Origin of the sequence: Leucobacter sp. USHLN154 (assembly GCF_037145595.1) — a bacterium.
Taxonomy (GTDB): domain Bacteria; phylum Actinomycetota; class Actinomycetes; order Actinomycetales; family Microbacteriaceae; genus Leucobacter; species Leucobacter alluvii.
This window is the reverse complement of record NZ_JBBCXF010000001.1, coordinates 742,172-799,842: the sequence shown is the minus strand read 5'-3', so window position 1 is coordinate 799,842 and position 57,671 is coordinate 742,172. Positions and strand designations below refer to the sequence as shown.

General features: G+C 67.3%; 52 protein-coding genes and 3 tRNA genes (2 of these 55 running past the window's edge). 20 read left to right on the top strand and 35 right to left on the bottom strand.

Annotated elements, in window-relative coordinates; genetic code table 11:
• Positions 1-338: the 3' portion of a DUF3515 family protein gene (locus WFH23_RS03740; RefSeq protein WP_336661608.1), read on the top strand. Its footprint begins 157 nt before the window's first position; only the last 338 of its 495 coding nucleotides appear in the window; its start codon lies beyond the left edge, outside the window; its stop codon occupies positions 336-338.
• Positions 339-364: 26 nt separating this feature from the next.
• On the opposite strand, the gene WFH23_RS03735 is transcribed toward WFH23_RS03740, so the two are convergent.
• From WFH23_RS03735 to WFH23_RS03705, 7 genes are all read right to left on the bottom strand, one after another.
• Positions 365-1,498, bottom strand: a complete 1,134-nt coding sequence (locus WFH23_RS03735) for a D-alanine--D-alanine ligase family protein (protein ID WP_336661607.1) — start codon at positions 1,496-1,498, stop codon at positions 365-367.
• The gene (locus tag WFH23_RS03730; protein WP_336661606.1) at positions 1,495-2,616 is read right to left on the bottom strand and encodes an NAD(P)H-dependent glycerol-3-phosphate dehydrogenase; all 1,122 of its coding nucleotides are present in this window, start codon (positions 2,614-2,616) and stop codon (positions 1,495-1,497) included. The genes WFH23_RS03735 and WFH23_RS03730 overlap by 4 nt, the downstream gene beginning before the upstream one ends.
• Positions 2,613-3,389, bottom strand: a complete 777-nt coding sequence (locus WFH23_RS03725) for a lysophospholipid acyltransferase family protein (protein WP_176698316.1) — start codon at positions 3,387-3,389, stop codon at positions 2,613-2,615. The genes WFH23_RS03730 and WFH23_RS03725 overlap by 4 nt, the downstream gene beginning before the upstream one ends.
• A gap of 81 nt (positions 3,390-3,470) precedes the next feature.
• Complete coding sequence (gene murA, locus WFH23_RS03720; protein ID WP_090149698.1) at positions 3,471-4,799, bottom strand: UDP-N-acetylglucosamine 1-carboxyvinyltransferase; 1,329 nt, start codon at positions 4,797-4,799, stop codon at positions 3,471-3,473.
• 128 nt (positions 4,800-4,927) lie between these two features.
• Positions 4,928-5,530: a 3-isopropylmalate dehydratase small subunit gene (leuD, locus tag WFH23_RS03715; protein ID WP_090148378.1), complete on the bottom strand. Its 603-nt coding sequence runs from the start codon at positions 5,528-5,530 to the stop codon at positions 4,928-4,930.
• A 3-nt stretch (positions 5,531-5,533) separates the two neighbouring features.
• Positions 5,534-7,072: a 3-isopropylmalate dehydratase large subunit gene (leuC, locus tag WFH23_RS03710; protein ID WP_336661605.1), complete on the bottom strand. Its 1,539-nt coding sequence runs from the start codon at positions 7,070-7,072 to the stop codon at positions 5,534-5,536.
• Positions 7,073-7,330: 258 nt separating this feature from the next.
• Positions 7,331-8,383, bottom strand: a complete 1,053-nt coding sequence (locus WFH23_RS03705; RefSeq protein WP_336661604.1) for a TerC family protein — start codon at positions 8,381-8,383, stop codon at positions 7,331-7,333.
• Between the two features lie 303 nt (positions 8,384-8,686).
• Between WFH23_RS03705 and WFH23_RS03700 the strand changes: the two genes are divergently transcribed.
• Entirely contained in the window at positions 8,687-9,481 is a 795-nt protein-coding gene (locus WFH23_RS03700; RefSeq protein ID WP_336661603.1) for a TIGR00645 family protein, read from the top strand.
• Between the two features lie 30 nt (positions 9,482-9,511).
• Positions 9,512-9,593: transfer RNA gene (locus tag WFH23_RS03695), tRNA-Leu, on the top strand.
• 117 nt (positions 9,594-9,710) lie between these two features.
• Here WFH23_RS03695 and WFH23_RS03690 read toward each other — a convergent pair.
• On the bottom strand, positions 9,711-11,420 hold the full coding sequence (locus WFH23_RS03690) for a ParB/Srx family N-terminal domain-containing protein (protein ID WP_336661602.1): 1,710 nt from the start codon (positions 11,418-11,420) through the stop codon (positions 9,711-9,713).
• A gap of 330 nt (positions 11,421-11,750) precedes the next feature.
• On the opposite strand from WFH23_RS03690, the gene mgtE reads away from it, so the two are divergent.
• Positions 11,751-13,109: a magnesium transporter gene (mgtE, locus tag WFH23_RS03685; protein ID WP_336661601.1), complete on the top strand. Its 1,359-nt coding sequence runs from the start codon at positions 11,751-11,753 to the stop codon at positions 13,107-13,109.
• A gap of 138 nt (positions 13,110-13,247) precedes the next feature.
• Here the strand turns inward: mgtE and WFH23_RS03680 are convergent, their stop codons facing one another.
• The 12 genes from WFH23_RS03680 to WFH23_RS03625 all read right to left on the bottom strand — a co-directional run bounded on the left by WFH23_RS03680 (position 13,248) and on the right by WFH23_RS03625 (position 24,716).
• On the bottom strand, positions 13,248-16,250 hold the full coding sequence (locus tag WFH23_RS03680) for an aminotransferase (RefSeq protein WP_336661600.1): 3,003 nt from the start codon (positions 16,248-16,250) through the stop codon (positions 13,248-13,250).
• A 146-nt stretch (positions 16,251-16,396) separates the two neighbouring features.
• Positions 16,397-16,996, bottom strand: a complete 600-nt coding sequence (locus tag WFH23_RS03675; RefSeq protein WP_090148362.1) for a non-canonical purine NTP pyrophosphatase — start codon at positions 16,994-16,996, stop codon at positions 16,397-16,399.
• Entirely contained in the window at positions 16,993-17,739 is a 747-nt protein-coding gene (gene rph / locus WFH23_RS03670) for a ribonuclease PH (RefSeq protein WP_090148360.1), read from the bottom strand. Before rph ends, WFH23_RS03675 begins: the two co-directional genes overlap by 4 nt.
• Positions 17,740-17,794: 55 nt before the next feature.
• Positions 17,795-18,634, bottom strand: a complete 840-nt coding sequence (murI, locus tag WFH23_RS03665; RefSeq protein ID WP_200329226.1) for a glutamate racemase — start codon at positions 18,632-18,634, stop codon at positions 17,795-17,797.
• Positions 18,631-19,314, bottom strand: a complete 684-nt coding sequence (locus WFH23_RS03660) for a ribonuclease HII (RefSeq protein ID WP_336661599.1) — start codon at positions 19,312-19,314, stop codon at positions 18,631-18,633. Before WFH23_RS03660 ends, murI begins: the two co-directional genes overlap by 4 nt.
• A 3-nt stretch (positions 19,315-19,317) precedes the next feature.
• Positions 19,318-20,037, bottom strand: a complete 720-nt coding sequence (gene lepB, locus WFH23_RS03655; protein WP_090148349.1) for a signal peptidase I — start codon at positions 20,035-20,037, stop codon at positions 19,318-19,320.
• Between the two features lie 149 nt (positions 20,038-20,186).
• On the bottom strand, positions 20,187-20,534 hold the full coding sequence (rplS, locus tag WFH23_RS03650; RefSeq protein WP_090148347.1) for a 50S ribosomal protein L19: 348 nt from the start codon (positions 20,532-20,534) through the stop codon (positions 20,187-20,189).
• A gap of 126 nt (positions 20,535-20,660) precedes the next feature.
• Positions 20,661-21,266, bottom strand: coding sequence for a dihydrofolate reductase family protein (locus tag WFH23_RS03645; protein WP_336661598.1), 606 nt, complete (start codon positions 21,264-21,266; stop codon positions 20,661-20,663).
• A gap of 333 nt (positions 21,267-21,599) precedes the next feature.
• A complete protein-coding gene (locus WFH23_RS03640) occupies positions 21,600-22,604 on the bottom strand; it encodes an Fpg/Nei family DNA glycosylase (RefSeq protein ID WP_336661597.1) in 1,005 nt (334 codons plus the stop codon).
• A complete protein-coding gene (locus tag WFH23_RS03635; protein WP_090148341.1) occupies positions 22,604-23,095 on the bottom strand; it encodes a ribose-5-phosphate isomerase in 492 nt (163 codons plus the stop codon). Before WFH23_RS03635 ends, WFH23_RS03640 begins: the two co-directional genes overlap by 1 nt.
• Before the next feature lie 26 nt (positions 23,096-23,121).
• Positions 23,122-23,742 carry a mycothiol-dependent nitroreductase Rv2466c family protein gene (locus WFH23_RS03630; protein ID WP_090148339.1) on the bottom strand — a complete coding sequence of 207 codons (621 nt, stop codon included), beginning with the start codon at positions 23,740-23,742 and terminating at the stop codon, positions 23,122-23,124.
• Between the two features lie 17 nt (positions 23,743-23,759).
• Entirely contained in the window at positions 23,760-24,716 is a 957-nt protein-coding gene (locus WFH23_RS03625) for an aldo/keto reductase (RefSeq protein ID WP_090148336.1), read from the bottom strand.
• A gap of 142 nt (positions 24,717-24,858) precedes the next feature.
• Between WFH23_RS03625 and pepN the strand changes: the two genes are divergently transcribed.
• From pepN to WFH23_RS03590, 7 genes are all read left to right on the top strand, one after another.
• Entirely contained in the window at positions 24,859-27,450 is a 2,592-nt protein-coding gene (pepN, locus tag WFH23_RS03620; protein WP_336661596.1) for an aminopeptidase N, read from the top strand.
• Positions 27,451-28,365: a mechanosensitive ion channel family protein gene (locus tag WFH23_RS03615; protein WP_200329242.1), complete on the top strand. Its 915-nt coding sequence runs from the start codon at positions 27,451-27,453 to the stop codon at positions 28,363-28,365. It begins immediately after the preceding gene.
• Positions 28,362-28,802, top strand: coding sequence for a globin (locus tag WFH23_RS03610; RefSeq protein WP_249290693.1), 441 nt, complete (start codon positions 28,362-28,364; stop codon positions 28,800-28,802). The genes WFH23_RS03615 and WFH23_RS03610 overlap by 4 nt, the downstream gene beginning before the upstream one ends.
• 25 nt (positions 28,803-28,827) lie before the next feature.
• Complete coding sequence (locus WFH23_RS03605) at positions 28,828-29,406, top strand: HhH-GPD-type base excision DNA repair protein (protein ID WP_090148329.1); 579 nt, start codon at positions 28,828-28,830, stop codon at positions 29,404-29,406.
• 52 nt (positions 29,407-29,458) lie between these two features.
• Complete coding sequence (locus tag WFH23_RS03600; RefSeq protein ID WP_336661595.1) at positions 29,459-30,391, top strand: GGDEF domain-containing protein; 933 nt, start codon at positions 29,459-29,461, stop codon at positions 30,389-30,391.
• A 43-nt stretch (positions 30,392-30,434) separates the two neighbouring features.
• Positions 30,435-30,507: transfer RNA gene (locus WFH23_RS03595), tRNA-Arg, on the top strand.
• A 47-nt stretch (positions 30,508-30,554) separates the two neighbouring features.
• Positions 30,555-31,769, top strand: a complete 1,215-nt coding sequence (locus WFH23_RS03590; protein WP_336661594.1) for an MFS transporter — start codon at positions 30,555-30,557, stop codon at positions 31,767-31,769.
• 49 nt (positions 31,770-31,818) lie between these two features.
• Here the strand turns inward: WFH23_RS03590 and def are convergent, their stop codons facing one another.
• Positions 31,819-32,382: a peptide deformylase gene (gene def / locus WFH23_RS03585; protein ID WP_336661593.1), complete on the bottom strand. Its 564-nt coding sequence runs from the start codon at positions 32,380-32,382 to the stop codon at positions 31,819-31,821.
• Between the two features lie 132 nt (positions 32,383-32,514).
• Between def and orn the strand changes: the two genes are divergently transcribed.
• Both orn and WFH23_RS03575 read left to right on the top strand, forming a co-directional pair.
• Positions 32,515-33,156, top strand: a complete 642-nt coding sequence (gene orn, locus WFH23_RS03580) for an oligoribonuclease (protein ID WP_090148317.1) — start codon at positions 32,515-32,517, stop codon at positions 33,154-33,156.
• Positions 33,157-33,278: 122 nt separating this feature from the next.
• A tRNA-His gene (locus WFH23_RS03575) sits at positions 33,279-33,354 on the top strand.
• A gap of 148 nt (positions 33,355-33,502) precedes the next feature.
• Here WFH23_RS03575 and WFH23_RS03570 read toward each other — a convergent pair.
• Positions 33,503-34,441 carry a ThiF family adenylyltransferase gene (locus WFH23_RS03570; RefSeq protein WP_336661592.1) on the bottom strand — a complete coding sequence of 313 codons (939 nt, stop codon included), beginning with the start codon at positions 34,439-34,441 and terminating at the stop codon, positions 33,503-33,505.
• Positions 34,441-35,211, bottom strand: a complete 771-nt coding sequence (locus tag WFH23_RS03565; RefSeq protein ID WP_090148311.1) for a hypothetical protein — start codon at positions 35,209-35,211, stop codon at positions 34,441-34,443. The genes WFH23_RS03570 and WFH23_RS03565 overlap by 1 nt, the downstream gene beginning before the upstream one ends.
• Before the next feature lie 334 nt (positions 35,212-35,545).
• Here WFH23_RS03565 and WFH23_RS03560 point away from each other — a divergent pair, with 334 nt between their 5' ends.
• On the top strand, positions 35,546-36,343 hold the full coding sequence (locus tag WFH23_RS03560; RefSeq protein ID WP_336661591.1) for a hypothetical protein: 798 nt from the start codon (positions 35,546-35,548) through the stop codon (positions 36,341-36,343).
• A gap of 42 nt (positions 36,344-36,385) precedes the next feature.
• Here the strand turns inward: WFH23_RS03560 and WFH23_RS03555 are convergent, their stop codons facing one another.
• On the bottom strand, positions 36,386-38,710 hold the full coding sequence (locus WFH23_RS03555; protein ID WP_336661590.1) for a putative bifunctional diguanylate cyclase/phosphodiesterase: 2,325 nt from the start codon (positions 38,708-38,710) through the stop codon (positions 36,386-36,388).
• A gap of 142 nt (positions 38,711-38,852) precedes the next feature.
• On the opposite strand from WFH23_RS03555, the gene WFH23_RS03550 reads away from it, so the two are divergent.
• Genes WFH23_RS03550 through WFH23_RS03540 form a run of 3 tightly spaced genes read left to right on the top strand, consistent with a single transcriptional unit; the run spans position 38,853 to position 40,110 of the window.
• Entirely contained in the window at positions 38,853-39,200 is a 348-nt protein-coding gene (locus WFH23_RS03550) for a metallopeptidase family protein (RefSeq protein WP_090148305.1), read from the top strand.
• Entirely contained in the window at positions 39,191-39,499 is a 309-nt protein-coding gene (clpS, locus tag WFH23_RS03545) for an ATP-dependent Clp protease adapter ClpS (protein ID WP_442918676.1), read from the top strand. The genes WFH23_RS03550 and clpS overlap by 10 nt, the downstream gene beginning before the upstream one ends.
• Positions 39,496-40,110 carry a DUF2017 family protein gene (locus WFH23_RS03540; RefSeq protein ID WP_200329261.1) on the top strand — a complete coding sequence of 205 codons (615 nt, stop codon included), beginning with the start codon at positions 39,496-39,498 and terminating at the stop codon, positions 40,108-40,110. The genes clpS and WFH23_RS03540 overlap by 4 nt, the downstream gene beginning before the upstream one ends.
• 7 nt (positions 40,111-40,117) lie before the next feature.
• Here the strand turns inward: WFH23_RS03540 and dinB are convergent, their stop codons facing one another.
• Both dinB and WFH23_RS03530 read right to left on the bottom strand, forming a co-directional pair.
• Positions 40,118-41,335 carry a DNA polymerase IV gene (gene dinB, locus WFH23_RS03535; protein WP_336661588.1) on the bottom strand — a complete coding sequence of 406 codons (1,218 nt, stop codon included), beginning with the start codon at positions 41,333-41,335 and terminating at the stop codon, positions 40,118-40,120.
• 26 nt (positions 41,336-41,361) lie between these two features.
• Positions 41,362-42,324, bottom strand: a complete 963-nt coding sequence (locus WFH23_RS03530; RefSeq protein WP_211648113.1) for a sugar-binding transcriptional regulator — start codon at positions 42,322-42,324, stop codon at positions 41,362-41,364.
• A 112-nt stretch (positions 42,325-42,436) separates the two neighbouring features.
• On the opposite strand from WFH23_RS03530, the gene WFH23_RS03525 reads away from it, so the two are divergent.
• From WFH23_RS03525 to glpK, 3 genes are all read left to right on the top strand, one after another.
• Positions 42,437-44,158, top strand: coding sequence for a glycerol-3-phosphate dehydrogenase/oxidase (locus WFH23_RS03525; protein WP_336661587.1), 1,722 nt, complete (start codon positions 42,437-42,439; stop codon positions 44,156-44,158).
• Between the two features lie 98 nt (positions 44,159-44,256).
• Positions 44,257-45,021 (top strand): MIP/aquaporin family protein, encoded by a 765-nt coding sequence (locus tag WFH23_RS03520; protein ID WP_090148294.1) that lies wholly within the window; start codon positions 44,257-44,259, stop codon positions 45,019-45,021.
• A gap of 45 nt (positions 45,022-45,066) precedes the next feature.
• Complete coding sequence (gene glpK, locus WFH23_RS03515; protein ID WP_336661586.1) at positions 45,067-46,581, top strand: glycerol kinase GlpK; 1,515 nt, start codon at positions 45,067-45,069, stop codon at positions 46,579-46,581.
• A gap of 68 nt (positions 46,582-46,649) precedes the next feature.
• Here the strand turns inward: glpK and gatB are convergent, their stop codons facing one another.
• From gatB to WFH23_RS03470, 9 genes are all read right to left on the bottom strand, one after another.
• Positions 46,650-48,170, bottom strand: a complete 1,521-nt coding sequence (gene gatB, locus WFH23_RS03510; RefSeq protein ID WP_200329269.1) for an Asp-tRNA(Asn)/Glu-tRNA(Gln) amidotransferase subunit GatB — start codon at positions 48,168-48,170, stop codon at positions 46,650-46,652.
• Positions 48,170-49,720, bottom strand: a complete 1,551-nt coding sequence (gatA, locus tag WFH23_RS03505) for an Asp-tRNA(Asn)/Glu-tRNA(Gln) amidotransferase subunit GatA (protein ID WP_200329271.1) — start codon at positions 49,718-49,720, stop codon at positions 48,170-48,172. Before gatA ends, gatB begins: the two co-directional genes overlap by 1 nt.
• Positions 49,721-49,728: 8 nt before the next feature.
• On the bottom strand, positions 49,729-50,049 hold the full coding sequence (gene gatC / locus WFH23_RS03500) for an Asp-tRNA(Asn)/Glu-tRNA(Gln) amidotransferase subunit GatC (protein ID WP_090148286.1): 321 nt from the start codon (positions 50,047-50,049) through the stop codon (positions 49,729-49,731).
• Between the two features lie 76 nt (positions 50,050-50,125).
• Positions 50,126-50,782 carry a DNA-3-methyladenine glycosylase I gene (locus WFH23_RS03495; RefSeq protein WP_336661585.1) on the bottom strand — a complete coding sequence of 219 codons (657 nt, stop codon included), beginning with the start codon at positions 50,780-50,782 and terminating at the stop codon, positions 50,126-50,128.
• A gap of 121 nt (positions 50,783-50,903) precedes the next feature.
• Entirely contained in the window at positions 50,904-53,273 is a 2,370-nt protein-coding gene (ligA, locus tag WFH23_RS03490) for an NAD-dependent DNA ligase LigA (protein WP_336661584.1), read from the bottom strand.
• A gap of 29 nt (positions 53,274-53,302) precedes the next feature.
• Entirely contained in the window at positions 53,303-54,469 is a 1,167-nt protein-coding gene (mnmA, locus tag WFH23_RS03485; RefSeq protein WP_090148280.1) for a tRNA 2-thiouridine(34) synthase MnmA, read from the bottom strand.
• 85 nt (positions 54,470-54,554) lie between these two features.
• On the bottom strand, positions 54,555-55,748 hold the full coding sequence (locus WFH23_RS03480) for a cysteine desulfurase family protein (RefSeq protein ID WP_336661583.1): 1,194 nt from the start codon (positions 55,746-55,748) through the stop codon (positions 54,555-54,557).
• A gap of 10 nt (positions 55,749-55,758) precedes the next feature.
• Positions 55,759-56,724: a tetratricopeptide repeat protein gene (locus tag WFH23_RS03475; protein ID WP_336661582.1), complete on the bottom strand. Its 966-nt coding sequence runs from the start codon at positions 56,722-56,724 to the stop codon at positions 55,759-55,761.
• 77 nt (positions 56,725-56,801) lie between these two features.
• Positions 56,802-57,671: the final stretch of a glycosyltransferase gene (locus tag WFH23_RS03470; protein WP_336661581.1), read on the bottom strand. It continues 1,152 nt past the right edge of the window; 870 of the gene's 2,022 nt are visible here — the last part of the coding sequence; the start codon falls outside the window, past its right edge; the stop codon is at positions 56,802-56,804.

Sequence of the window (57,671 nt, the reverse complement as noted above, 5' to 3'; positions counted from 1 at the left end):
TCGCCGGGGAGGAACGGCGCTACACGAACGCGCAGGCGACCGGCGCTTGGGGTGACGGCGCCGTGCAACTCGTGTGCGGTGTCGAGCCGAGCGGACCGACCACGGACACGTGCGTGAACGTTAACGGCGTCGATTGGGTGATCGACGACTCAGCCGCTCCCATCTATCGCTTCGAGCCGTACGGTCGAACGCCCGGCCTCGCGGTCTTCGTCGACTCCGAGCAGGTGAGCGGCACCGAAACGACGGTTGACCTCAATGCGGTCGTGCAGCAGCTCCCGCAAGAGCGCGAGTGCACCACGCTCTCCGACACGTTCGACGTCCCCGGAGCGAAGCAGTGACGACGCACCCGTAACGTCGAGGCAGCTCAGTACGCCGGGCGGCGCTCGATCGCGAGCTCGATGAGCTCCGTGATGAGCTCGGTGTAGCTCAGGCCCGATGCTTCCCAGAGACGGGGGTACATCGAGATCGGCGTGAAACCGGGAAGCGTGTTGATCTCGTTGAGCACCGGACCGTTCTCCGTCAAGAAGAAGTCGACCCGCGCAAGCCCGGCGCACTGGGCGATCTCGAACGCGAGGACAGCGTCGCGTTGCAGCGCCGCGAACTCCGCTTCGCTCACCTCGGCGGGCAGGTCCAGGCGCACGCCTGAACCGTCCAGGTACTTCGACGCGAAGTCGTAGAAGCCGCCGCCGGAGATCACGATCTCGCCGATCACGGTGCTCGTTCGCGGGCGAGCGTCGCGGCGGCCCTCGAGCACTGCGATCTCGACCTCGCGGCCGACGACGCCGGATTCGACGAGCACGGTGCGATCCTCGGCGAACGCGACTTCCAGCGCCGCGGGCAGCTCCGCCGGCGCGGCGACCTTGCTGACGCCAACGCTCGATCCCGCCCTGGCGGGCTTTACGAAGAGCGGGTACGTCAGGTCAGCGTCGAGCCGGGAGACCAATGCGGGGTCGGCGTCGAGCTGAGAACGCGTCACCGTGTTCCACGGCGCTACGGCGATGCCCGCATCTGCCAGTACGGTCTTGACCGCGTGCTTGTCCATGCACAGGGCCGAGCCCAGCACGCCGCTCCCCACGTAGGGCAGATCCACGAGATCGAGCATGCCCTGCACGGTGCCGTCTTCGCCGTAGGGGCCGTGCAGCATCGGCAGCACTGCGTCAGCACTCCCGAGCTCTCGGACTCGCCCCGAAGGGTCGATCACGCTGATGAGACGGGTGGCGGTCGACGCCGGCCACAGCACGCGGGTGCCGTTGTCGGCGACTTCGGGAAGCGCTGCTGCGTCGAGCCGGTAATCGTCGAGATCCGATTCTTCCATCAGCACGGTGGCGCCCTGCTGAGTGATTCCCACGGGAATCACGTCGAACTTCGCACGGTCGATCGCGCGGAGCACACCCGCTGCGGTCACACAGCTGATGCCGTGCTCGCTCGACCGACCGCCGAACAGCAGCACCACCGTGCGCTTCGACGGGGCATCTTCTCGGAGTGCGTTGGCAGTCACCCGCGTGTTCCCTTCATACGGTCGAACAGTCGTTTCAGTCGACCGATCTGGGGCGATCCCAAGCTGAGTTCCGCTTGCGGCACGTCGTCTTCGGTGGCGAGGTGCGGGCCGAGGTACTTGGGCTGCATCTTGCCGCTGAGCACCATCTGCACCTGCTCGACGATCGGCATGACGATTCCGCGTTCCCGAGCGAGTTCGAGCACGGGCGGCACCGACGTGATGCCTTCGGCGACCTGCTGCATCTGCTCGCGGGTCTCCTCCTGCGTGTACCCCTGACCGATGAGGCGGCCTGCGGTGTTGTTGCGGGAGAGCGGCGACTGGCAGGTGGCGATGAGATCGCCGAGGCCCGCGAGACCGGAGAGGGTCGCGGGATCGGCGCCTGAGGCTACCGAGAACTCCGTCATCTCGGCGAGCCCGCGAGTGATGATCGCGGCCTTCGTGTTCTCGCCATAGCCGACGCCGTCCACGATGCCGATGGCGAGCGCGATGAGGTTCTTCAGCACGCCGCCGAGTTCCGTTCCGATGACGTCAGTATTCACGTACGTTCGGAAGTACGGCGCGTTCGCAGCCATCGCCACTTCTTGAGCGACGCCGAGGTCCACGCACGAAGCCACGGCTCCAGTCGGCTGTTCTTTCGCGATCTCGAGGGCGATGTTGGGGCCCGATACCACCGCGATGCGCTCGGGTCCGAGATCGAGCGTGTCGGCGATCACCTCCGACATCCGCATGGTCGTCGTCTTCTCGACGCCTTTCACCAGGCTCACGAGCACGGACCGTCGATCGAGATACGGTTCGAGGTCGATGAGATTCTGACGCAGCGTCTGGCTCGGGACGGCGAGGAAGACGAGTCGTGCCCCCTGCAGCGCCGTGGCCAGATCGTCCGTCGCCGTGAGCGTCTTCGGCAGATTCACGCCAGGCAGATACTGACTGTTGCGGCGCGCGACCTGGATCTCATTTGCGATCTCGGGGCGACGCGCCCACATCGTGACGTCGCACCCCGCGTCGGCGAGCACCTTGGCGAAGGTGGTTCCCCAGCTCCCCGCGCCGATGACCGCGACCCTTCGGCCCCGATTGCGATCACTGTGGACCGATCCCGCTGCTGCGGATCGAGTAGTCAAAAGCGCCCCGTTTCGCTCTGCTGGTGCTTGCTCGGATCCCAGCGCTCAGCCGGCGGCTGTTCGCCTCGGAGCCCGGCGAGGAGCGCCGTGATGGCGTCCATCAGCTCCCGCGTCGCCTCGTTGATGGTTCGCTGATCGACCGGTTTGCCCGCGTAGCGACTGAGATCGAGCGGTTCGCCGATGGCGACCTCGATCGTCTTGCGCGGAAACGGGTGCAGTCGCTTCGCATAGCGCGGCATCAGCCGATGCGTGCCCCAGTGGGCCACCGGGATCAGTGGGATCCCCGCTTCGAGTGCGAGTCTCACGGCACCGCTCTTGCCCCGCATCGGCCACAGGTCGGGATCACGGGTCAGCGTGCCCTCCGGGTACACGATCACACCGTCCTGCCGTTCGATGATCTGCGAGGCCGCGCTCATGGGGTTGCCGTCGCGGCTCGCGGAGCGGGCGACACCGTCGCGCTGCACCGGCACCTGACCGGACGCCCGCATGAGCCACCCGAGGACGGGCACTGTGAAGAGGCTGGCCTTCGCCATGAAGCGTGGCAAGCGGCCGAGATGCCATACAGCGGCCCCCACCGCGATCGGGTCGACTTCGCTGTAGTGATTCGGGGCGAGGATGAAGGGCCCGCGCTCAGGAAGCTTCGACTGCGGGGTGAAACGGTACCGCACCATGAGCGACCAGAACGGCAGGATCATGAGCGCCAGCACCCAGAACGCCGAGGGCCGACGCTTCTCAGGCGACAGTCGGCTCCGGAACTTCACGGTGTCAGTCATAGGTCCATTATCTCGAATGCGGCGGTTGCCCAGTGGCATACGCCCCGGGCAACCGCCGCATTCGCAGGAGAGTTTCTGCGCTCAGCTCTCGTAGACGAAATCAGCGCCGAGCAGATGCAGCTTCTCGATGAAGTTCTCGTACCCGCGCGAGATGATGCCGAGGTTCGTGACCTTCGACTGGCCCTCCGCGGTCAGCGCAGCGATGAGGTGGCTGAAGCCGCCGCGCAGGTCGGGCACCTCGATATCGGCTCCGTGGAGCGGCGTCGGTCCGGTGATGACGGCGGCCTGCTCGAACTCCCGTCGCTTCACTCGACGAGTCGCGTCGTGCAGGCCCTCCTTGTACACCACGATGTCGGCCCCCATCTTGACGAGGGCGTCGGTGAATCCGAAACGGTTCTCGTACACCGTCTCGTGGATGGTCGACTGGCCCTCGGCCTGCGTGAGCGCCACGACGAGCGGCTGCTGCCAGTCCGTCATGAATCCCGGGTGCACATCGGTCTCGATGGTGACCGGCTTGAGCGCACCACCCGGGTGCCAGAAGCGGATGCCGTCGTCGTGCACGTCGAAGTCGCCGCCGACCTTGCGGAAGACGTTGAGGAAGGTCATCATCTCTTCCTGCTCGACGCCGCCGACGAACACGTCACCCTTCGTCGCCAGGGCTGCTGCAGCCCAGCTGGCGGCCTCGTTCCGGTCGAAGATGGCCCGGTGATCGTACCCGCGGAGCTCCGGTACCCCCTCGATGAAGATCACCCGGTTGGGCTCCATCGAGATGATCGCGCCCATCTTCTGCAGGATGCAGATGAGATCGACGATCTCCGGCTCGATCGCCGCATTGCGCAGCTCCGTCTGCCCTTCGGCGAGGACGGCCGTCAGCAGCACCTGCTCCGTCGCTCCGACGGAGGGGTACGGCAGCTCGATGTTGGCTCCCTTGAGACCGTCGGGCGCGGTGAGGCTGATGCCGCTCGGCAGCTTCTCGATGACGGCGCCGAAGTTGCGCAGCGCATCGAGGTGGAAGTCGATCGGGCGATCGCCGATCCGGCATCCGCCGAGATCGGGGATGAACGCCTCACCGAGGCGGTGCAGCAGCGGTCCGCAGAAGAGGATCGGAATGCGCGACGAGCCCGCGTGCGCATCGATGTCGGCCTGGTGGGCCACCTCGACGTTCGACGGGTCCAGGCGCCACTCGCCGCCCTGCTCGCCGCGCGTGATGAGCACACCGTGGAGGGCGAGCAGCCCGGCCACGACGCGCACGTCGGAGATGTTGGGGACGTTGCGCAGCACGCTCGGCGTCTTGCCGAGCAGTGCGGCGACCATCGCCTTCGTCGCGAGGTTCTTCGCGCCGCGCACCTCGATGCGGCCCTTCAGCGGGCGGCCGCCGTTGATGATGATCTCGTCAGAGGTCAGGCCCACACGGGCGCCCGCCTTCTGCGCGTCGAGCTTGCGCCCGGCGGCTTCCGATTCTTCCGTCGACACGGCGGCCGCCTCCTCGGGCGCCTCCGCTTCCGTCTCCAGCTGGGCCTCGTTCACGGTGTGCTTGGTCATTCGGCCTCCACGGGGGTCGTTGTCGGCATCCAGTTCGGGCGGTTCGCCTCGAACCTGGTGATGGCGTCCGCGTCGCGGAGCGTCAAGGAGATATCGTCGTGCCCTTCCATCAGGCGCCAACGCGTGTATTCGTCCACTTCGAAGGGAATCGTGAGCGCGCCCGCAGTGATCGTGCAGTCCTCGAGACTCACCGTGACGCTCATTCCGGGATCGGCATCGATCGCGGCCCAGATCTGCTTCACTTCGTCCTCGGTCACCTGAGCCGCGAGCAGCCCCTGCTTCCCCGAGTTGCCGCGGAAGATATCCGCGAAGCGAGGCGAGATGACGACCCTGAAACCGTAGTCGCGAAGCGCCCACACCGCGTGCTCGCGCGACGATCCCGTGCCGAAGTCGGCACCGGCGACGAGGATCTCAGCGCCTTGGAAGGCGGGCTGGTTCAAGACGAAGTTCTCGTCCTGCCGCCAGTGGGAGAACAGCGCGTCTTCGAATCCGGTCTTCGTGACCCGCTTCAAGAACACTGCGGGGATGATCTGATCGGTATCGACGTTCGATCGCTGGAGCGGCGCGGCGATGCCAGTGAAAGTCGTGAACTTCTGCATGGTTCAGGCTCCCGCCTTCTCGGAGACGGGCATGATCGGAATACGGCGACGCACGGGGAGGTCGGAGCCCTCCGGAGCGTTGTGGGAGATGCCCTTCGCGAGGTCATCCTGCAAGTCCCACGGGCTCGACAGCGTGCCTCGGATCGCGGTCGCCGCTGCCACGAGCGGCGAGACCAGATGGGTGCGCCCGCCCTTGCCCTGACGCCCCTCGAAGTTTCGATTCGACGTCGACGCGCATCGTTCGCCCGGCGCCAGCTGGTCCGGGTTCATGCCCAGGCACATCGAGCAGCCGGCGAATCGCCACTCGCCGCCGAACGCCTCGACGATGCGGTCGATCCCCTCGGCTTCGGCCTCGGCGCGCACGCGGGCCGACCCGGGGACCACCATGAGCCGCACGCCCTCGGCCTTCTGCTTGCCCTTGATGATCTCGGCGAAGGTGCGCAGATCGTCGAGACGGCTATTCGTGCACGATCCCATGAAGACGGCGTCGACGGGGATCTCCTTCATCGGCGTCCCCGCCTCGAGATCCATGTATTCGAGCGCGCGCTCGGCGGCGGCGCGCTCGTTGGGATCAGCGATCGCATCGGGATCGGGCACCGATTCGCTGAGCAGCACGCCCTGCCCGGGGTTCGTGCCCCACGTCACAAACGGTTCGAGCGACTCGGCGTCGATGAACACTTCCTTGTCGAAGACGGCGCCCTCATCGGTCGGGAGCGTCTTCCAGTACGCGACCGCGTCGTCCCAATCGGCGCCGCGCGGGGCGTGGGGGCGGCCCTTGACGTACTCGAACGTCGTCTCGTCAGGGGCCACCATGCCCGCACGTGCGCCGGCTTCGATCGACATGTTGCACATCGTCATGCGACCGTCCATCGAGAGACCGCGGATCGCGGACCCGCGGTACTCGAGCACGTAGCCCTGGCCGCCGCCGGTGCCGATCTTCGCGATGACGGCCAGAATGATGTCCTTCGCGGTGACACCCGGACGCAGCTCGCCCTCGACGTTGATCGCCATGGTCTTGAACGGCTTCAGCGGCAGGGTCTGCGTCGCCATGACGTGCTCGACCTCGCTGGTGCCGATGCCGAACGCCAGAGCGCCGAACGCCCCGTGGGTCGAGGTGTGGCTGTCACCGCACACCACGGTGATTCCCGGCATCGACAAACCCAACTGCGGTCCGACGACGTGCACGATGCCCTGTTCGCGGTCGCCGAGGGGGTGCGCCCGCACACCGAACTCGGCGACGTTCTGACGCAGCGTCTCGATCTGGAGACGGCTCGTCGGGTCCTCGATCTGCCGCGTGATGTTGACGGTCGGGGTGTTGTGATCCTCCGTCGCGATCATCAGGTCGACGCGGCGAAGCGGTCGCCCTGCGACGCGCAGACCATCGAACGCCTGCGGACTCGTCACCTCGTGGATGAGGTGGAGATCGATGTAGATGAGATCGGGCTGGCCGTTCTCCCCCTTGACGACGACGTGGTCGTCCCAGAGTTTCTCAGCCAGGGTGCGTGGCCGTGCGGCCGACTCCGACGCAAACTGCTCGCTCATGTGTGCTTCTCTTCCCGGTTCTGTGCACTCAGCACTGTGCTGTTCAACACCGCGCGGCACGAATGTATTTCGCGAGCTTCGACGCGGTGGATCGACCATGCGAGAACTCCGCGACGGGCGGCCGATGGACTAGACCCCGTCGCGGCTGTGAAGAAGCAGAGCCCGCGAACGCATGGCGAGAGTCTATCACCGCGCGATGCGGAGTGCCCGATGCGGCCGAGAAGGTGGCGGCGCCGATGACGAGCCACCACCGCTTTCCTAGTGGCGGTTGGCGCGATCGTGGCCCTGCGACGGCTTCTCCATGGGCTCGGCGGCGCCGAGGTGCAGGTGCTCGCCGCGCGCACGAGCCTCGCGATTCGCCTTGATCACGCTCGCCACTGTGGCCACCAGCATCGCCGCGACGATGAAGCCGAGCGACATCCACGTATTGATCTCGGGCACCGGCACGTGCTCGCCGCCGTTGATGAACGGCAGCTCGTTCTCGTGCAGCGCATGCAGGATCAGTTTCACGCCGATGAACGCCAGGATCGCCGCGATGCCGTACTTGAGGTACTCCAGCCGCTCGAGCAGACCGCCGAGCAGGAAGTACAGCTGCCGGAGGCCCATGAGGGCGAACACATTCGCCGTGAACACGATGAAGGGGCTCTGCGTGATGCCGAAGATTGCGGGAATCGAGTCGAGGGCGAAGAGGAGGTCGGTCACGCCCAACGAGATGAGCACCAGCAGGAAGGGGGTGAACATGCGCTTGCCGTCAACCGTGGTGCGCAGCTTGCCGCCGTCGTAGTGGTCGCTGAAGGGCAGCACCTTCTTGACCTGGCGGATGACCCAGCTCTCGCCCTGCTCGTCGTGCCCGCCCGGCTTCACCTGCTGCCAAGCCGTCCAGATCAGCCACGCGCCGAAGATGAAGAAGATCGCGATGAAGCGTTCGATGATCGCGGCGCCCACCAGGATGAATGCGCCGCGGAAGATCAGTGCGAGCACGATGCCGATCATCAGCGCGCGCTGCTGGTAGGCGCTCGGCACCTTGAAGCTGGCGAGGATCAGCACGAACACGAAGAGGTTGTCGATCGAGAGGCTGTACTCGGTGAGCCAGCCCGCCAAGAACTCCGTGCCGTGCTGCACATCGCCCAGCAGGAAGATAGCGCCGGCGAAGATCAGTGCGAGCAGCACGTAGAAGCCGACCCACAGGCTCGCCTCGCGCATGGAGGGGACGTGGGGACGACGGACGATCAGGGCGAGGTCGATGACGAGGATCACGACGAGCGCGATCATCGAACCGATCTCGAACCAGAGCGGGAGAACTGAAGTCACCGTTGTGTACTTCCTTACGGCTGGGGCGCGGGGCGCACGGCTGGGCCGAAAGTCTCTTCCCGGCGCCCGACTTCCGTCGCATGCGCCGCGCCCGCACCGGCGCCGCTGCGGAGCGACGCGTCTTGACGACACGGGCGAAGTGGAATACTCCCTTTCGCTCCCGCCATCCTAGCCGCGTTGCGGCTCGGCGCCGATCCCTCGGCGCCGATCCCTCGACCCCCGAATCCACATCCGTGCTGCGCTAGCATATGGTGCACTTCATCAGCATGCGGTGCACTCCACCAGCACGAGAGGGCTACCCACGTGAGCAAGCGACCCAGCATCACCGAACGCAGCGCGCAGGCCGGTCCGGGGCCTGCTTCACGCACACTCGCCGCCTTCATCTTCGCGAGCCGCTGGCTCCAGGCGCCGCTGTACCTCGGCCTCATCGTCGCGCAGGCCGTCTACGTCGTGCTCTTCTTCGTCGAGCTCTGGCACCTCGTCGAGAACGTCATCGCCACCGGGCACATCACCGAGACCGACGTGATGCTGAGTGTGCTCGCACTCATCGACATCGTCATGATCGCGAACCTGCTGATCATGGTGATCATCGGAGGCTACGAGACCTTCGTCTCGAAGATCCGCGTCCAAGGGCACCACGATGAGCCCGAATGGCTGTCGCATGTCAACACGAACCTGCTCAAGGTCAAGCTCGCCGTATCGATCATCTCGATCTCCTCGATTCACCTGCTCAAGACATTCATCGAGGTCGGACGGATGGATAACGGCGTCGTGCTCAACGCGGACGGCAGCGTGCTCTACTCGTCGGATGGCGTGATGTGGGAAGTCGCGATCCATCTCGCGTTCATCGTCTCGGCCATCGCGCTCGCGTGGATCGACCGCATGAGCCAGCACCACCCCACCGGCGAGACGGGCGGCCTGAGCGTCGGCAAGATCGAAGCCGGCCTGCGCGGCGACGAACCCCCGGCCGCCGTTCCCGTCGGCGCCCCTGCTCCTGCTCCTGCTCCTGCTCCTGCAGACGCAGGCTTCGTCACGGTTCGCATCCCCGCAGGAACTCGCCTTCCCGAGGGCGCGGAGGTCCTGCCGAACGACCGATAAGGTGGTTCTCGGCCGGTCTCGCCGGCCCACGCGCGAGTGGCGGAATTGGCAGACGCGCTGGATTTAGGTTCCAGTGTCTTCGGACGTGGGGGTTCAAGTCCCCCCTCGCGCACGTACGAGGTTCCTTCGCGGCACGGCCGCGCACGCAGCAGCGGGGTCACTGTTCGTGCGTGTCGGACATGTGACACCCATGAACAGTGACCCCGCTCGCAGATTTGGGGAGCTGCGGCTACTCGGCCCGGCGGCGACGCGTGTGCAGCACCGTGACCGCGCCTCCGACGAGCATCATCGCGAGCGCCGCTGTCGTCGCGGCAATCACGGGAGCGCCGCCCGTCTCAGCGAGCTTCGCCGCCGCGGGTGGCGCCTGAGCGGCTGAGGGAGTCGCTCCGGCCCCGGAGTTGCCGCCGGCTGCGGTGCCAACGGCCTCGCCCGGTCCACCGGCGCCACTGCCACCCGCGCCGACCCCGGCACCGCCATCAGCACGTGCGTCGGCTTCGATCTGCACCTCGGTGGCGCCGACCTCGACGCCGTTCCAGAGCAGGGCGATACGGTGCGCTCCTGTGCCGACTGCCCTTGGAAGCGTCACGGTCGCGGCGAAGGCGCCCGTCTCATCCGTGGATACTTCGGCGAGCTGCACCGGCTCCGACCGCATTTCGAGCGCGTACCCCGTGGTCGACGGCGCGAATCCGCTTCCGCTGACCGTGATCTCGCCGCCCGGGCGCAGATCCCCGCTCACAGCGAGGGCCCCGTGCACAGTTCCGGGGTCCACAGGCGGCTCTTCACCACCGGGCTCCTCTCCGGAGGGCGGCAGCTGCGACTTGTACGCCATCGCGTAGGCGAGCTTGCCGGGCTTCTCGGCTTCGTAGGGCTGCGAGAGCTTGTTCCACTCCCCCTTCGTCTCCGCCTTGCCATCGTTCCATGCCGACAGCACTCCGAGGTCTGCTGCCGTGAACCCACCGGCGATGGGTGCCGCCGGGTCGAGCGCAACCTGCGCTTCGGAGAGCGAGCGGACGGTCGCGAGGTAACTGTCGCGATCATTCGTGTTCCATTCTGAGAGATCGACGGGCTGCGCATCGCGCACCCACGCGCCCCAGTAGAACTCCTGGAACGGGATCGTTCCGGATGCGAAGCCGATGTCGCGCGCGAAGTACAGGAGGCTGCGGTTGGGGTCGTCGGCGAAGTTGCCGAGACCGACCGAGGCGGGCAGATCTGCGGGAGTGATCGGTGCCCCGTCGACCTGCTCGAGCCACGTCCACTGATTGGCGATCATCGTCTGCCAGAACTGCGCGGGCGCCTGGTCGCTCAGGTTCGCCATGACGCGAAGCCGCACGTGCAGGTCGAGGCCGCCATCAGCGGTTTCCGCGAACGAGGTCAGCGTGTGGTGCCCGTCGGTGAGGTACAGGGCGCCCTCGGGCCCGATGACGACGGTCTTCATCTCGGCGATGCTCTGCTCGGTCTCGCCGCCGAGCGGCAGCTCGCAGGTGAAGGACGCCGGGTCGTGCAGTGTCGCGTCGGCATCGGCAGCGACAGCGTCCAATTGCCCGTTGGCCTCGCACCAGTCGCCGAAACGCTTGTTGACGGCGTCCTTCCCGAGTTCCGAGTAGCGACCGAGCTTGTAGTAGACCTCGTCGTATCCGACGGAGGGCTGGGTCGGGTGCACGTCGCCGATGCGCACATCGACCAGGTCTCCGACCTGCGCATCCGCGTAGGACGCAGCGGTGGTGACAGCAGCGGGTTCGGGCTCGTCCAGGGGGTGCGCCGTTGCGGGGCCGATTGAGGCGATGACGAGCGGTGCCGCGAGCAGGGCACCGGCAAGCCCGAGCGCAGCGAGCCGGAGGCGCGAATAGGACTCGGGTGAGGTCGAGGAGATCAGCACGGAAGCCTTCCGATAGGGGTTCGAGACGGCACGTCCGCAGACACCGGGGCGGGCCTCGTTCATCCTCCCGATCGACGATGAACCGCTGGTGGCGCCGACGGATCCGGCACATGAACGGTCTCGAGCCACGAGCCGCGGGTGCGTTTGGGGATCGCGCATCGGGCTGTTAGGGTTCCCCTGATCAGCCCGATCCCGAACCGAAGCGAGGTGAGCCCGATGTCCAGTGACAGTTGCAGTCATCAGCCGGGTCTCGCGCACGCTCCGACGCGTTCCCTCTAGCGGTCGTTCTCGTCGCCCGCCGCGCACGCCCGGCTCCGCACGTTCCATACGTTTCAGGGCGCGCCCGTGCGCCCGCCGAGCGGCGCCAGCGGCGCCCATGCGAGGAGACCCGTCATGACCACTCAGCAGATTCCGATCATCGAAGCCTCGTTCGACGGCATCCTGCAGCATCTCGCTGCAGGCGATCTTCCCGCGCTCACCCGCGATCTCGCCCCCTTCTCCGCTACGGAGCTCGTGCCGCTCTTCGAGCGACTCGATCTGCGGCAGCGCGCCGTGCTCTTCAGGCTGCTCTCCAAGCAGCGCGCAATGGAGCTCTTCGAGGCGCTGCCGCCCTCATTGCAGGGTGATCTGCTCGCCGGGTTGCAGAACACCGAGGTGAGTCGGCTCTTCACCGAGCTCGACCCCGACGATCGGCTCTGGCTGCTCGACGAGGTGCCGTCGGTGCTCGCGACCCAGATGCTGCGCGGCTTGCCCGAGCAGGATCGCCTGCAGACCGCCGAGCTGCTCGGGTATCCGCAGGGCAGCGTGGGCCGGCGCATGACGCCCGAGTACGTATCGACTCGCGCTTCGCTGACCGTCGCTGAAACGCTCGAACGTGTTCGCGCCCACCTCTCGGACGCCGAGACGGTGTATACGATTCCGGTGCTCGACGGCACGCGGGTCGTGGTCGGCATCATCAGCCTGCGCGAGCTGCTGGCCGCGAGCCCCGACGACTTCGTCGCCGACTTAATGCAGCCGGCGCACACGGCCGTCGCGACCGAGTCGGATGAGTACGCCGCACGTCGATGCGCGGATCTTTCCCTGCTGGCGCTGCCGATCGTCGACAGCGAGGAGCGGCTGGTCGGCATGCTGACGATCGACGACGCGATCCGGATCATCGAACACGTCGAGAACGAGGACGCGGCGCGTCAGGGCGGCTCCGAGCCGCTGCGGCGCCCGTACCTGTCCACGCCGGTGCGCACGCTCGTGCGCTCTCGCGTGGTGTGGCTGCTCGTCCTGGCCGTCGGCGCCACACTCACCGTTCAGGTGCTCGAGATCTTCGAGGCGACGATCGAACAGGTCACCGTGCTCGCGCTCTTCGTGCCGCTCCTCATCGGAACCGGAGGCAACACGGGCAATCAGGCCGCGACCACCGTCACACGCGCGCTTGCGCTGGGAGACGTGCGCCCGCGCGACATTCTCCGCGTGCTCGCGCGCGAGTTCCGCACGGGGGCACTGCTCGGCCTGCTGCTGGGCTCGCTCGGATTCGGAATCGCCTGGGCGTTCTACTCCGTTCAGATCGGCACAGTGATCGGGCTCACCCTGCTCGCGGTCTGCACGGTCGCCGCGGTGGTGGGCGGCTGCATGCCGCTGCTCGCCCGGACGGTGCGCGTCGACCCAGCCGTCTTCTCGAACCCGTTCATCTCGACATTCGTCGATGCGACCGGCCTCCTCGTCTACTTCGGGATCGCCTCCGCCGTGCTCGGCCTCTAACCGCCGTCGGGGCCAGCAGGATCGCCGAGCCCCCGCGCTCGCGCCGAGCCCCTCCGCGCTCGACGAGCCCCAGCCCGCTGTACGCGCCTCCCTTGGGGGTTCGGCGTGCGGGCAGGGGCTCGACGAGGGGTTGCGGCGCTACCAGCCTTCGGTGAGCACCCGGTCGAGGGCTGCGAGCACGGCGTCAGCGCTCTCCTCGGTGAGGCAGAGCGGCGGCTTCACCTTCAGCACGTTCGAACGCTCGGAGGTCGTGAGGACGATCACGCCGAGTTCTCTGAGCCGCTCGCAGATCGCGGCCGCCTCGGCTGTGGCGGGCTCCAGCGTTTCGCGATCGCGCACGAGTTCCACGCCGAGATACAGCCCCTCGCCGTGGATCGGCCCGACGATCTCGTGGCGTTCCGCGAGTGCGCGGAAGCCGTCGGCGAGTCGCCCGCCGACCCGGAGCGCGTTCTGCTGCAAGCCCTCCTGCTCCATGGCGTCGAGTACCGCGATGCCCACTCGGCAGCTCAGCGGATTCCCGCCCGCCGACGAGAAGAACTGGCCCTGCATCGCGAGCGCATCGGCGATGCGCTTCGACGTGATGACTCCCCCGATCGGAAATCCGTTTCCCATCGGCTTCGCGATCGTGACGATATCGGGCAGCACGCTGGATTGCTCGAAACCCCAGAAGCTCGAACCCATCCGCCCGAACCCGACCTGCACTTCATCGGCGATGCAGAGTCCGCCCGCAGCGCGCACACGAGCGTAGACGTCGGCGAGGTACCCGTCGGGCAGCAGCACCCCGCCCGCGTTGCCCAGCACCGATTCGCAAATGAAGGCGGCCACGTCGCGCCCCTCGTCCGCGAGTCGCTGCAGGTCGGCGCCGAGATCGGCCGCGTACTTCGCACCGGTGCCCGCACCTCGGTAGGTTCCTCGAAAGCGGTTCGGGACGTCCGCGACGTGCACCCAGTCCGGTCGATTCTCGAGCGCGTGCGGGTTGTCGTACGCGCTCGTGGTCACCGCATCGGATGCCATGGTCCACCCGTGATAGGCCTCCCGCAACGCCACGATGGTGTTTCGCCCGGTCGCCGCCTGCGCCAGGCGCAACGCGAGATCGACCGCTTCCGAGCCGCTGTTCACGAGGAGCACCGTGTCGAGAGCCGAGCCTTCGGGCAGGAGTGCGAGCAGTCGCTCGCTGTACTCCGCGAGCTCCCGGTAGAGGAAGCGCGAGTTCGTGTTGAGTCGCCGGATCTGCCGATTGACCGCGTCGGCGACGCCCGGATGCCCGTGCCCCAGCCCTGTCACGTTGTTGACCATGTCGATGTACGACCGACCGGTCGTATCGACGAGGTGATGGCGCCAACCGCGCTCGACCTGCATCGGGCGTTCGTAGTACCGCTCCTGTGCGCTCGCGAAGATCTCCGAGCGGCGAGCGAGCTCGTCCGCGGATGCGTCGTGCTGGGCGAGCGATGGGAGGCCGAGCAGCCTCGCGGGATCCTGAGTGAAACGGCGCCACGCCGGAACCCGCTCGGGAGTGACGAGCGGAGCGCATCCTGCTTCCGGCTCGTCGACCGCCAGAATCGGCGCGTCGGCACCGGTCAGCGCGTCGGCGCGGACCAGGGTCACCGAGATCACTCGCGCTCCGGTCGAGCCCTGAACACGGGCGACGGGAGCGCCCGCCGCGACGGGAGCGCCGGGCTCCACCACGGCATCGACTCCGTCGATCGCGAGGTGCCAGCCGCCGGCGAGTTCGAGCAGCACGCCTTGACTCGTCGCAACCGCGACGGACCCGGAGGCCGGCGCCGAGACCCCCAGGGAGTCGCCGGGCGCCAGGTGGATCTCCGTCGCGATGGGCCAGGTCTCGCTCGCTCGCTGCGCATCGACCCGGGTGCGGGTGAGACGGTACACGCCGTACGGGAAGACGGCGCTGCCATGACCCGATTCGAACGCTGCGCGTACGAGCCGCGCTTCAGCATCTGCGTCGAGCCAGGCGCCCGATGCGAGATCATCAGATTCGACGCCAGGATCGAGTACCGCCGCATCACCGCCGAGCTCTGGCAGTAGCGAGCGCAGCGGCGGTGTCGAGACGCGGGCCGGCGCAGCGACCAGCTGCAGACCGCTACCCGCGGCGACTCCCGCGAATCCGAGCGAGGCGAGCACGGACTCCGTCGCTTCGGCGAGCGGTACGGAAGTGGCCGCGTCGAAGATCGCGCGTTCCCCGTCGACGCGCTCGCGTGCGTACTCGTTGTCGCCGTCGATCTCGAGCTGCCGCCAACCGCTCGCGACGAGCAGAGCGGCACGGAGCACGATCAACGGCCATACCGCTCGAGCCTCTGCGACGGCGAGCGGCGCCGCGCGGTGGAATGCGGTGACCGTCTCGAGCACCCGAAGGGGTCGATCCGCTTCGTGATGCAGCAGAGAGCTCGCCGTCACCGCGAGCTCGGCGACGCGCCACCCGTAGGAGAGGTCGCCGAGATCCAGCACAGTCGACGGGTAGACGCGAGTGTCGGCAGCGCGTTCACCCATCACATTGTCATCGGTCAGGTCGCCGTGGATCGCCTGGATCGGCAGCGCGTCGACGAGCGGCTCCAGCGCTTCGTCGGCTGAGGTGGCGGCGAGAACGACGCGATCCCGCAGTTCTTCATCGCTGATCGAGCCGGCGAGGCGCCCAATCTCGTCGAAGGCGACACGCATGTCCCACATGTGGTCGCGATCGAGGCCGGGGTGTTCGAGGCCTGCCAGCGCGTTGGCCGATGCGGCCGACAGCGCCCCGAACGCCTCGAGCACCGGAGAAGCGAAGTAGCCGAGATCGACCATCGGCTCCCCTGCCGCGAATTCGCTCCGGCGCACGGCGAATCCGCGCCAGTGCTGCGTGAGCTCGCCGTCGAGGCCGGGCAGCACCGCGGCCGCTGTCACGCCTGCGGCGCGGTAGGCCCCCAGTGCGGCGTGTTGCGCATCCCGCGCGTCGTCCGCGAAGACGGGGTTGTCGATCCGCAGCACGCTGCGGGAGCCGTCGGCGGCCGTCAACGCGAAATTGCGATCCTGATTGCTTCCGAGCTCGGTAGCGGTCACCTCCAACCCGTAGCATTCGCGTGCAATCGTTCTGGCGTCGGCCTCGGTCACGTCCGGGCGCACCAATCCACTCGCTGAAGCGTTGCTCATCGCGTGGTCTCCATCTCTGATGTCGAAGTGATGTCACTCGTGTGTTGGGTGCCGCGTCGCGACCACCACTGCTGAGCAGCAGCGGCCGCGGTGCACTCGGGCTCGGGCCGTGGGGCCGCACAAGCCGGCGTCGAAGGTATGCGGGATTACTCCGCGAGCGCGCGGATCGCCGGCGCGAGGGCGGTGAAGGCGCGCGTGCGATGGGACTGCGCGTCCTTCTCGGCACCGGTCAGCTCAGCCGCAGATCGGGACTCCCCATCCGGCTGGAAGATCGGGTCGTACCCGAATCCGTGCTCCCCGGTCGGCTGCCGCAGCACCCTGCCGGGCCACACGCCCAGTTCGCAGATGTCGCCGTCGCGAGAGTCGCCCGGCAGCGCGAGCGCCGCTGCGCAGACGAATCCGGCATCGCGGTGGTCGTCTGCGACATCGGTCAGCTGCCAGAGCAGGAGCTCGACGTTCGCGCGGTCGTCGCGCGCCGGCCCGCCCCACCGCGCCGAGAAGATGCCGGGGCTGCCGCCGAGCACATCGACGGCGATGCCGGAGTCGTCGGCGATCGCTGGAAGCCCGGTGCGGGCCGCAGCTGCGCGAGCTTTGATGAACGCGTTCTGCTCGAAGCTCAGGCCGTTCTCCACCGGCTCTGGCCCGTCGTATCCGACGAGTTCGACGCCGGGGATCAGCGGGCCGAGAATGCGGCGGAGTTCTTCGAGCTTGTGCGCATTGTGCGAGGCGAGTACCACGGTGGTCATGGTCGGCGCGCCTCCGCCAGGGCTGCTCGCTGCAGCTCGGCCAGCTCGGTCGTGCTCACGAGCGCGAGGTCGAGCAGCGCGTCGAGTTCGGCACGGTTGAACGGAGCACCCTCGGCGGTGCCCTGCACCTCGACGAAGTCGCCGGAACCGGTCACGACGACGTTCATGTCGGTCTCGGCGCGCGAATCCTCGACGTAGGCGAGGTCGCTCAGCGGCACGCCGCCCACGATGCCGACCGAGATCGCAGCGACGCTGTCCGTGAGCGGCTTCGCCTTCTTCGCGATGAACCCTCGCTCACGAGCCCACTCCAGCGCGTCGACGAGCGCGACGTACGCGCCGGTGATCGAGGCGGTGCGCGTTCCGCCGTCGGCCTGCAGCACGTCGCAGTCGATGACGATGGTGTTCTCCCCCAGCGCTTTCGTATCGATGACGGCGCGGAGGCTGCGACCGATGAGACGCGAGATCTCGTGGGTGCGCCCGCCGACCTTGCCCTTGATCGACTCGCGCTGCATGCGCTCGTTCGTGGAGCGGGGCAGCATCGAGTACTCGGCGGTCACCCAACCGGTGCCCTTGCCGGTGAGCCAGCGGGGCACCCCCGGCGTGAACGAAGCGGTGCACAGCACCTTCGTGCTGCCGAACGAGATGAGCGCGCTGCCTTCGGCCTGGGCGCTCCAACCCCGTTCGATCGTGACGGGTCGGGTCTGCTGCGGCGTGCGCCCGTCGGCGCGGAGGGTCTCAGTCATTCAGGTCTCCAGAGGTTGCGGCGGATCAGGTCGGCGAACGCACAGCGAACGCGAGTCAGTTGGGCAGGCGGATCGCGCCGGTCTCCAGGCGATCGACGGCATCGATGCCGATCCCGAGCATGCGGCGAGCCAATTCGACGAACGCCGCCGTATCCTCACCAGTCGCCTCGTATCGCAGCTCGGGTTCCCCAGAGCCGGGCGGACGCAGCAACTGCAACTCGGTGAGTACCTGGAACACGGCATTCGCGGTCTCGATGTCACTCGACACCAGCGCGACGTCCGGCCCGACCACCTGCCGAATCGCGCCGCGCAGGAACGGGTAGTGCGTGCATCCGAGCACCAGGGTGTCGATGCCCTGCGCGACGAGCGGTGCGAGATACTGCTGCGCGACCTCGTGCACTGCGGGACCGCTGGTCTCGCCCGCCTCGACGAGATCCACGAACCGCGGGCACGCCGCAGAGCTCAGCGCGATCTCGGGCCGCATTGCGAACAGGTCGTCGTAGGCGCGCGATTGGATCGTCCCCTGCGTGCCGATCAGACCGACGCGGCGGTTCCTCGTGATCGAGGCCGCGCTGCGCACCGTCGGGCCGATGACTTCGACGACAGGCACGTCGTAGCGCTCACGGGCGTCGCGCAGCACCGCCGCAGATGCCGTGTTGCAGGCGATCACGAGCATCTTCACGCCCTGCTCGACGAGCCCGTCGAGGATCTCGAGAGCGAATCGGCGAACGTCCGCGATGGGCCGCGGACCATACGGCGTGCGGGCGGTGTCGCCGACGTAGATCATCGACTCGCCGGGGAGCTGATCGTGAATCGCTCGCGCCACCGTCAAACCGCCGACTCCCGAGTCGAACACCCCGATAGGGGCGGACGCGTCTGGCTGCTGCGAACTCACCCGTCCAGACTACCCGAGCCGATCGCGGAAAGTTTGATCCACGTATGCCGGTGCAGTTCGGTGAGGCCGTTCGTCGCGATGCCGGCGAAGTGGGCCTTCGCGCCGTATCCCTTGTTCGACGCCCATGCGTACTCGGGGTGCGCTGCATCGGCCTCACGCATCAGGGCGTCGCGCGAGACCTTCGCCCGCACCGAAGCGGCGGCCACGCTGGCGCACTCGCGATCCGCCCCGACCCGCGTGCGGATGTCGAGCGGAGCGCGCAGCACTGCGGAGAGCCAGTCGTGCGCGCCGTCGAGCAGGATCACTGAGCGTTCGACCGGCACTCCCGTCGCACGCAGCTGGAGCAGCGCGCGACGCGCGGCATGGCCGAGCATCGTCGTGATGCCCCGCGTATCGATCTCCTCGGCGCTCGCGAAGCCGACGGCACCGGCTCCCCACGCATGCACGAGCGGCGCGATCGCGTCGCGTCGTTTCTCGCTCAGGAGCTTCGAATCGCGAAGCCCGTCCGGAAACGAGTGGGTGCCCGCCACCACGGCGTGCACGCCGACGGCGACCGGCCCGGCGATCGCTCCACGGCCCACCTCGTCGATGCCGATGACGATCTGCGCACCCGCCGCGAAGAACGCGCGTTCGACGTCGAGCGTCGGATCCTTCGTCGTAGGTGCTGCCTCGACGGGCACGGCTCAGTTCTCCTTCGCGGCGTCCACGCCGGTGAACGTTCCTTCTGGAGTCCCCAACCAGGTGAACCGGTTGAGCGGCCAGTTCAACACGAACGCACGCCCCACGACCTCTTCCTCCGGCACGAACCCCTTGCCCGGCTGATCCTGGTTGTAGCGCGAGTCCTTGCTCTGATACCGGTTGTCACCCATCACCCACAGAGAGCCCTCGGGCACCGTGACGTCGAAATCGATCGCCGACGCTCGCTCCTCGCCCGCAGGCTGCACGATGTACGGCTCGTCGATGGGCACACCGTTCACCATCACACGCCCCTGAGCGTCGCAGCACTCGACACGATCACCGCCGACGCCGATGACGCGCTTGACCACGTACTCATTGCTCGTGTCAGCCGCGAGACCGATCGACTGGAGCACCCGCTCGAACCCGCGGGGCGGCTCACTCCCGCGGGGGTACAACCACCCGCCCGGATCCTTGAACACCACGATGTCGCCGCGCTGCACATCGATGAGATCGGGCACCAACTGGTTCACGAGGATGCGGTCATCGATCTGCAGCGTGTTCTCCATCGACTCCGAAGGGATGAAGAAACTGCGCACGAGAAACGTCTTCAACAGAAACGAGACCAGGAACGCCACCACGAGGATGACCAGCAGATCTCGCAGGAACCCGAGGATTCCGCCTCGACGCGTCCGTTGCTGTGAGGTCGTGGCCTCGGCTTCACTCATGTGGGGTTCCCCTGTCGATGGGAGCGGTCGTGCGAATCCGACGCTCCGGGCCTCACCGATCGGTGAGACACTTCAGGCTCCCACCCTATTCCAGGGGGGAGCCTGAGAGCGTCGCGGGCGCGTTGATAACGGCCCGTGAGAAGTGCGACTTAGCGGTCGCGCTTCTCCTTGATCTTCGCCTTCTTGCCGGTGAGGCCGCGCAGGTAGTAGAGCTTCGCACGACGCACGTCGCCACGGCTGACGACCTCGATCTTCTCGATCGCGGGCGAGTGCACCGGGAACTTGCGCTCCACACCCACCTGGAAGCTGATCTTGCGCACGGTGAACGTCTCGCGAACGCCCTCACCGTGGCGGGAGATCACGACGCCCTGGAACACCTGAACACGCGAGCGGTTGCCCTCGACGATGTTCACGTGCACCTTGACGGTGTCGCCTGCGCGGAAATCGGGGATGTCGCTCTTGAGCGACGCGGCGTCGACCAGGTCGAGCTTCTGCATGATTGTCTACTCTCTGCGCCCGCCGCAAGTCGGGAACGCGGATATCGAAAAGTACTGGAGTGTTCGGCTCACGGTCCGTGCGGACCCTCGCGGCAGTACCGCACCGTGGCACAAGGATCAATTATGTCACACTTCTGCCGCACGCTGGGCGCTCGACGACGACGAGCGCTCCTGATCCTCCGCGAGGGACCCGAGCACACAATGCCGCGCGACGATGAAGGCTCCATTGCGCTCGACCTGCATCAGCTCGAGATCGAGACGACGCGGCAGCAGCGGCCGACCCGCACCGAGCACCACTGGCGCAATCGACGTCACAATCTCATCGAGCTGCCCGAGATCGGCGAACTGACCCGCCAGATCACCGCCGCCGACCACCCACAGATCGTTCGCGCCGGCGGCATCGCGCATCTCCTGTCCGAGCTCGGCGATGCCTCCCTGCCTGAAGCGGACGTCGGCTGGCCCTCCATTCGTCGTACTCCGGGGGGACGGCAGATCGCGATGCGTGAGTACGAACGCCGGCAGCTCGTAGCTCCAGACCCCCTGCTCGTGTTCGAGCACCCATTCGTAGGTGGTCGCTCCCATGACGAGTGCGCCGATCCCCCTGATGAACGAATCGTAATCACCGGCACCGCCGGCCTCCTGCGGCTGGCGCAGCAGCCAGTCGAGGGAATCGTCGGGATCTGCGAGATACCCGTCGAGGGTGGTGGCCGTGTAGTAGATGGTGCGGGTCATGCTGAGCTCCTTCAATCGATGCGGTCGCCGTCATCAGTCTGACGGGCACCGCCGACATTCACACCCGCCGCCCGAACCGTGCAGCCTGAACCGCACCGTGCCGCCCGAACCGCACCGCACCGTTCCACCCCTGCCTGAGCACGAGGGTTCCCGCTGAGCGCGACGGAAGATCCGCAAGCAACGCCCTCGGTCTCAACGCGAACCCTTGGGTTCGGCCAGGGTGGGCGTCAGGTCTGACAGCCACGCGCGCGCACCGCGCACCGCGCTGCACCGGCACCGAGACGGCGCCGGGGGCTGCATGAACGGCCAGAAATGGCCGTTCACCTGACTGCGTCAGGTCTGACAGCCCGGGCACCAGTAGAGCTTGCGGGCGCCGAACTCCTCCAGCGCGATGTTCGTGCCGCACCGCTTGCACGGTGCGCCCTCGAGCTTGTACACGGAGTGCCGCTCGTCGCGATCGACCAGCGCTCGCTCGTACTCCTCGCCGGCGAGACCGTCGATCGTCATCATCTGCCCGACCGTGATGCCGATCTCGAGCAGATGCGCCCAATCGTCCCAGAGCGCCTCGAGCACGGTGCGGTCGATCGTGTTCGCGGGAGTATGAGGGTTCAGCTCCGCCCGGAAGAGCATCTCGGCCCGGTACACATTGCCGATCCCCGCGATGACCGACTGATCCATGAGCACGAGGCCGATCGGCGTCTTCTTGCGCAGTGCACGCTCCACGAAGCGCTCGCGCTCCGCCCGAGTGTTCGCGTTCGCAGGATCGGGCCCGAGCTTCTGGATCACGGCATCCACCTCGGCCGGGGTGAGCACTTCGCACGCGGTCGGACCGCGCAGGTCGGCGCAGACGAGATCATTCAGCAGCCGCACTCGCACCTGCCCGACGGGCTCAGGAGGAAACGCTGCGGGTGCAGCCGTCTCACGATCGGTTTCGGCCATGCGCACGCGGGTACGACGGGGCGCCCCGATCGACGTCACGGAGTCTTCGCCATCACGATCGAGCGGGCGGGCGGGATCCGGCCGCGAGTACTCGCCCGTCTGGCCCAGCTTCGTGCGTCCCGGCGCCTGGCCGTGGATCTGAATGGATGGGTCGACGCGCACGTCTCCCGCGAAATCCCAAGCGCCGTAGATGCCGAGATGCACGCGCAGCCAACGGTCATCCGAGAATTCCAGGAACATCTGCTTGCCGACGGCCCGAGCATCGATCATCTCTCGTCCACTCAGCAGCGCTGCGCCCTGGGCGAAGCGTCCCTGCGGGCTCGTCACCTCGGGAGCCGTGCCGACGAAGTTCACCGCGAACTGACGAGCAATGCGATGAACGCTGTGCCCCTCAGGCATTAGAGGCTGTCGACGTGCTTGCCGCTGATGGCGCCGGTGCGCTCGTACTCGCCGAGCTGCGCGATGCGACGCACATGGCGCTCCTCGCCGGTGAACGGCGTGTCGATGAAGAGATCGATGAAGCGGATCGCGTCGGCCACATCGTGCTGGCGGGCTCCGATGGAGATCACGTTCGCGTTGTTGTGCTCGCGCGCGAGCGTCGCCGTGGAGTCGTTCCACACCAGTGCGGCTCGAATGCCTGCGACCTTATTCGCCGCCATCTGCTCACCATTGCCGGAGCCGCCGAAGACGACGCCGAGCGCTTCCACTCCGTCGCGCTCGTCACGTGCGACGCCGAGCGCGGCGTTGATGCAGAACGACGGGTAATCGTCGAGTGCATCGTATTCGGCTGGACCGTGGTCGATGACCTGGTGGCCCTGCGCGCGAAGATGATCCTGCAACTGCTGGCTGAATTCGAGCCCGGCGTGGTCCGTGGCGACGTGAATGCGCATGGATCAGATCCTATCGGAGCGAGGACTCAGAACTGGGGGCCGGAGGTGCGGCCCCGCTTCAGCTCGTAGAATCCCGGCACGCTCGCGGCCGCGACGATGCCGTCCCAGAGGCGGAGCGCCTGCTCCCCCTGAGGTGCCGGCGTCACCACGGGCCCGAAGAACGCGACTCCGTCGACCGAGATCACGGGCACCCCGACGTCTGGCCCGGCGATCTCGAGCGCGTGCGCGGTGTTCTCGCGAAGGTCGGTGTCGTACTGCTCGTCGTCTGCGGCTGCTGCGAGCTCGGCGTCGAGCCCGACTGCGGCGAGCGCCTCGGCGAGAATGCCGTCGAAGTCGTCGCGGCCGCCGGGGTGGATCGCCGTTCCGAATTCGGTGTAGAGACGCCCGACCGCGCTCGGATCCTGCGCACGGGCGACGGCCGCGGCTACGCGGCCGAGGCGATGGCCCTGGCGCATGCCCTCCTCGTGGTCGCCGACGTCGTTGCCCTCGTTGATGATCTTGAGGCTGACGGGGTGCCACGCGATGTCGAACCCTCGCGCTGCCGCGACGTCGGAGACCCAGCGGCTGGTCATCCAGCACCACGGGCAGATCGGATCGAACCAAAACTCGACGACGGGCTGTGCGGATTCGGGGCGTTCGATGCTCATGCGGGTCAGCCTACTCTTCAGGACGTCGGCACCGGGAAGAGGGCTTCGATGCGTTCGCGCTGGGCGTCATCCGGGCGCCAGCGCTCACCGGCGAGCGCATTCTGACGGACCTGGTCCGGGGTCGATGCTCCCGCGATGACGCTCGCGACCGGCGCGTGATCGAGCAACCAGCCGAACGTCGCTTCGAGCATCGTGACTCCCCAGTCGGCGCAGTGCGCCCGGTACGCGTCGAGGGCATCCCAGTCGGCCTGCTCCGCGACGTGGGGGCGCTGCCGCATGATGCGAGAGTCCTCGGGGAAGCGATCTCGGGCGAACTTGCCCGTGAGCAGCCCGTTGGCCAGCGGGAAGTACGGGAGAAACCCGAGTCCGAGCTCCCGGGCAGCTGGAACGACCTCTCGGTCCGCCTCTCGCTGCACCAGGCTGAGCTCGTTCTGCGCCGACACGAAGGCCGTAACTCCCCCTGCTGCCGCTGCGCCCGCGGCCTCATGCATCTGCGCTGCGGAGAAGTTCGAGTGGCCGATGCTGCGCACCTTCCCCTCGCGCACCAGTTCGTCGAGCGCGTCGAGGGTCTCGCTGATCGGGGTCTCCGGATCCGGAACATGCATCTGGTAGAGATCGATGCGGTCCGTCTGCAACCGCGTGAGCGACCCCTCGACCGAGGCTCTGATGAATTCTCGTGAACCTCGGCGTCCGAGGTACGGGGCCTGCGCGTCCGGATGCCCGAACTTGGTGGCGAGCACGATCTCGTCGCGCCGCGTCCCGAGTGCGCGTCCCATCATCTCTTCGCTGCGGCCGAAGGCGTACCCGTAGAGGTCGGCGGTGTCGAAGAATGTGATGCCAGCGTCGATCGCCGCTCCGATGACGGCGTCGGTCCCGTGCTGGTCCTCGGTGAAGGCTCCCGGCCGGCCGAAATTGTTGCAGCCGAGCCCGACGGACGAGACGAGGAGGTCTGAGGTGCCGAGTGCGCGTTCCATGCATTCCACTGTACGGCGACGACGGGGGCTGGCAGCAGCCCCAGCGCAGCGCCTCACATGCGGCGTACAGGGGTTTCATCACTGATGTCGAGGGTCGGGCCTAGGCTGGAGCCATACGTATTCCCCATCGTCAGGAGCATCAGTGCCAGGAACGAATCTCACCCGTGCAGAAGCCCAGGAGCGCGCTGCCGCCGTCTCGACGGAACGTTACGAGGTCGCGCTCGACCTCACGACCGGTGCCGAGCAGTTCGCAGCGGTTACGACCGTCCACTTCGGCGGTACGCGCGGAGCGGCCACCTTCATCGATCTGATCGCCGACTCCGTCGAGAGCATCGATTTGAACGGCGAGGCCCTCGACCCAGCTGCGGTGTTCGCGGACTCGCGCATCCAGTTGCCCCGACTCGCGGAGCAGAACGTCCTGCGCATCGCTTCGACGCAGCGCTACACGAATACGGGCGAGGGCCTGCACCGCTTCGTCGATCCTGCTGACGGAGAGGTCTACCTCTACTCCCAGTTCGAGGTGCCCGACTCCCGCCGGATGTTCCCGGTCTTCGAGCAGCCGGACCTGAAGGCGACGTTCTCGTTCACGATCACAGCTCCCGCGCGGTGGCAGATCGTGAGCAACCAGCCGACCCCCGAACCCGTCGGCACCGGCACGAAGGCCGCTGCCCAGGGCGAGGACTGGCCGGAGCAGGAGATCGCGACCTGGTCGTTCGATCCCACCCCGGTGATGTCGAGCTACATCACCGCGCTCATCGCCGGCCCGTACCACGTCGTGCGCTCGGAGCTCACGAGCCGCGACGGCCGCACGATTCCGCTCGGCGTATTCTGCCGAGAGTCGTTGGCGCCGCACCTGGACGCCGACTACATCTTCGAGAAGACGCGAGAAGGGTTCGCATTCTTCGAAGAGCAGTTCGATTACGCGTACCCCTTCGACAAGTACGACCAGCTCTTCGTCCCCGAGTACAACATGGGGGCGATGGAGAACGTGGGCGCCGTGACCTTCACGGAGGCCTACGTCTTCCGCAGCCAGGTGACCGACGCGATGCGCGAGCGCCGCGTCGTCACGATCCTGCACGAACTCGCGCACATGTGGTTCGGCGATCTTGTCACGATGCGATGGTGGAACGACCTGTGGCTCAATGAATCGTTCGCCGAGTACATGTCGACGCTCGGCGTGGCAGAGGCCACTGAATGGACGGATTGCTGGACGACGTTCGCCGCCTCGGAGAAGTCGTGGGCGTACCGGCAGGATCAGCTGCCGTCGACCCATCCGATCGTCGCACCGATCCGCGACCTCGAAGACGTGCTCGTGAACTTCGACGGCATCACCTACGCGAAGGGCGCCTCGGTGCTCAAGCAGCTCGTCGCATGGGTGGGCCGGGAACCGTTCATGCAGGGCGTGCACGACTACTTCGTCAAGCACCATCACTCGAACACCGAGTTGCCCGACCTCCTCACCGAGCTCGAAGCCCGCAGCGGCCGCGACCTCGCCGACTGGTCGAAGCTCTGGTTGGAGACCGCCGGCGTCAACACGCTCCGTCCCGTCTTCGAGCTCGACGACGCCGGCAAATTCAGCAGCTTCACCATCGAGCAGTCGGCAGAAGCCGAGTACCCGACGATCCGACCGCACCGCATCGCCGTGGGCCTCTACGCGCTCGACGGCGGAGTGCTGCGCCGCACGCAGCGCATCGAGCTCGATGTCGACGGTGCGGGCACTGCGGTTCCCGAGCTCGTCGGGGTCGAGCAGCCCGCGCTGCTGCTGCTCAACGACGACGACCTGACGTACGCGAAGATCCGACTGGACGACCGCTCGCTCGAGACCGCGGCGCAGCATCTCGGCGACGCGGAGGACTCGCTCACCCGGGCGCTGCTCTGGGGCACGCTCTGGGACGCGACCCGGGACGGCGAATTCCCGGCCAGCCGCTTCATCGACATCGTTCTCGCCCACGTCGGCAGCGAAACGGGTTCGACCACGCTGCGCACCCTCCTCGGGCAGCTGTCGCTCGCTGCGGCGAGCTACGTCGCGCGCGATCGACGTGCCGCGACGCTCGAGAAGGTCGCCGACGCCCTCTGGAACCTCGCGGAGAGCGCCGACCCAGGTTCCGATCGACAGTTCCAGTTCGTGAAGTCGTTCGCCCAGCTCGCCGGAAGCGATGCTCAGCTCGACACCGTGCACGCGCTGTTCGAGGGAACGCGTGAGCTCGATGGCCTGGCCATCGATACCGATCTCGGCTGGGAACTGCTCGTCTCACTCTCGGCGGGCGGCCGAGTAACTTCCGAGCAGATCGACGCGCGTCTCGCAGAGGACCGCACCGCCAACGGCAACCAGTCTGCTGCTCACGCTCGGGCGGCGCTTCCCAGCGCCGACGACAAAGCACGCGCATGGGCGTCAGTGTTCGATGAGGCCGATCAGCCGAACGCCATCGTGCGCGCGACCGCCTCAGGATTCACGCGCGCGCACGATCTGACGCTGCTCGAACCGTACGTCGCACGCTTCTTCGACGCGCTGCTGCCCGTATGGGAATCCCGCAGCTACGCGATCGCCGAGGAGCTCGTCGAGGGGTTCTACCCCGCCGAACTCGCGAACACGGAGCTGGCGAGCGCGACCCGCGACTGGCTCGAAGCGAACGCGAACGCGGACGCGCCTGCAGCCCTGCGACGGATGGTCTCGGAGCACCTGTCGGGCGTCGAGCGGGCTCTGCGCGTGCAGGCCGCAGACCGGGAGGTGTGAATGGAAGGCGTTGACGAGGTGGAGCAGGCGGTCGGGAATGCCTTCCAGGGCTTTCTGACGGCGTATCAGGTGCCGCTGGCCATCGCGGTGATCGTGATCGCGGCGCTCCTCGCGAATTGGCTGCTGCGCAAGCTCCTCATGCGCACCGTCACGCATGTGGTGCGCGGCGTGAAGAAGGCGCAGGACGTCGATACGACCTCTGAGATGCGCGCCGCGCCGTACGTCAGCGCGCGGGCGGTGCAGCGCACGCGCACGCTCGGCACTGTTGGACGTGCCGTGATCACCTGGGTGATCGTCGTCATCGCGATGATCCTCATCCTGGGACAGCTGGGCGTGAATCTCGCAGCACTGCTCACCTCTGCCGGCATCGTCGCCGCCGGCCTCGCCTTCGGCGCCCAGAACATCGTGAAAGATCTGCTCAACGGCATCTTCATGGTGTTCGAAGACCAGCTCGGGGTCGGCGACATCGTGACCATCGGCACGATCAGCGGCACCGTCGAAGACGTGGGGATCCGCGTGACGCAGGTGCGCGCGATGGACGGCACTCTGTGGTTCATCCGCAACGGAGAGATCCTGACCCTGGGCAACGCTTCGCAGGGCTGGGGCCAGGCGATCATCGACATCACCGTCGATGCGCGGCAAGACATGACGCGGGTCTCCGATGTCGCACTCGATGCCGCGCGCGAATTGCTCCGCTCCGAGAAGTACGCGCGCAAGGTCACCGGGTCACCCGAGCTGCTCGGTCTCGAGAGCATCTTCGGCGATCGGGCGACGCTCCGGCTGCTCGTGAAGACCCGCCCTGAGGCACAATGGGAGGTGCAGCGCGGCGTGCGCGCCGAGCTGCGCCGCAAGTTCGGCGAGCACGACATCAAGCTCGCCGATGAGCTGCCGAGGCAGCCGGGAGGAGCAGTATGAACGACAGCACCCAGCCCGGCCCGCGGCTCACCCTGCGCTCGGGCGCGAGCGGCGACGCCGTCACCGAGACGCTCTGGTCGCAGGTCGGCGGAACCCCCACATTCGAGCTCATCGCGTCGGAGTTCTACCGCGGCGTGCGCGAAGACCCCGTTCTCGCTCCCATGTATCCCGACGACGATTGGGAGGGCGCGACCTGGCGACTGCGCGCCTTCCTCGAGCAGTACTGGGGAGGCCCGACAACGTACTCGGAGCAGCGCGGCCACCCGCGGTTGCGCATGCGTCACCACCCCTTCGCGGTGACGCCCGACGCGAGGGATCGCTGGCTTCGACACATGCATGCGGCACTCGACGCGGCAGGTCTCGCCCCCATGCACGACGCGGCATTCCGCGACTACGTCGAACGCGCCGCGCTCGCCATGGTCAACCGCTTCGAGTGACCTGCGTCCGCAGTACACTGACTCCATGAGCCTGCACCTCACTGACGATTCAGCCGCCGATGAGCTGCTGACCGAGAATCCGCTCGCATTGCTCATCGGCATGCTGCTCGATCAGCAGATCGCGATGGAGGTCGCGTTCGCGGGCCCGCTCAAGATCCAGGAGCGCTTCGGCAGCGTCGACGCGCAGGCGATCGCAAGCGCCGACCCCGAGGATCTCCTCGCGGTGTTCAAGGAGTCGCCCGCCATTCACCGCTTCCCCGGTTCGATGGCGGCGCGCGTGCAAACGCTGTGCCAGACCCTCGTCGACGAGTGGGGCGGCGACGCCTCCGCCATCTGGACTTCGGGCGATCCCGACGGAAAGACCGTGCTCACACGGCTGCGGGCGCTACCCGGCTTCGGCGAGCAGAAGGCGAAGATCTTCCTGGCGCTGCTCGGCAAACAGCTCGGCTTCGACGGTGACGGCTGGGAGCAGGCTGCCGGAGCGTACGGCGAGCCCGACTCATACCGCAGCGTCGCAGACATCACCTCACCGGAATCGCTGCAGCGAGTGCGCGAGACGAAGCGCGCGGCCAAGGCCGCCGCGAAGGCGGAGCGGTCCTCATGAACCGGAACGCCGAAGAGTTCACCCGCGCCACGCTCGACGAGACGCTGCCCTGATGACGGATCTGCTCAATGGAGCCGTCACCTTCACGCAGTCGGCAGAACGCGTCGTGGCCTACTTGAATGAGCACACACCACTCACCGACTGGTCCGTCTCCCGCGTCACGAACGGCGAGCAGATCCACGTGCACGTGCACCACGATCAGGTGCTCTCGGTCGGCGACCGCATCGACTGGGGTGAGTCGTTCTGCAGCCGAATGTCCGCTGGCGCCGCTCACGTCGTCCCCGATTCGCGTTCCGATCCGCAGTACGCCGACCTCGGGGCCGCCGAACGGATCGGTTCGTACGCCGGGTACACGATTCGGGACGACACGGGAGCCCTATTCGGAGTGCTCTGCGGGGTGCGCGAGACCCCGCTCGCGGAGGGCGAGTCCGTCGACGAAGAGCTCATCCGCCTGCTGAGCGAACTCCTCTCGTCCCAGCTCGAACTCTCGCGAGGCATCGACCGGGGGCGGCGCAGCGTCGCGATCGCCGACGCACTCGCGCACACCGACGCCCTCACCGGGCTTCTCAACCGACGAGGCTGGGACCGCGTGCTCGTCGACGCGCAAGAGCGGGTCGACGCGTTCGGCGACCCGGTGTCGGTGGCCATCATCGATCTGAACGGCCTCAAAGGCGTCAACGACACGCTGGGCCACCTCGCCGGTGACCGTCTGCTCAAGCGGGCCGCTGAAGCGCTCGCATCGGCGTCGGCCGAGGCGCACCGGGTCGCGCGGATCGGTGGCGACGAATTCGCGATCCTCGCGAACGGCGTCACCGCTCGCGAGGCAGCCGACCATTTCTCTCGTTTCGACGCGGCGCTCGAAGGCGCCGGCGTGTCGGCCGCGATGGGCGTGGCAGCCGCAGCCCCGGGTCTCGCGACGCTCGCCGATGCGATCGCGCAGGCGGACCGTGCGATGTACGGCCGCAAAGTCGGCGCGCACTCCTGAGCCGACTGCGAGCCCATCGAACTCGGTGTACGCTCGTAGAGCTGCCTCCGTAGCTCAGTGGATAGAGCAACGGCCTTCTAATCCGTTGGTCGCAGGTTCGAATCCTGCCGGAGGCACTGGGAATTCCGCGTTCGCTGCGGCGACACCGAAAGGACCTCAACGCGTGCGCACCCCGAAGCAGGCCAGGCTTCCCTTCGAAGTCTGGGCGCTCGTCGCGGGCGGCTTCACGGTCGCCCTCGGGTACGGCGTCGTCGCACCGGCCATTCCGCAGTTCGCGCTCGAGTTCGACGTCTCGAACTTCGCCGCCTCGGCGATCGTCAGCGCGTTCGCGCTCATGCGGCTCGTGTCCGCGCCGCTCGCCGGCTGGGTCGTCGGCCGCCTCGGCGAGCGACGCACCTACATCATCGGCATCCTCATCGTCGCCGTCTCGACGGGCGCTGCGGCACTCGCGGGCAACTACACCCAGTTCGTCGTGCTGCGGGGGGTGGGCGGCATCGGCTCTGCGATGTTTACCGTCGCCGCGACAGCCCTGCTCATCAAGGTGAGCCCGCCCTCGGCGCGCGGACGCGTGGCCAGCGTGAACGCCGCCGGATTCCTGCTCGGCGGCCTCCTCGGACCGGTGCTCGGCGGCGCCGTCGCGATCTTCGGACTCCGCGCCCCGTTCGTCTTCTACTTCTTCACGCTCCTCGCCGCCGCCACCGTCGTCGCCGTCGCGCTCCGACGCTCCGTTCTCGCGGACCGCGCCCCACGCGGCTCGAACGACGCCGACGAGACGATGAGCCTGGGCATGGCACTGCGCGTGCCGCAGTACCGCACGCTGCTGCTGTCCGTGTTCGCGTTCGGATGGTCGTCGTTCGGCGTGCGCGTCTCGGTGATCCCGCTGCTGGTTGCGGCGACGTTCCACGGCGACGCGACCATGGCGGCATGGGTGCTCGCCGCCTATGCCGCGGGGAACGCGATACTCATCTTCCCGTCCGGCAGATGGAATGACACCCTCGGACGGAAGCCTCTGCTCATCACCGGATCGGTCATCCTGGCGGCGAGCTATGCGGTCTTCCCATTCGCCCCTGAGCTGTGGGTCGCGTTGGCCGTGATGTTCGTCGCGGGAGCAGGGTCGGCGCTCGTCAATCCGGGCCAGCAGGCCGTGCTCGCCGATATTCTCGCCGGACGCCGAGGCGGATCGGTGGTCGCCGGGTACTCGATGACGAGCGATCTCGGCGGCGTGCTCGGTCCGCTCATCGCCGGTGCGATCGTCGACCTCGCCGGATTCGGCTGGGCGTTCGGCGTGACAGCGGCGCTCATCGGCCTGGGCGCGCTCGCGTGGGCGCTGACACCGGCGACGCGACCGCCCGCAGCATCGGCGGCGTCACCGTCGTGACTGCTCGTCAGCGTCCCTGGCGCTGCGGATCACATCTCGTCTTGGCGCGTCAGCCTTCGAGATCGTCGACACCCGGGAGCCAGCTCAGGCCCGGTGTGCCCCAGCCGTTCTTCCGCTGAGCCTTCTGCGCTCCGCGGTGCTCCGGGTGCACGAGCCGGTCGACGTAGAGCAGACCGTTGAGGTGGTCGAATTCGTGCTGCAGGATGCGCGCGAACCATCCGCTCGCAGTGATCTCGAACGGCTTTCCGTCGACGTCCTGCGCACGCAGCAGTGCCCGTGGCGCCCGTCGCAGGGCGAAGCGCTCTCCGGGGAACGAGAGGCACCCCTCGACCTCGTCCTCGCCAGGCAGTCCCGGCTCGGGAGGAGTGATCCACAACTCGGGGTTGATCGCGACCCCGCGTTCCGGTCCCTCGTCCTGGTCTTCGTAGATCCACACGAAGACCCGCTTGCCGATGCCCACCTGAGGTGCGGCCAGGCCCACTCCGGGAGCCGCCACCGTGGTGTCGAACATGTCGTCGACGAGTGCGCGCAGTTCGTCGTCGAAGTCTATGACGGGAGCGGCGGGACGATGCAGAACGGGTTCACCGGAGATCACGATGGGAAGAACAGCCATGGAGTCCAGTTTACGTCCTGCGACGCGCGCCCTTCTGCCACAGCCCCGCCGCCGACCGAACCGGGCCGGAACAGTAGACTGGACCGATTGCGGGCGCGCGCCCGCGCACTGCTACTGCACTGAGGAGCCACTGTGCCGAATACGCCAGCTGACCAGATCGTCTGGATCGACTGCGAAATGACCGGTCTCGACGTCGATCAGGACGGCCTCTGCGAGATTGCGGTGATCGTGACCGACTTCGACCTGACGCCGCTGGATTCCGGTTTCGAGATCGTGATCAACCCGGGCGACGATGCACTCGCCCACATGAACGACTTCGTGCGCTCCATGCATGAGAAGTCCGGTCTCCTCCCCCGCATCGCCGAAGGGGCGTCGCTCGAGGACGCCGAGCAGCAGGTCATCGCCTACCTGGAGCGATTCGTGACCGCCGGCCGACGCCCGCTCGTAGCGGGGAACACGATCGGAATGGACCGCCGATTCATCGCGAAGTACCTGCCGACGCTCGAAGAACGACTGCACTACCGCAGCGTCGACGTCTCCACGATCAAAGAGCTCAGCCGCCGCTGGTATCCGGCCGCATTCTCGGGAGCACCCGAGAAGACCGGAGGGCATCGAGCGCTCGCCGATATCGCGGAGTCCATTCAGGAGCTGGCGTACTTCCGCGATGCCGTCATGAGTGCTGCGCCCGGACCCGATAAGGCGACGGCGGCAGCTCACGCGAAGCGGGCGACCGAGCGCTTCGCGACGCTCGTGCACGGCGATTCCGCCGAGTAGCCGCCGCATCGCTCGTGCTCACTGCGACGCGCGCATCCGCGGGCCCGGTTTGGCATTGGCGCCTCGCATTGGGTTATGATGATCTGGTTGCCTGGCGCGCTAGCGCGAGTCAGGTCAGCATGGTGGCTATAGCTCAGTCGGTAGAGCACCGGCTTGTGGTGCCGGTGGTCGCGGGTTCAAGTCCCGTTAGCCACCCCAAGTAGTACCGAGGCCCGCCTCGCGCATTCACGGATCAGATCCGGCGCAAGGCGGGCCTCGTTCGTGTTGTGCGTCCAGGCGTAATGTGCGTCCAGGCGTGCCGTGCGCCCACGCCCCCGGCGTATGCCGGCAGGGGCGCAGACGCTCGCTAGGAGCGCCTGCGCGTGATGTCGGCGACCGTGTAGCTGCCGAGCGGATTCAGATTCAGCTTCTGCCTCGCAGCGGCCACGAGCAGACCCAGCACGTGCGGGGCGCGCCCCGCACGCACGATGCGGGTGCGGAGACGATAGGCGTCCGTGTAGGCGATCCGCGGCGCCCAGATCGGGGAACGGCGATGATTCGCCACCCCCGCAGTCAGATGCAGAAACGCCTGCGCGCTGCCGATCGCTGACGCCGCGTCCACGCCGATCGAGATCGACGGCAGGGAGGCCGGCTCGTGACCATCCTCCCCCGCAACCGCGCGCAACGATCGGAGGTCGGTGTAGGGCGGGATGTACGGCAGGCACCGAGCGAGATCCACTCCCGCGTCCGCGATCTCGTCGAGCGGCATCTCCGCACCGAATCCCATGAATCGTTCGAACGTCCAGGGAGAAGCCGGAGCGAACGATGTGACCTGCGCGGCGAAGCCGACGTTCATGACGAGGAGATCGGGAATGCCCTGCATTCGCGCGCGACGGGCGATGAGCGATCCGATCTCCGGTTTCGTGAGTTCCGACTCGTCGAGCACCAGGGAGGCGCCCTGCATGAAGTCCGCGATGTTCTCCGGGATCACGCCGTCGAAGAAGGTGCGCACCTCCGCCTCCGGGTTGATGTCGAGCACGCGCTCCCGAAACACCTCGGCCTTGCGCCGTCCCAGCGTCGCCGTGCTCGCGCCCTCGACGCGATTCACGTTCTCCAGCTCGAACACCTCGGGGTCAGCGACGCTGAACGATGCGACTCCCATACGGGCCAGCTTGACGCCCAGTTGGAAACCGTCGCCTCCGACCCCTGCGATGGCGACCCGAGACTCGATGAGCGCGCGCTGCTCGTCTTCGCTCCAGAAGCCGTAGTTGCGAGAGAACTGCGGAGCCTCGGTGCCCAGACGCATCACCGAGGCTGCTCGGTGAGCGCGCGCTTCGGGGCGCGGCCGACGTAGGTCATGGCGCCGTCTTCGGCCCGGTACTGATCGATGAATCCGCCCTGGCGAGCATTCACGCGCTCCGTGGAGGCGGGAATGTCGATCTCGATCGGGAGATTGTAGTCGAGGTAGTGCTCCACGTACCTGGGCTCACCGATGCGCGAAATGGCGATCGTTCCGCGCAGATGGCGTTCGAGCCACGGCTCGATGATCGCGAATGTGCGCTCCAACGCGTGGTTCGCCTCGTACGCGAGCATGACCGCGAACAGATGCCACTGCACCAGCTCCTGCATGACGGCGTGCTCATGGCGCGCGATCACTCGCGAGACCTCGACGCTGCGCGGAGTCAGCCCATCGTCGGTGAACGAGTCCGGGCAGAACTCCTCGACGGGCAGTGGGCTTTCGTCGCCCCGCACGATCAGCCGTGAGACTCCCACGACGCGCACGCCCTCGACGTGGTTCTCGAAGACTGCGAACGTCACGGAGCGTGCGTCGTCGCTATCGCGATCCGTACCGTCCGGCTGGATCTCGCTCTCATCGAGCTGTCCCGTCTGGTCGACGTAGACCTTGCGCCGCAGCACGAAGTGCGCGAGATACTCGGCCTCGAGCCCGGGGCGCGCGACGTCGTTCTCTGCGATGATGCCGACGCACATGCGCGCGGTCGGGTGATCGACGAAGAGCGAGGAGCCGATCACCGGGATAACGTCGTGGTTCGTCACGGAACGGTCGATATGGGACAACGCCGGGGATCCTCCTGTTAGCGCGGCCTGCTGCACCGCGGATACGTCATTGAATGCCCGGGTGTGACCTCGAACGACTCCTGTACGTCTTATTGTGCCCGAATCGCCGTTCTTCGCGCATCGCTTCCGCCGCCCGGCGAGTCGCGGATGCGCGAAGGAGCGCCATTCGATGGCGGCAGACGCGTGCGTGGCGACGGAAGCGGGATGCTAGCATATGTGCACTACTGACGTCGAAATTGGGGGAACGGTGCAGGCAGACGGCTGGAACCGCGGGAGCAGTGTTCGATCTCGCTCGACGACTGACGACCTGGGAGCGAAAGTCCTGCTCAGCGCAGTGAAGCACGTCGAGACCGTCGGACTCTCCCTCGGCGTCTCGCAAGAACTCATCGACCAGATCTGCTCGGACGCCGGTGTCTCAGCGAAGCAGTTCGCGCAGGTGTGGTCGTCTCCTGACGATTTCATGGCGGATCTTTTCTGCGAACTCGCGAACCAGGCGCAGATCGACCGCGCTGATACCGAAACGCTGCTGACGACGTGGCAGTACCTCAGCATGCGCACCGACGACCTGCACACGCTCGAAGGTCGGCGCAGCGTGTTGAACGACATCATTCGGACCGCCGCGGAGTACAACTTCGAGGTCATCACGGCATCGAGCAAGTGGCGCACGTACGCGGCGCTCTCGACCACCATCGTGGCCTGGCCGGAAGGACCCGCGCGGACGCGTGTACTGGACGCGTTGCAGGCGAGCGAGCTCTCGTTCGTCGAGACGATGGAGAGCTTCTACCGCAACGTCCTCCCCACGGTCGGGTATCGCCTGAAGCCGATGTTCCACAACGATTACCAGCCGTTCGTCGTCGCTGCGGCCTCAGTGATCGAGGGCCTGGGCATCGTTCGCGCGACCGTCCCCGCCCTCGTCGAGGCGCATTTCGACGGGTCGTCTGCGGGCGCCGATGGGAACGCTGATGAGCAGGCGCAGGAAGACTCCTGGTCCGTGTCAGCGCTCGCGTTCATGGGTGTCGTCGACGCCTTCATCGAACCGGATCCGCACTTCGTCCCGACGGAGGCCATCTCGCGCCTCAGCTCGGGCGTCGATGTCACTCCCCCGTCGCCCGAGGCCGACGCGGCGTACTGACCTGCATCGGCCGCTGACCGCTGCCGACGTACTGGGCGGCGACTACGCGATCTCCGCGCGCGTGCCGGTGCGACGGAGCCGGTCGCGCGTCAGCGCGAACGACTGCGGCCGGCCGTAGTAGTAGCCCTGCACGCTGCGCACGCCGAGCGCTCGCAGCGTCTCCGCTACGGCGGCGCTCTCGATGCCTTCGACGACGACGGTATGACCGAGATTATCGCCGAAGCCCTGCAGCGCTTTGATGAGCTCCCGCTGCCTAGAGTCGTCGAGGTTGCCGATCAGGCTCTTGTCTATCTTGAGGATGTTCATCGGGAAGTGGACCAGAGCCCCGACGGACGAGTCGTCCGAGCCGTAGTCGTCGAGCGCGATGATCAGGCCGGCGGCTTGCAGGTTCTCCGCATCGCGACGGAGCTCGTCGGTGACGGAACGCAGGGAGCGCTCGTTGAGTTCGATGCAGAGGGTGACGTCGGGGTGCGTCTGCGCCGCCTCGCGAAGATACGGTCCGAGCTCGGAGTCGCTGATCTGGCCGAGGTCGAGGTTGACGGTCATGCAGGTGATGCTGGGCTCCAGCCTGCGGAACTGCTCGGCCGCTTGCAGAGCCTTCGTGATCACCTGCTCCGTCAGCGCGTTCATGAGCCCCAGGCTCTTCGCGCGGGCGATGAGCGATGGAGCCGAGATCGGACCCAATTCAGGATCGACGTATCGCGTCAGCGCCTCGAACGCCCAGATCTTGCCGGTCGAGATGTCGACGATGGGTTGGAAGGCGAGCATGAGCCGATTGCCCTCGATGGCTCGGGCCACGATGTCGTTGAGCCGTGTCGAACGATGCGACGAGATGCTCACCGTGCTTCCTGCGACGATCGTCCCCTGCCGACGGGAGCGTTTCGCCTGGAGCATCGTACGGTCCGCATCCTCGACGAGGGACTGAGCATCGATCTCACGGTGGCTCGAGAAGGCCAGACCGGCGCTCACCAGCGGCGTCAGATCGTGCCCCTCGAGATCCAGGCGCTCGCTCACCGCGGCGATGACGCGGTCGGCGGCCTCCTTCGCCTGATCGATCGAGACGAGGCCGGTGAAGATGACGACGAACTCGTCGCCTCCGACACGGGAGACGAAATCGCCGCCGCCCGACGATCGTTCGAGGCGCACCGCGATGGCTTGGAGGAGCGCGTCTCCGGCACGGTGGCCGAAGTTGTCGTTGAGCTTCTTGAAGTCATCGAGATCGATGAACAGCAGCGCGATGCCTTCGTGGTAGGGGCGGTGCTCGTTGGCGTCGATCAGCGCCTGCTGGAACGCCCCGTAATTCGGCAGGCCCGTGAGCGGGTCCGTGTTGGCCCGCTGCTCGAGCGAGTCGACTTCGTACTGCATGCGGGCCGCTTCGCTCGCCAGGTGGGCGAGTGAGACCAGGGCCCGCTCGTCGTCCCGGCTGAAGGCGCTGCCGCCGAGCTTGCGCGAGGCCACGAGGTACTGCTCCGACCCTGCGGCGAGGCTCACCGGGGCGCCGATCTCGTCGCTCTCGGGAGGTGAGTCCCGCAGTTCGACGGCGTTGGCGCGCACGATCCCTCTCGCGCGGTTCAGCAGCGCGGTGCCCAGCGCCTCACCGCTCTCCCTCGGGAGTTCGATCGCGGCATCCACCACCGCGGAGAGACGGGATTCGATGTCGTGCGAGCGCGAGCGCTGCGCGAGCACGTAGAAGATCGAACCGGCGAGCAGCACGACGAACGGCGTGAAGCTGACATCGGGGTCGCCCTCGATCCACGAGATGACGGTCGCATCGATGTAGTGAATCAGTGTGGCGGTGAGCGAGACCACGACCACGAGCAGGACCAGCCGGCTCGGTTTCACCGAAGACGCGCTCACGCCGCGGTCGACCTCTTCACGGCCCCATTGGCGGGCGAACTCGCCGAGCAGCACGACGCCGTAGAAGGCCACGGTCGCGGCGACGAAGCTCGGGAGCAACCACACCCCGAGCGCGTCGAGCCCGTTGCGCACGGCGACGAAGGCGACTGCCCCGACGGTGGCGAGCCCTGTCGTGTACAGCGCCAGCCACAGGTTTCGTCGAAGGGAGATCTGCGCGATCAGGACTCCCATCGTCCAGATGCACACGCCGATGAACGGAGCCTCGGTGAGCGGCTCGATCGAGAGCATCACGATCGAGACGCCGGCTTGCGGGAAGCCGCGGTCGTAGCCGATGCGGATGTGGAAGGGCCCGCAGATGATGACACTTGCGATGACGGCGAGCACCAGCGTCCACGAGGACGGTGCCGTCCCGATGAGATGCGCGATGCCGGTGCCGATCGCGATGAGCGCGAAGACGATGAACGGTGCAGCGAATACGGTGTCACCCTTCGCCACTCCAGAGCGCTTCACTGCGACCACTTTCCTCCCCATGTTCGGCGCATCCCCCTGCTTCAGTGCATGAACGCGGCAGCTCATTATGTCACGCACCGGGCGCCCGGTTTTTGCGCAATGTTCCACGACGCCGCAGAGGGGTTCTGTGTAGGGTGAAGACATGCTCGACATCTCACACGAGGAGTTCGAATCGCTGGTCGCCGACGGCCTCGACTCGTTGCACGACGACATGCTCGCGCAGCTCGACAACGTGATCTTCCTGGTCGAGGACCGCCCGTCGGACGGGAGCGAGATTCTCGGCGTGTACGAGGGCTTCTCACTCGCCGAGCGGGGAGTCTACGGATACGGCGAGGAGCCGGACCGCATCATCTTGTTCCGAGAGAACCTGCTGGGCCACTGCTCCGATCGATCGGATCTCGTCCATGAGATCCGGGTGACCCTGGTGCACGAGATCGCGCACTTCTACGGCATCACCGAGGAGCGCATCCACGAACTCGGGTGGGGCTGATGTCGGCGGCGCAGCCGGAGGCGCAGACTCGGCGTCTCGGCGAACCGGCTCATCTGGAGTCTCCGGTGTGGCAGACCGTCGTTTGGGACGATCCGGTCAATCTCATGTCGTATGTCGCGTTCGTGTTCCAGAAGCACTTCGGGTTCACGCGAGATCGCGCTGAGGAGCTCATGCTGCAGGTGCATCAGGCCGGAAGCGCGGTCGTGGCCGAGGGCTCGCGGGAGACGATGGAGATGCATGTGGAGGCGATGCACGGATACGGCCTTTGGGCGACGGTGCGGCGGGCGGGCGAACTGTGAAACTCCTGCCTCTGCCCGATCATGGCCTGCGGCTCCTGCTCGACCACGACGAGGCGGCCATGCTCGACCAGCTCATCGCGCAGCTCATCCAGTTGCTGCAGAGTCACAGCGGCACCGCGCTCGACCCGGATCCCCTGTTCGCGAGCCTCGAAGTCGGCGGCTCCGACTCGACCCCAGACGATCCGGCGCTCGCCCGCCTCTTCCCCGACGCCTACGAGCAGGATGCGGAAGCAGGCGCGTTCCGCAGTGTCACCGAGCAGGGGCTGCTCAATCGGAAACTGCAGGACGCGATGGACGTCACGGCCGCTCTGGGGCTCGGGGGCGGGGCCCCCGACGACACGGCGCTGGTCGAGGTGGACATCTCCCCGACGACGCTTCCCGCATGGGTGCGCACCGTGACGGCGCTCCGCCTCGCGATCGCTGCGCGCATCGGTCTCGACGAGCCCGATGACCGGCCGCGGCTCCTCGATGACGAGGAGACTCGAGGCACCGTGCTCGTGTTCGATTGGCTCGCCGCGATTCTCGAATCGGTGCTCGCCATCGTCGAGTCGGGTGAACCGGAATCCGCCGGCACGCATCCCGACGCCGAGCCGACGCCCGGCGACGACTGAGGCCGCTTCAGCCCGGCGACTCAAGGGAACGCGGATCGACGACGGAGCCTCTTCCCGTCAGCAGGCTGGCCGAGGTCACCCCGGAGGCGCCGAACCGCTCACGAACCTCGTCCACGGCCTGATCGACGGCTCGCCAGCCGTCGTCTTCGCTCCAGAGCGCAGCGATATCGCTGCCTGCGGGCAGCAGCTGCTCGGCTCTGACGCCGATGAGCCGCACCGCGCGTCCGCCGCGATCGAGCCCGTCGAAGAGTTCCCGTGCGGTGTGATAGATCCGCTGCGTCGCATCCGTCGCCTCCGGAAGGGTGCGCGAACGCGTGATGGTCTCGAAATTGCCCCAGCGAACCTTGATGGAGATCGTCCGCGCCTCGGCTCCGGCTCCGCGCAGGCGCTCGCCCGTGCGCGTGGCGAGCCGCAGGAGCTCACGCTGCAGCACTCCAGCGTCTGAGACGTCGTGCGCGAACGTCTCCTCGTGCCCGATGCTCTTCTCCGAGCGAGTAGTCTCGATGCGCCGCGCGTCTCGGCCATTCGCCAACTCGTGCAGCCGCCGTGCGCTCGCCCCACCGACGATTCGTTCGAGCGAGTGGATCGGTTCACGGGCGAGCTCCCCCACGGTCCGAATCGCACGCGCGTGCAGTGCCCGTTCCGTCGCCTGCCCGACACCCCACATCGCTCCGATCGGCAACGGGTGCAAGAACTCGAGGGTGCGCTGCGGAGGGATTTCGAGGATGCCGTCAGGTTTTGCGCGCTGCGACGCGAGCTTCGCGACGAACTTCGTCCCGGCGAGACCCACCGAAGCGGGCAGACCCGTGCGCTCGCGCACCCGCTCGCGGATCGCACGGGCGATCTCCACCGGCTGTCCGAAGAGCCGTACGGTGCCGGCGACGTCGAGAAACGCCTCGTCGATGCTCAGCGGTTCGACGAGCGGAGTGAATTCCTGGAACACGGCCATCACCGCCTTCGAAGCGCTGCGGTACTTCGCGTAGACGGGCTCGACGAGCACGAGCTGCGGGCAGAGCTGTTTGGCGCGAGCGACGGGCATCGCCGAACGCACCCCGAACCGGCGCGCCTCGTAGCTGGCGCTCGACACCACGGAACGCGCGGTGTCGTGCGCGGCCGCCACCGGCAGCCCCACGAGTTCCGGGCGTTCGAGCAATTCCACCGATACGAAGAAGGAATCCATGTCGACGTGCAGCACGGAGGCGATCTCTCGCGGCGAATCGAACATGTGTACTATTCCACCACGTCCACGGCTCAGCCGCCAGCGTCCACGACGAGCCGCGCGAGTTCTTCGTCCACGACCAGCTCCGTGATGATCCGAGCAGCGAGCGCCCCGCGAAGACTCTCCCGCTTCGCGGCACCCGAAACGACGCACAGTCGATGCGGGATGCGCCGCACGGTGTCGAGCGAAGGTCCGCTCGAGCGCTCGTTCAGGGCGACGCCGTCGGTGCTTCCGTCGTTGCGGTAGAAGACGGTTCCGCAGTCGCCCACCACACCGGCCCGCACGAGCTCCTGCAGGTCCTCGCGGTCGAGGTATCCGCCCGAGTAGATCCGCGATCTCGGGTCGCCGATCCGTGATCCCAGCCCGAAGACGTAGACGTCGCTCGATGCCTGCAATTCGAGCACTCGGCTCACGGATCGCTCCCGCCAGAGCGCTCGGCGCGTGTCGGGGTCGTCGAAGATCGCCGGGACGGAGAACTGGTACACGGAGGCCGCGAACGCGTTGCCGAACCCGCCGAGCAGCTCGGCGGAGTAGGACACTCCCGTCGTGCGCACGTTGGCCGCACCGTTCATCTGCACGACTCGCGCCTCGTGCACCGTCTTCGAGGGCAGATGCCGCGCGACCGCACTCATGGTCGCACCCCATGCGACGCCGACGGTCGAACGATCGGTGACGGCGGCGGCGACGCGATGCGCGGCGGTGCGCGCAGTTCGCTCGAGGCGGTCGGCGTCCGTCGCGCGCGCGGGAGAGGACACGACGTGCGCCGTGATGCCGTACCGCTCAGCCATGCGCAGTTCGAGCTGAGATCGGGCCTCCTGGGGTGAATGCACCTGGATCTCGACGAGCCCTGAGTCGCGTGCGTGCGTGAGCAGGCGCGACACCGAGGATCGGGACACGCGCATCTCCTGCGCGATCGCCTCCATCGTGAGATGCTGCAGGTAGTAGAGTTGCGCCGCTCGCAGAGCGTCACGCGATCTGGACGAATGTGCAGTCATTACTGCCCCCTTCGCTCGCTTTGATGAACACATCATGCACATACGTGCAATGAGCTTGCAACTTGGTGCACGGCGGGTGGAAGCTGACCTCGAACGTCGAAAGGTTGAAGTCATGAATGATCGCACGCCGACCACCCGTCCCGCGGTTCGCAGCCTGCGGGATCGCCCCCACGCCGAAGTCCTCATCATCGGCGGCGGCATCAACGGCATTGCGACATTCCGCGAACTCGCGCTGCAGGGAGTCGACGTCGCACTCGTGGAGCGCGGCGACTTCGTCTCCGGCGCATCCTCGGCATCGAGCCACATGGTGCACGGCGGGGTGCGCTACCTCGAGAACGGCGAGTTCCGCCTCGTCCAGGAGGCGGTCGCAGAGCGCAACCGCCTGCTGCGCACGGCACCGCATTACGTGCGCCCCCTCGAGACGACGATCCCGATCTTCTCGACATTCTCCGGCATTCTCTCGGCGCCGTTCCGTCTGCTCGTGACCCACGGCCGCGGAAAGGCTCGGGAGCGCGGAGCCGCGCTCATCAAGATCGGGCTGACGCTGTACGACACCTTCTCGCGCGACGGCGGACAGGTGCCCCGCCACAAGTTCCGGGGACGCCGCCGATCGCTCAGCGATCTGCCGCGCCTGAACAGCGATGTGAAGTACACGGCGACCTATTACGACGCGTCGATGCACGACCCCGAGCGCCTCGCCCTCGACGTCCTGCACGACGGAATCGTCGCGGGCGGCGACCGCGCGCGGGCGGCGAACTACCTTCCCGCTGTCGGCTTCGAGAACGGTGCAGTGCAACTGCGCGACGAGACCACCGGCGACGTCTTCGACGTCACGGCGAAGGTGATCCTCAACACCAGCGGGCCGTGGACCGATCTCACCAACGAAGCGCTCGGCCGCGGCACGCGGTTCATGGGCGGCACGAAGGGCTCGCACATCGTGCTCGACCACCCCGAGCTCCTCGCCGCCACCGGTGGACGAGAGATCTTCTTCGAGCACTCCGACGGCCGGATCGTGCTGATCTACCCATTGAAGGATCGCGTGCTCGTCGGCACCACCGACATCGACGCGGACCCCAGCGCGCCGACCTCCTGCACGAGCGAGGAGGTCGACTACTTCATCGATCTCGTGGGCCACGTCTTCCCCGACATCTCCGTCGATCGGTCGCAGATCGTCTACACGTTCTCAGGAATCCGGCCGCTTCCCCGCCACGACGACACGGCGCCCGGCTTCGTGTCCCGCGACTACCGCATCGAGCCCTCCGAGCATGCCGGGGTTCCGCTCCTCAGCCTCGTCGGCGGCAAATGGACCACCTTCCGAGCACTCGCCGCGCACCTCGCGAACGACACCCTCGAGCTGCTCGGGAAGACCCGAAGCGTCGGCACGGAGACACTCGCGATCGGCGGCGGGAAGGACTTCCCGAAAGGCCGCGCCGCGCGCACCCGCTGGGTGGCGGAGCGCGCGGACGGCAACGACCGCAGTCGCGTCGAGGTGCTGCTCGACCGGTACGGCACCCGAGCCGATGAAGTACTGGCCGCGACGCCCGAGCACGACGAGACGATCGCTCTGCTCCCGGGATACACGGCAGCCGAGCTCGCGCATCTCGCAGCCTCCGAGCAGGTCGTCCATCTCGACGACCTCCTGCTCCGCCGCACCTCCATCGCATTCTTGGGGGGACTGACCCTCGAGCGCGTGCGCGCAGCCGCGGAGGCGATCGCGCCCGTCCTGAACTGGGACGGTGCTCGCGTCGATGAGGAGATCCGCCGCATGGCGCAACTGCTTCGCACCGCTCACCGTATCGATGTCGAACGCGGAGGCGCGGTCGTCGATATCTGAGCGGGGCGACCCGTCGGGTGCGGCGCCAACGCTCCGCGCCCGAACTCACCACCCATCGCGAGGCTCAGCCCTCGCTTGTTTGAAAGGTCAATGACGACATGCCAGATGTCAATCTCGGGTACTACTTCCTCTCCGAGTTCGTCGGTACCGCTCTCCTCGTACTCCTGGGCTGCGGCGTCGTCGCCAACGTCGCCCTGGCGAAGACGAAGGGGAACGCCGGCGGGTTCCTGCTGGTCAACTGGGGCTGGGGCCTCGCCGTCTTCGTCGGCGTGCTCGGTTCCGCCTACTCCGGCGCCATCCTGAACCCCGCCGTCGGCATCGGGCTCGCGATCGCCGGCAAGATCAGCGTGGTGCAGTTCCTCGTCGCCGCAGCCGCCGAGCTCCTCGGAGCCATCGTCGGTGCCGTGCTCTGCTGGGTTGCGTACCGTTCGCACTTCGATGCAGAACCCGATCCCGCCGCGAAGCTCGGCGTCTTCTCGACCGGCCCAGCGATCCGAACCCCGTTCGGCAACTTCCTCACCGAGGTCATCGGCACCTTCGTACTCGTCTTCGCGGTGTTCGCCTTCGCGGATTACGGCGACATCCAGGTCGGCGTGCCCGGGGGCCTCGGGCCGCTGACCGCGCTTCCCGTCGCGCTCGTCGTCGTCGGCATCGGCGCCTCCCTCGGCGGACCGACCGGCTACGCGATCAACCCCGCCCGAGACCTGGGCCCGCGCATCGCGCATGCGATCCTGCCGATCAAGGGCAAGGGCGGCAGCGACTGGGGCTACGCCTGGGTGCCCGTCGCCGGACCGCTCGTCGGCGGAGCGATCGCCGCACTCGTCTCCCCGCTGGTCCTGGGCCTCGCCGCGGCCGCGGCCTGACCCACGCACCCGCACGAGCAACGAAGCTGATACGAAAGGAACACCATGTCTGAATACATCATCGCGATCGACCAGGGAACCACCTCCAGTCGGGCGATCATCTTCGACAAGAGCGGCACCATCATCTCGGTCGGTCAGAAGGAGCATGAGCAGATCATGCCGCAGGCCGGCTGGGTCGAGCACGACGCGCTCGAGATCTGGCGCAACGTGCAGGAGGTCATCGGGATCGCACTGGGGCGAGCCGATCTCACTCGGCACGACATCTCGGCGATCGGCATCACCAATCAGCGCGAGACCGCGGTCGTCTGGAACCGGAAGACGGGCAAGCCCGTCTACAACGCGATCGTCTGGCAGGATACGCGGACGCAGGACATCGTCGACCGACTCGCGGAGGACGGCGGGATCGAACGTTTCAAGGACATCGTCGGCCTCCCCCTTGCGACCTACTTCTCCGGGACGAAGGTCGCCTGGATCCTCGAGAATGTCGAGGGGGCGCGCGAAGCCGCCGATGCGGGCGATCTGCTGTTCGGCACCACCGACAGCTGGGTGATCTGGAACCTCACCGGCGGCTCGGAGCACGGCGTGCACGTCACCGACGTGACCAACGCATCGCGCACGCTGTTCATGGATCTGAAGACTCTCGAATGGCGAGACGACATCCTCGAAGCGTTCGGCGTCCCCAGGTCGATGCTTCCCGAGATCAAGTCATCCTCCGAGGTGTACGGAACCGCCGAGGATTCCTCGTTGCTGCGCGAGACGCCGATCGCCGGCATCCTGGGCGACCAGCAGGCAGCCACCTTCGGCCAGGCGGCGTTCACCGCCGGTGAGTCGAAGAACACGTACGGAACGGGCTGCTTCCTGATCTTCAACACGGGCGAGGAGATCATCCACTCGAAGAACGGCCTCCTCACCACCGTCGGCTACAAGCTCGGCGACGGACCCACGCACTACGCACTCGAAGGCTCCATCGCCGTCACCGGATCGCTCATCCAGTGGCTGCGGGACCAGCTCGGCATCATCTCGGACGCGCCGGAGGTCGAGCAGCTCGCCGACAGCGTGCCGGACAACGGCGGCGTGTACATCGTGCCCGCCTTCTCCGGCCTGTACGCGCCCTACTGGCGCCCCGATGCGCGCGGCGCCATCCTCGGGCTCACGCGCTACGCCAACAAGGGACACCTGTCTCGGGCTGCGCTCGAGGCTGTCGCGTACCAGACGCGGGACGTGCTCGATGCGGTGAACGCCGATGCCGGCGTCGATCTCACCGAGCTGAAAGTCGATGGCGGCATGGTCGCCAACGACATGCTCATGCAGTTCCAGGCCGACATCCTCGGCGTACCGGTCGTGCGGCCCGTGGTCTCGGAGACGACCGCGCTCGGTGCGGCGTATGCGGCGGGGCTCGCGGTCGGTTTCTGGTCGGGACTCGATGATCTGTCCGCCAACTGGCAGGAGGATCGCCGATGGGAGCCGGAGCTCGACTCCGCCGAGCAGGAGCGGCTGCTGCGTCAGTGGCGCAAGGCTGTGACGAAGTCCATGGACTGGGTCGACGAAGACGTGCGCTGACACAGCGCGCGTGCGCACAGAGGCCGGCAGCTCATCGAGCTGCCGGCCTCTGTGCGTCTCCCCCGAAGCTATTCGGCGGCTGATGCCCGTTCGAGCACGAGTTCTCGCACGCGCGCTGCGTCGGCCGAACCTCGCATCGCCTTCATGACGGCTCCGATGATCGCGCCGGCCGCCTGCACCTTTCCGTCGCGAATCTTCGCGAGGACGTCGGGCTGCTGGGCGAGCGCCGCATCCACGGCCTCGATGAGCGCGCCGTCGTCCGAGACGATCGCCAGACCTCTGGACTCGACGATCTCGGCGGCGGTCCCCTCGCCGTCGATGATTCCGGCGATCACCTGGCGCGCGAGCTTATCGTTGAGCGTTCCCGCATCGATGAGCTCGACGACCGAGGCGACCTGGGCGGGCGTGATGAGGTCTGCCGAGGGCGTCGACCGCTCATTCGCGATGCGCGCGATCTCACCGGTCCACCACTTGCGAGCCGTCTGCGGGGGCACCCCGATGGCGACCGTCTGCTCGATGGTGGTGAGCAGGCCTGCGTTGACGAGGTCCTGGAACTCGAGCGCCGAGAACTGCCATTCCCCGCGGAGGCGTCGACGACGCAACGTCGGATGCTCGGGGAGCTGCGCGCGCAGTTCCTCGATGAGTTCGCGCTCGGGAGTGAGCGGGGCGAGATCCGGTTCGGGGAAGTAGCGGTAGTCGTCTGCATCGCTCTTGGGACGGCCGGGCGAGGTCTCCCCCGTATCCTCGTGCCAGTGCCGTGTCTCCTGCGTGATCGTCCCGCCGCCATCGAGAATCAGCGCCTGGCGCTGGATCTCGAACCGGACGGCGCGCTCGATGGAGCGCAGGGAGTTGACGTTCTTCGTTTCGGTCCGCGTGCCGAGCACCGACATTCCGGCGCCCTCATTGCCTCGCGGTCGCAGCGACACGTTCGCGTCGCATCGGATGTTCCCGCGCTCCATACGCGCGTCTGAGATGCCGAGCGACACGACCAGGTCCCGAATGGTCGAGACGTACGCCGCCGCGATCTCCGGGGTATCCGCCTCTCCGCCGAAGATCGGACGGGTGACGATCTCGACGAGCGGCACGCCCGCCCGGTTGTAGTCGACCAGGGAGTACTCGGCGCCCTGAATGCGGCCCGTCGATCCCCCGACGTGGTTCAGCTTGCCCGCGTCCTCTTCCATGTGAGCACGCTCGATCGGCACATGGATGATGCGACCTGACGCGAGTTCGATCTCGACCGACCCGTCGTGGGCGATCGGATCGTCGTACTGCGAGATCTGGTAGTTCTTGCCCATATCCGGGTAGAAGTAGTTCTTGCGCGCGAACCCGGAAACCTCGGCGATCTCGCATCCGAGCGCCAGACCCAGGCTGATGGAGTAGCGCACCGCCTCATGGTTGAGCACGGGGAGTGAGCCGGGCAACCCGAGGCACACCGGCGCGAGGTTCGTGTTCGGCTCCGAGCCGAAGATGTTCGGCGCGGTCGAGAACATCTTGGTCTTCGTGTTGAGCTCGACGTGCACCTCGAGGCCGATCACCGGTTCGAAGAGCTCGAGTGCGCGGTCGAAATCCATCAGCTTCGTCTTGGCCATCAGTTCGTCGCCTTTCCGGTCTGGGCCGTCGCAAGGAAGGCTGCATCGAGCTCCGGTGCCTGCGTCCAGAACGGCGCGTCGTCGCGATCGGCGATGAGCTGTTCGATGGCGCTTCCGGCGCGGTAGAGCCGCGCGTCTTCGAAGGCGGGGGCCATGAGCTGCAGACCGACCGGGAGGCCGTCTTCGCTCGCCGTGCCGATGGGCAGGCTGATGCCGGGGATTCCCGCGAGGTTCGCGGGAATCGTCGTCGCGTCATTGAGGTAATCGCGCATGGGGTCTCCGGAGTGAGCGCCGAGCGCCCAAGCGGTGGTGGGCGCGGTCGGCGAGGCGATCACGTCGACCTGGTCGAAAGCGGCGGCGAAATCACGCTGAATCAGCGTGCGCACCTGCTGGGCGCTGCCGTAGTAGGCGTCGTAGTAGCCCGCTGACAGCGCGTAGGTGCCGAGGATGATGCGTCGTTTCACCTCGGCACCGAACCCTGCCGCACGAGTCTCGCTCATCACGCCCTCCACGGTCGCCCCGCCCTGCGGCGTCACGCGGAGCCCGAATCGCACGGAGTCGTACTTCGCGAGATTGCTCGAGGCCTCTGCGGGAAGGATGAGGTAGTAGGCCGCCACCGCGTACTCGAAATGCGGCGCATCGATCTCGACGATCTCCGCACCCTGAGCGGTGAGCAGATCGAGCGCCTGCTCGAACCGCGCCTGCACCCCTGATTGCACGCCGTCGATCATCAGCTGCTTCACGACGCCGACGCGCAGGCCGGCGAGGGTGGCGGGGTCTGCACCGCTTCGCGCAGCTGCAGCCATCGACGGCCACGCGAAGTCGAGCGATGTCGAGTCGTGCCGATCGTGCCCGGAGATGGCGTCGTGCAGCAGCGCCGTGTCGAGCACCGTGCGGGCGCACGGCCCGATCTGATCGAGCGACGAGGCGAGCGCGATCGCGCCATAGCGGCTCACGCCGCCGTAGGTCGGCTTCATGCCGACGGTGCCGGTCAGGGCGGCAGGCTGTCGGATCGATCCGCCGGTATCAGAGCCGAGTGCGAGCGGGGCTTCGAAAGCGCTCACCGCCACGGCGGAGCCGCCTCCTGAACCACCGGGAACGCGGTCGAGCTTCCACGGATTCAGCGTGGGTCCGTAGGCCGAGTTCTCGGTCGAAGAACCCATCGCGAATTCATCCATGTTCGTCTTGCCGATGGGAATCAGACCGGCTGCACGCGCCCGCGCGACGGCCGTCGCGTCGAAGGGCGAACGGTATCCCTCGAGGATCTTCGATCCCGAGGTCGCCGGCATGTCAGTCGTGACGAGCACGTCCTTGATGGCGAGGGGCACTCCGGCGAGCTCTCCGAGCGACTCTCCGGATGCGCGGCGGGCGTCGATGTCGCGCGCCGCTGCGAGTGAGATCTCGGCGTCGGTCGCGAGAAACGCGTTGAGTGTTCCGTCGACGGCGGCGATGCGATCGAGATGAGCCTGCGTCGCTTCTGCGGAGGACACCTCACCCGCGGTGAGCCGAGCGGCGAGCTCGGCCGCAGTCAGCTGGATCACGTCGTTCATCGCGGCGCTCACTGCTCTTCACCGAGGATCGAGGACACGCGGAACATGCCGTCGGTGGTCTCCGGTGCGTTCGCGAGCGCTTCCTCCTGCGTCAGCACGTCGGAGACGATGTCGGGCCGCGTGACGTTGCTCAGTGGAATGGGGTGACTGGTCGCGGGGACATCGGGGGTCGTCACCTCGCCGACCTTCGCGATGTGGGTCAGGATCGAGTCGAGGTCGCTGGTGAGCGCCCCGATCTCGTCGTTGGTGAGGGCGATTCGTGCGAGGCCCGCGAGATGTGCGACGGTGTCCGCCGTGATCTCGGTGCTCGCCGCGCTGGCTTCAGGCATGCTGCTCCATCGGGAGGGGTCATCTGGGAACGCCCACCATCCTATCGGCGGCTCGAGCGCGAGATCTCAGCGGCGCTCAGCCGGGGATTCGCGGGGCCGTCACCGGAGCCTGAAATGGCAGATCGGCTCCCGCCCAGGTCCCATCGGGCGACCAGAGCTCCGAGCATCCGCGTCGATGACTCGTCGCCACATGCGCGTCGACGATCCCGATCGCCGTCATCAGGGCGTAGACGGTCGTCGGACCGACGAACGCGAACCCTCGGCGTTTGAGCGCACGCGCCAACGCTGTGGATTCCGAGGAGAGCGTCGGTACGTCGGCGTCGCGCGCGGGCACGGGCGATCGCTCCGGGCGGAACGACCAGACGAACTCTGCGAGGCCTATCCCATCCTCCTCGCGGAGCCGAAGGGCCGCCCGCGCGTTCGCGATCGTGGCGATGATCTTCCGCTCGTTGCGAATGATGCGCGCATCGGCGAGCAACCGTGTGACGTCGCCATCGCTGTAACGCGACACCTGCTCGATCGAGAAACCGTCAAATGCCTCGCGGAATGCGACGCGTTTGCGCAGCACCGTCAGCCACGACAGTCCTGATTGGAACGCCTCGAGGGAGAGACGTTCGAATACGCCGTCGTCGTCGAACACCGGCATCCCCCACTCCGCGTCGTAGTAGGCCGTCAGCAGCGGATCCTGCCGTGCCCATGCTGCGCGAACCGGTGTGTCGGTGTTCTCTGCCATCGGCGCTCCTTCACGAAGATCGGCGCGGCCTGCAGCCGCTATCGGTCATCTCACCGTATCTTCCGCGAGATGCGCAGACATGTTCGAGCGGACGGGTGTGCATAAGTCGACAAATTTCGTCTCACTCAGCGTCTGTGGGCGGAGAATCAGGCTGTCCGATCGCATCCGGCCCCTCCGTCACGAGCAGCGCGAACTGAGCTGCATCGAGCACCGGGATGCCCAGTTCTTCGGCTTTCGCGAGCTTCGAGCCCGCCCCTGGCCCGGCAGCGACGAAATCGGTCTTCTTCGAGACACTCGAAGCGGCCTTCCCGCCGGCGGCGATGATCGCTTCGGTCGCGCCCTCACGGGTGAATCCGTCGAGCGATCCCGTTGCCACGATCGTGAGCCCGGACAGCACCCCGTCCGCACCAGCGGCACCCGGCCCGGCATGCCCGGGAGTGGCCCATTGCACGCCGGCGGCGCTCCACCGATCCACGATCTCGCGGTGCCAATCGACGTCGAACCAGGCGATCAACGATTCCGCGATGATGCCGCCGACCCCGTCGACCTCGGCGAGCGCCTCCTGCGACGCGCTGCGGATGGCGTCGAGCGAACCGAACCAGTCGGCGAGCGCCCGTGCCGCTACGGGCCCGACGTGCCGGATATTGAGCGCGACCAGCAGACGCCAGAGCGGTTTGGTCTTTGCTCTCTCGAGCTCGGAGAGGAACGTCTCGGCGTCGCGAGAAGGCCGGACGACGCGATGGTCTTTGCGAAGCCCCGCTCGACGTCGCTCGGCTGCGCTCAGCCCTTCGGCGGCAGGTGGGTATTCGTAGGTCACGCGCTGGAACGGCGCGCGCCGCACGAACTCGCCCGTTGCCTCGTCGACGCGCTGCTCGCCCGTCTCGGCGTCCCGGACGATCACCTCGATCGGCACGATCTGCTCCAACGTCAGCTCGAAGAGCCCTGCCTCGGTCTCGAGAGGCGGCGCTGCTGGCACCTCGGGCTGCGTGAGCGCCGCCGCGGTGATCTCACCGAGTACCTCGATGTCGAGCGCTCCGCGCGAGCCGATGTGCTCCACTCGGCCGCGCACCTGTGCGGGGCATGCTCGGGCGTTCGGGCAGCGGAGGTCGATGTCGCCCTCCTTCATCGGCCGGAGCGGCGTACCGCACTCGGGGCAGACATCGGGCATCTGCCATTCTCGCTCCGTGCCATCCCGCAGCTCGAGCACGGCACCGAGCACCTCCGGGATCACGTCGCCCGCCTTGCGCAGCACGACGGTGTCGCCGATCCGCACGCCCTTGGCCTGGACGACCTGCTGGTTGTGCAGCGTCGCCTGGCGCACCGTCGAACCGGCGACCTTCACCGGCTCCATGACGGCGTACGGTGTCGCGCGCCCAGTGCGTCCGACGCCGACGCGGATGTCGATGAGGCGCGTGTGCACCTCCTCGGGCGGGTACTTGTACGCGATCGCCCACCGCGGGGCCCGGCTCGTCTCTCCGAGTTCTCCGTGCAGCGAGAGCTCGTCGACCTTCACAACGATGCCGTCGATGTCGTGCTCGACATCATGGCGGTGCTCCCCCCGATCCTCGATGAACGCCGCGACCTCGTCGACCGAGTCGAACACTCGCGAGTGCGGCGAAACGGGCAGACCCCACTCCGCCAGAAGCTCGTACACATCCGACTGATTCTCAATAGCCGGATCCGGCCATGCACCGATGCCGTGCACGTACAGCGAGAGCCTCGCGAGGCGCTCCCGCATGAGGATGAGCTCGGTCTCGGACTTCTTCTCCGCTCGCTGGCGCAGGCTCCCGGCCGCGGTGTTGCGGGCGTTCGCGAATTCGGCGTACCGCACGGGAATCTGCTCGATGTCGCGCCCCTTGGCCGACTGCTCGTCGATGTAGGCCTGCTGCAGTTCGTGCTGGCGCTCATTCAGGGCGGCGAAGTCCTCGGAGGTCAAGAACACCTCGCCGCGAGCTTCGAAGAACGCTGGGAACCCGCTTCCGTGCAATCTGCGCGGAATCACCGGGATGAGAGCCACATTCTCGGTGATGTCTTCTCCGACGCGCCCGTCGCCGCGAGTGGTCGCCGTCTCCAGCACGCCGTCTCGGTACGCGAGGCTGATCGCCAATCCGTCGATCTTGAGCTCGGAGAGCCAGCGCACGGGGCGACCGGCTGCGGTGCGGACCTTCGCCGCCCACTCGCGGAACTCCTCGATGGAGAAGACGTTGTCCAGACTGAGCATGCGCTCAGCGTGCTGGTGCTCGGGAAACCCTGCCGACACCACAGCGGCCCCGACTTCGCGAGTCGGGCTGTCCTGGCTCGCCAGCTCGGGGAATGCCCGCTCGATCGCTTCGAGGCGACGGAACATCTCGTCGTACTCCGCGTCCGATACGAGGCTCGATGCTTCGGAGTAGTAGGCGACGCGCAGTCGCTCGACCTCGTCGGAGAGACGCTTCGCCTCCTCGCGGGCTGCGTCGAAGTCTTCGGGGATCTGCTGCGCGTTCGTGCTCACGCCTCCAGTGTAGAAGCGAGGTCCGACATTCAGGAGCGGGTTGCGGCCGTCTCCAGCGGCACCGCACGATCGATCGTGAACTGCCCGAGTACACGCGTTCCCACGTAGAGCACGGCTGTCTGCCCCGGCGCCACGCCGACGAGCGGCTCCGCGTGCTCGAGGTCGATATCGACGACGACCTCGTGGGTCGCGTCCGCGCGATGCAGCTCCGTTCGCTCCTCCGGCAGGATCGGCTCGAGCCTGGCGAAGGCGGGCACGGGATCGGCGTGCGCCCGGATCTGCACATCGCAGCCGAAGCGCTCCGAGAGCTCGAACCCGGGCTCCCCGGCCCAGCTGAACCGTCCCCCCGCGATCCTGGAGATCTCGAGCTGCTCTTTCGGGCCGACGACGACCTGATTCGAAACGGGGCGGATGGAGAGCACGTATCTCGGCTTCCCGTCCGGAGCCGGACGCCCGAGCTGCAGCCCGCGGCGCTGGCCCACCGTGTATCCGTGCGCTCCGTCGTGACTGCCGACGACGTCGCCCGACTCATCGAGAATGTCTCCGGGCGTGCGGTCGACGTGATCCGAGAGCCATCCTCGCGTGTCGCCGTCGGGGATGAAGCAGATGTCGTGGCTGTCCGGCTTCTGAGCGACCTGCAATCCGCGCTCCGCGGCCTCGGCCCGGATGAGCTGCTTCGACGGGGTATCGCCGAGCGGGAAATAGCAATGAGCGAGCTGGCGTTCCGTCAGCACGCCGAGCACGTACGACTGATCCTTCGCCCAAGCGCTCGCACGATGCAGCTCCGGGCCGTGAGCACCCTCCGCGAGTGTCGCGTAGTGCCCCGTCGCGACCGCGTCGAAACCGAGGGCCATCGCCTTGTCGAGCAGGGCGGCGAACTTGATCTTCTCATTGCAGCGCATGCACGGGTTCGGTGTGCGGCCCGCAGCGTACTCAGCGATGAAGTCGTCGACCACGTCTTCTTTGAACCGCTCGCTCAGGTCCCAGACGTAGAACGGGATGCCGAGCAGATTCGCGGCGCGACGCGCGTCCATCGCATCCTCGATGGTGCAGCACCCCCGCGAGCCGGTGCGGATGGTGCCGGGCATCCGGCTGAGCGCCAGATGCACGCCGACCACTTCGTGGCCGGCCTCTACAGCGCGGGCGGCGGCCACGGCAGAGTCCACGCCCCCGCTCATCGCTGCCAAAATCTTCACCAGAGCATTCTAGTCGTCCGAAACCCGGGAGTCGACTCCGCGAAATCGTCGGCTGCCCGTCGCGGATTGAACCGCGAAGCTCGAGTCAGCTGAGCCCTGCCGCACGGGCCGAACGCAGCGCCGCAGGGAGCGCCGCGAGGAGCGCATCCACCTCCGACTCCGTGCTCTCCTGGCCCAGCGTGAAACGCAGCGCCCCTGCCGCGTCTTCGGGAGCGACCCCCATGGCGAGCAGCACATGCGAGAGCTCGGCCACCCCGGCCTGGCACGCGGAGCCGACGGAGACCGAGACGCCGGCACCGTCGAGGAGGAAGACGAGCGAATCGCCTTGACAGCCGGGGAAGGTGAAGTGGGCATTGCCCGGCAGTCGGCCCGCACCGGCTGGGGCTCCGCGGAGCACCGCGGTCGGATCCGCCTCGCGCACGCCGGAGATGAGTCGGTCGCGCAGGCGCTCCAAGTGGGAGAGGCCATTGCGTCGGGGACGCCCCTCCTCATCGAGGAGCATCTCGAGCGCCGCAGCGAAGGCTACGGCACCGGCGACGTCCTGCGTACCGGAACGGGATCGCTGCTGGCTCCCGCCGTGCAGCAGCGGCTCGACGGTGACCCGGCGGCCGAGGATCACGGCGCCGACGCCGACCGGTCCACCCACCTTATGCGCCGAAAGGCTGAGCGCCGAGGCTCCCGATGCTGCGAAATCGATCGGAACCTGCCCGAGCGCCGAGACGGCGTCGACGTGGGCCGGCACGCCGTGGGCCGCGGCTATCGCGCACAGTTCCCGCACGGGTTGCAGCGTGCCGACCTCGTTGTTCGCCCAGAGAAACGAGATGACCGCGACTCGATCGGCGCCCGCTGCGGCGATCGCGGCTTCGAGCGCCCCCGGCGTCAGCAGGCCGTTCTCATCGATCGGCACGCCGACCAGCTCCGCGCCCTGAACATCACGCAGCCACTCCGCGGTCTCCATGGTCGCGTGATGCTCGCCCTCGGCGATCAGCACGACCGGCCCTGAACCGGAGCGACGACGCGACCAGTAGAGTCCCTTGAGCGCGAGATTGATCGACTCTGTCCCGCCCGCCGTGAGGATGAGCTCGGCGTGGTCGCAGCCGACCATCCGGGCGATGCTGTCGCGGGCGGCCTCCAGCAGCTGACTCGCCCGCTGGCCGTGTCCGTGCGTCGACGCCGGGTTCCCCACCGTGCGGAGTGCATCGGTGTAGACCTCCAGCACCGCTTCGGGCATCGGCGATGTCGCAGCATGGTCGAGATACGCGCGCCCGCCCACCATCATGGCGTCGCGCTCAGTAGAGGAGGTTGGCGAGACGGCTGCGGGCCGCTGCGACTCGCGGATCGGCGACGCCCACGACCTCGAACAGTTCGAGCAGCCGTTCACGGATCGTTGCTCGCCCCTCGGCATCCTGCTCGACGAACAGGTCGAGCAGCCGCAGGAAGGCGTCTTCCACATGGCCCCCGGAGACGTCCAGATCTGCGACGCGGAGTTGCGCCTCGACGTCGCCGGGCGCGGCTGCCGCACCGCTGCGAATCTCGTCGGCGCTGAGCCCCTGCAGGCGATGCAGCAGTTTCACCTGCACGAGCGCAGCTCGCGCTTCGGCGTCCGCCGGGGAGCGCGTGAGCACGGCCTCCCACTCGGTGATGGCCTGCTCGTAGTCACCGCGCTCGGCGGCTTCGATGGCCGCGAGGTGCGCCGCTGGAATCTCCGGTTCTGCCGGAGCGGCCTGCTCGTCAGCGTCCTCGATATCGGGAGCGTTCACGCGGCCGGTGACGCCGTGCTGCTCCGCGAGCTGCAGGAGCTGCCCGAAGTACTCGCGAACCTGCTCCTCGGGAACCGGGCCTTGGAAGAGGGGAACCGGCCGCCCCGCGACCAGTGCGATGACCGTCGGAACCGCCTGCGCCTGGAACGCCTGCGCGAGACCGGGGCTGGCATCGACGTCGATCCTGGCCAGAAGCAGTCGTCCGCCGAGTTCGCGAGTGACCTGCTCGAGCACCGATCCGAGCGACACGGAGGGCTCGCTCCGAGCAGACCGCAGCAGTGCCACGACGGGGACGACGCTGGAGAGCTGAGCGGCCTGCTCGAATGTGGCATCGGTGACATCGATGACGAGCGACGGGACATCGACGACGGAGCCGCCAGCAGCGCTCCCGGGCGCCGCAGATGGGGCACCCCCCTGGGGAGCAGCCGCGCGCGCTGCGAGGTGGCTGAGATCCACCCCTCCACCTGGCAGTCGCTCTGGAATCTGCTGTGTCATCGTGATCGATCCTTCCTCATGTTCGGTCCTCATCGACGGGGCGGCATGAGCCGTCTGGCCGCGGCGCCCCGTCGACGCTAGTTCGTGACGCCGACGAGCTCGCTCGTGACGCCGAGCAGCTCGATCTTCGCATCCTCCGACTTGCTGGGCACGAAGAACAGCATCTGGTGCGCGACTTGCTGCACGAGACGCTCCTGCTCGCCCTCCAGGCCGGAGAGCGCCGTGATCGCACCCTGCGCCTGCGGTTTGAATCGGCCGCCGGCAGCGTCGACGATCTGCTCATCGATGACGGTCGTGGCGACCAGCGCGCCGCCGGCACCCGTCGAGAGCGCGACGACCGGCGCGTCGCCCTGTCGGGCAGTCGCGCTGTACTTCATCGTCTGCCCCTTCTCGTCGGATTGCTGCTGCGCCGCAGCGGCACGAGCCTTGCCGTAGTTCTCGAGGAGCGTGTCGCTCTCGAGGTCGAAGAGCTCGGCCTCCGGAGCTTCAGTGCCGTTCTCGAGCAGCGAAGCGTAGGCTGCCCCGACCTCGCCGGGCGGCAGCATCAGCGTCTCGATGTCGTTGGAAAGCAGTGCCGTGCCGTCCTCGGCCGGGGCCGCCTGAGGCATTGAGATGCCTCCGCGCAGCGCGATCACGCGCGACACCTCGAAGTTCTCCTGCGGCGACTGCTGCGTCATGATCAGGGCGAGCGACGGAGAGGTCTGCTCATCCGTCGCGCCGTCTCCCGCTTCCGCATCGGCGTCAGCCGCTGCGGAAGCGGCATCCGCCGAACCGTCGGCGGTCCCGCCGGCCGCAGCATCGGCATCGGTCTTGCCGGACGACGACGCCACGGTGACGAACGCGGTTCTCGGCCAGGACTCCGTGCTCTGCACCAGCGCGTAGTCGAGTTCTTCATCGGTGATCCTGGGCGGAACCACCGCATAATCGGGCACCGAAGCGCGAATCGT

Coding starts and splice junctions, on each gene's coding strand:
- WFH23_RS03725 (WP_176698316.1), bottom strand. CDS start 3,389: ATGACTGACACCGTGAAGTTCCGGAGCCGACTGTCGCCTGAGAAGCGT.
- leuD (WP_090148378.1), bottom strand. CDS start 5,530: ATGCAGAAGTTCACGACTTTCACTGGCATCGCCGCGCCGCTCCAGCGA.
- leuC (WP_336661605.1), bottom strand. CDS start 7,072: ATGAGCGAGCAGTTTGCGTCGGAGTCGGCCGCACGGCCACGCACCCTG.
- WFH23_RS03690 (WP_336661602.1), bottom strand. CDS start 11,420: ATGAACGAGGCCCGCCCCGGTGTCTGCGGACGTGCCGTCTCGAACCCC.
- mgtE (WP_336661601.1), top strand. CDS start 11,751: ATGACCACTCAGCAGATTCCGATCATCGAAGCCTCGTTCGACGGCATC.
- WFH23_RS03680 (WP_336661600.1), bottom strand. CDS start 16,250: ATGAGCAACGCTTCAGCGAGTGGATTGGTGCGCCCGGACGTGACCGAG.
- WFH23_RS03675 (WP_090148362.1), bottom strand. CDS start 16,996: ATGACCACCGTGGTACTCGCCTCGCACAATGCGCACAAGCTCGAAGAA.
- rph (WP_090148360.1), bottom strand. CDS start 17,739: ATGACTGAGACCCTCCGCGCCGACGGGCGCACGCCGCAGCAGACCCGA.
- lepB (WP_090148349.1), bottom strand. CDS start 20,037: ATGAGTGAAGCCGAGGCCACGACCTCACAGCAACGGACGCGTCGAGGC.
- rplS (WP_090148347.1), bottom strand. CDS start 20,534: ATGCAGAAGCTCGACCTGGTCGACGCCGCGTCGCTCAAGAGCGACATC.
- WFH23_RS03645 (WP_336661598.1), bottom strand. CDS start 21,266: ATGACCCGCACCATCTACTACACGGCCACCACCCTCGACGGGTATCTC.
- WFH23_RS03640 (WP_336661597.1), bottom strand. CDS start 22,604: ATGCCTGAGGGGCACAGCGTTCATCGCATTGCTCGTCAGTTCGCGGTG.
- WFH23_RS03635 (WP_090148341.1), bottom strand. CDS start 23,095: ATGCGCATTCACGTCGCCACGGACCACGCCGGGCTCGAATTCAGCCAG.
- WFH23_RS03630 (WP_090148339.1), bottom strand. CDS start 23,742: ATGAGCATCGAACGCCCCGAATCCGCACAGCCCGTCGTCGAGTTTTGG.
- WFH23_RS03625 (WP_090148336.1), bottom strand. CDS start 24,716: ATGGAACGCGCACTCGGCACCTCAGACCTCCTCGTCTCGTCCGTCGGG.
- WFH23_RS03615 (WP_200329242.1), top strand. CDS start 27,451: ATGGAAGGCGTTGACGAGGTGGAGCAGGCGGTCGGGAATGCCTTCCAG.
- WFH23_RS03610 (WP_249290693.1), top strand. CDS start 28,362: ATGAACGACAGCACCCAGCCCGGCCCGCGGCTCACCCTGCGCTCGGGC.
- WFH23_RS03605 (WP_090148329.1), top strand. CDS start 28,828: ATGAGCCTGCACCTCACTGACGATTCAGCCGCCGATGAGCTGCTGACC.
- WFH23_RS03600 (WP_336661595.1), top strand. CDS start 29,459: ATGACGGATCTGCTCAATGGAGCCGTCACCTTCACGCAGTCGGCAGAA.
- def (WP_336661593.1), bottom strand. CDS start 32,382: ATGGCTGTTCTTCCCATCGTGATCTCCGGTGAACCCGTTCTGCATCGT.
- WFH23_RS03570 (WP_336661592.1), bottom strand. CDS start 34,441: ATGCGTCTGGGCACCGAGGCTCCGCAGTTCTCTCGCAACTACGGCTTC.
- WFH23_RS03550 (WP_090148305.1), top strand. CDS start 38,853: ATGCTCGACATCTCACACGAGGAGTTCGAATCGCTGGTCGCCGACGGC.
- dinB (WP_336661588.1), bottom strand. CDS start 41,335: ATGTTCGATTCGCCGCGAGAGATCGCCTCCGTGCTGCACGTCGACATG.
- WFH23_RS03530 (WP_211648113.1), bottom strand. CDS start 42,324: ATGACTGCACATTCGTCCAGATCGCGTGACGCTCTGCGAGCGGCGCAA.
- WFH23_RS03525 (WP_336661587.1), top strand. CDS start 42,437: ATGAATGATCGCACGCCGACCACCCGTCCCGCGGTTCGCAGCCTGCGG.
- WFH23_RS03520 (WP_090148294.1), top strand. CDS start 44,257: ATGCCAGATGTCAATCTCGGGTACTACTTCCTCTCCGAGTTCGTCGGT.
- glpK (WP_336661586.1), top strand. CDS start 45,067: ATGTCTGAATACATCATCGCGATCGACCAGGGAACCACCTCCAGTCGG.
- gatB (WP_200329269.1), bottom strand. CDS start 48,170: ATGGCCAAGACGAAGCTGATGGATTTCGACCGCGCACTCGAGCTCTTC.
- gatA (WP_200329271.1), bottom strand. CDS start 49,720: ATGAACGACGTGATCCAGCTGACTGCGGCCGAGCTCGCCGCTCGGCTC.
- gatC (WP_090148286.1), bottom strand. CDS start 50,049: ATGCCTGAAGCCAGCGCGGCGAGCACCGAGATCACGGCGGACACCGTC.
- WFH23_RS03495 (WP_336661585.1), bottom strand. CDS start 50,782: ATGGCAGAGAACACCGACACACCGGTTCGCGCAGCATGGGCACGGCAG.
- WFH23_RS03480 (WP_336661583.1), bottom strand. CDS start 55,748: ATGATGGTGGGCGGGCGCGCGTATCTCGACCATGCTGCGACATCGCCG.
- WFH23_RS03475 (WP_336661582.1), bottom strand. CDS start 56,724: ATGACACAGCAGATTCCAGAGCGACTGCCAGGTGGAGGGGTGGATCTC.